Genomic DNA, 57671 nt, shown 5'->3' with positions numbered 1-57671 from the left:
ACAGAGATAATTTCAGGTTTACTAATGAGATTGTACACAAAGGAAATTCGCTGACAATTGCAACAAACGAAAATGGACATCTGCTGTTTTGCAGCGAAACTGTCATTTCTATTTTAGGCTATCATCCGGACGAAATGATGGGAATGGAATTCTGGCGACTTACTGAAGATTCTGAATTCAGCAGAGAGAATTATCACAATAATTATATCGACAATAGATTATATATCCGAAAATTAAAGAATAAAAAAGGAGAATACAAATACATTCAATGGAAGGATAAAAAATTCTCTGACAAACTAATTATTAGTATTGGTCAGGATGTCACAGAGCAAATTATTGTTCAGGATCAATACAAAAACCTGATTCAGACTGCAACAGATATTATATTCGAAATAAGCATACAAGGTCATTTCACCTTTATAAATGAGTTTGGTTATGCAATCTTGGGTTATTCTGATAATGAAATCCTTCGCAAACATTATTCTAATTTTATTCATGATGATTACATTAGAAATGCCGTAGATTTCTATGAAAATCTCGAACAAAATGTGGGTCATTATCCAACAATTGAAATTCCGGTTTTAAAGAAAAACGGCGAGGAATTATGGATCTCTCAAAAAGTAATTATTCGCAAAAATGATTTGGGCGAAACAACAGGTTTTGCCGGAATTGCCAGAGATATTACAAAAATAAAAAACATCGAAAACGAAAAGAAAAGACGTTTAGAAAAAATTGAAGCCTATAATTCTTCGACCAAAAAACTCTCTACAACCGATTTTAGAGAATTTGATAACCTTCAGACGGTTATTGATTTTATTATTGAAGAAGCGGCTACAGTTTCAAAAGCAAATCGCGTAAGTTTCTGGAAATTTTCAAATGATATTATAGCCTGCAAAAATCTGTTTAGCAGAGATAATCAAACATTAGAAGATAAAAACATTCTGGACAAAGAAGCGTACCCAATCTATTTTGAAACGCTAAAAAGCAAAGCAATTATTAACGCTCCAGATGTTTTTGACAAACTGGAAACCTCAGAGTTTCAGGAAATTTATTTCACCAAAAATAAAATCAAGTCAATGCTTGATGTTCCTATTTTCTTAAATGGACAACTTGCCGGTGTTGCCTGTCTTGAAAGTACAGGAGAAAAAAGAGAATGGGATAATGAAGATATCAATTACGCCAAAACTATTGCCGATGTAATTTCGCTGGCTATATCTTCGCAAATGCGCTTAAAAGCAGAAAGAAAACTCGAACTTAAGAGCGAGCTGCTTTCGGCATTGGCACTTTGTACAGAAAAGTTTTTATTGAGTCAGAGTCCGGAAAAAATGTTTCAGGAAACCTACGAAATTGTTGGAAAAGCTTCAAAAGTAGATCACATTTTTTATTATGAAAAAGACCTTGAAACTAATCTAATCAGTCAAAAGCACAAATGGTCGAGAGATGGAGTTAAGCATCAAATAACGGAATTACAAAGTTTTTCTGAAGAAGATTTAAAAGAAATTACCCTTCATTCGCAAAACAAAAAAATTCTAAAGACACTGACTAAAAATCTTGAAGATACTTTTTTCAAAAAATTATTAGTTGCAAATGATATTAAATCGATATTAATTCTTCCGTTATATACCAATAATATATTTTCCGGATTTATTGGTTTTGATGACTGTACCAGAGAAAGAAAATGGACAGATGATGAAATTAATATTTACCAGACATTAGCCAATAACATCTCTTCGGCTTTAGACCGAAATCGAAATCAGGCAAAAATCAAGGAAAGTGAAGATGCTATTAAAGCGAAAGAACTGGCCGAAGCTGCAAACAAATCAAAATCAGATTTCCTAGCCAATATGTCGCATGAAATTCGAACTCCATTAAATGGAATCATCGGATTTACGCATTTATTGATGAAAACCAATCTTGAAGAAATTCAGGAAAAGTACATGACAACCATTAATCAATCGGCGCACTCGCTGCTTGAAATTATCAATGATATTCTGGATTTTTCTAAAATTGAAGCCGGAAAACTGGAACTTTTTATCGACTTGTACGATCTTCAAAAAATATTGGGGCAAATATTTGATTTGATTATATACGAATCCAATCAAAAAAATCTTCAACTGGAATTAAATATAGATCCAAATGTGCCTAAATACATTTGGACCGATATTGTTCGTTTGAAACAAATCCTTATCAACCTTTTATCCAATGCGGTAAAATTCACCAATGAAGGTTCGATAAAATTGAATGTTACCACTCTTGAAAACAAATCAGATGACAATTATATCATTCGTTTTTCAGTAGTTGATACCGGAATTGGAATTTTAGAAAAAAATCAAAAGAAAATTTTCAAAGCCTTTTCGCAGGAAGATAGCTCTACAACGCGAAAATTTGGCGGAACCGGTTTAGGATTAACCATTTCGAACCAATTGCTCGCTTTGATGGAAAGCCGCTTACAATTAAAAAGTAAAATCAATGAAGGAAGTACTTTTTATTTTGATTTGAATCTAAGAATAAGCCACGAAACAATCAATGAAAAGTTCAGAGAAATCATAAACAGAAACAATCCTGAATATGCTTTGAGTTATAATTCGAATCAGAAAAAAGTAGTCATTCTGATTGTAGAAGACAACAAAGTAAATATGCTTCTGCTAAAAACAATCGTAAAAAACTTAAATATCAATTCTATCATTTTTGAATGCGAAAATGGTTATGAGGCCGTTAAGCAAATAGAAGCGATTAATCCGAATTTAATATTCATGGACATTCAAATGCCAATTATGAATGGTTATGAAGCCACAAAAGCAATCAGAGTAACTAAAATTGGAAAGTCTATCCCGATTATTGCCGTAACTGCCGGTGCAGAAAAAGAAGAAAGAAACAAATGCCTAGCCTCAGGAATGAACGATTACATTTCAAAACCAATTATTCGGGGCACCGTAGAAGAAGCTTTGCGAAAATGGCTCAAATAGTTGAAAACAAATCATCTTAAAAAAGCCTTAATTCCTAAAAAATATATAAATTCGTATTAAATAATACACAATAAGTTAAAATTCAATTTACTATGAAATGGCAAGGCAGAAGACAAAGTGATAATGTAGAAGACAGAAGATCAATTTCTGGCGGAAAAGTTGCCGTAGGAGGAGGAATTATTGGAATAATAATTTTGCTGCTAAATGTTTTTGGCGGTGAAACAGGCCAGCAGATTGCTCCAATTTTAGAACAAATGCAAGGCGGACAGCAAACTCAAACTGAAGCCGCAGCTCCGTTAAGCAAGGAAGATGAAGAAATGGGTAACTATGTTAGAGTTGTTCTGGCTGATAACGAAGACATTTGGAGTAAAATTTTTGAAGAAAATGGCATGACCTACAAAAAACCAAAATTGGTCCTTTTTAGAGGTTCTGTAAATACGGCTTGTGGCGGAGCATCATCTGCATCCGGACCATTTTATTGCCCGGGCGATCAAAAAGTATATATAGATTTAGGTTTCTTTGAGGAACTAAAAACTAAATTTGGCGCCAAGGGTGGTGATTTTGCCATTGCGTACGTTATAGCACACGAAATTGGTCATCACATACAAACCCTACTAGGAACTTCTGCAAAAATGCGTCAGGCGCAAGAAGGAAAAAGCGAAGCTCAGGCTAATAAACTTTCTGTGGCACTAGAACTTCAGGCCGATTTTTATGCCGGAGTCTGGACGCATTACAATCAGGAAAATTTAGATTTAGGCGATATAGAAGAAGCATTAAGTGCAGCAAACGCAGTTGGTGATGATGCAATACAGAGTAAAATGCAAGGACAAGTAGTTCCGGATTCTTTTACCCATGGTACATCAGAACAAAGAATGTATTGGTTTAAAAAAGGACTTAAAACCGGCGACATTAAACAAGGCACTACCTTTGAGGAAATTCGATAATACACTACCAAATATAATAACCATTAAAAGCACAACTTTGCAGTTGTGCTTTTTTTAAATCCCAATATTTTAAATTCCAAATTCCAATCTCTTTGAGATAAATTCCAATAAAAAAATTCCAAACTCCAAATTCCTTCTTCTATTATAGATTTCAAAAACAATAACAAAGCATTAATAATTTAACTAATACTTTTAGACATTAGAGCGCTATTGGGATTTGGAATTTGAAAATATTGGAATTTGTTTTCGACTGAAAACAAAAAAAGCCTTGAATTTCTTCAAGGCTTTAAATCTGGGTGGCTGACCGGGTTCGAACCGGCGACCCGCGGCACCACAAACCGCTACTCTAACCAGCTGAGCTACAACCACCATTTTTCTGCTTAGCGAGTGCAAATATAGAACAAAGGTTGAGTTCTACAAAGAAAAAAATGAAAAATTTACAATAAATTTTCTAAACTATTGACTGCCAAACATCTTTCAACAGTAAAACCTTCAGCAAAATCTTTCCCAACAAGCCTTCCTAAGTCCTGCGCACGATAATTCAGGCTTTCAAAGAAGTTTTTACTTGTAATTGGCGTAGCTGGTTCGCTTGAATTCGGATCATAAAATTGCGTTTTATAAGCCGAAATCGCTTCAACCTTCTTTTTTTCGAATCCTGTAATGTCTACAACAAAATCAGGAACAATATTTTTCCACTGAATATAGTGATAAACTACTTTTGGTCTCCAGGCTTCCTGTTGCTCTCCATCAATCGAAGTTTCAATTTTCATTAGTCCAGATAAAAAACAAGCATCAGAAACTAATTTGCTTCCTTTTCCGTGATCAATATGGCGATCATCAATTGCGTTACACAATACAATTTCTGGTTTGTACTTGCGAATCATTTTTATCACTTCTAACTGATGCTTTTCATCATTTACAAAAAAGCCATCACGCATTGCTAAATTTTCACGCACCAGAACCCCTAAAATCTTCGCTGCATCTTTCGCCTCCTGATCTCTTGTTTCTGCCGTTCCACGCGTTCCTAACTCGCCACGCGTTAAATCAACAATACCTACTTTTTTCCCAAGGGAAACTTCTTTTAAAATCGTTCCGGCACAACCCAACTCTACATCATCCGGATGTGCACCAAAGGCTAATATATCTAATTTCATTTTTGCTTTTTGTTTGTTTATTTTGTTTCAGGTTTCAAGTTTTCTTAGCCAATATGTCAGGCTGAGCGGAGTCGAAGCCCTTTACGCCCTTCGACTTCGCTCAGGGTGACACTGCTTATGAAACTTTAAACTATTTTCGTAATACTCTTTTCATCGTCATTGATTTATTGACGCTTTCCTCCCATTCATTTTCCGGGATACTTTCTTTTGTAATACCGCAGCCCATATATAAAATGGCTTTATTTTCCTGAATCTGCATGCTTCGTAAATTTACAAATAAATCAGAGCTTGCATTACCACCATCAAAAGTGCTGTTTAATTCTCCTAAAAATCCGGTATAGAACGTTCTGTCATAATTTTCGTTTTCTATTAAAAAAGCTTTTGCTTTCTTTTTAGGCAAACCACAGACCGCCGGAGTTGGATGCAAAGTATCGATTACTTCTTCTAAAGTCGAATTCTCTTTTAAAACTCCCGAAATATCAGTTTTAATATGCCAGATCGAACCGGCTTTCAAACTATAAGGCTCAGAAACTACAACAGAAGCCGCAAATTCCCTAAGTCGTTTTACGATAAAATCAGTTACGTATTGCTGTTCGTCTTTTTCTTTTTGCTGCCAGATAATTTCAGATTGCAAAGTATCTTTCTGCGTTCCCGCCAAAGCCATGGTTTCAAAAACATTTCCATTAGCTTTTAAAAGTTTTTCAGGCGTTGCTCCCATCCAGAGTCCAATTTTTGGATGAAAAAAACAATAACAAAATGTAGCCGGATATAATTGAACCAAATGCTGAAAAGTTTCAACAAAGTCAAAGTCACTCAAAGGTACTTCTTCGCTTCTCGATAAAACTACTTTTTTGAATTCTTCATTTTTTATCGCCTGAATTCCCTGCGCCACCAAATATTCAAATTGAAATTTAGCTTCACGATCAAAATTCAAATCATCAATTTCGATTGGCTCAATTGAAGTTATTTCTTTTTCAGCCGTAATAATTTCAGATTCGTTTTCAGGAATTAAGATCAGTTGCTTTTCATCAAAAGAAGCAAAAACAAATCCTTTTTCGCTGTAATCAGAAACTTTGTATAAAGTATTATTTTGCTGCAAAATCCCAATAAGATTGGAAGTATTGGGTTTTGAATAAAGTACAAAAGGTAAATTTTGTTCTTTATGATTTTTAATTTTTAAGAAAAATGGATTCATAATTTATTCACTTTTCTTTCTGTCCAAAACCATATTCGTCAATTTGCAAAGCGAAATCAAATTCCCTTCTTCATCGGTAATTTTAATTTCCCATAAATGAAGACTTCTTCCTTTATGAATAATTCTGGCGGTTCCAAAAACATAACCTTCGCGAATACTTTTTAGGTGATTTGCCGAAATCTCGATTCCTCTTACCTCCTGCTCTTTCGGATTGATAAAAAAGAAAGAAGCCGCACTGCCTACACTTTCTGCCAAAGCAACAGAAGCACCGCCATGCAACAACCCCATTGGCTGATGAACACTTGGATTTACAGGCATTTTTGCAGTTAAAAAATCTTCTCCGGCGTCAATATATTCTATTTTTAGCGTTTCCATCAAAGTGTTTTTAGAAAACTCATTGCATCGTGCTAAAATCTGTTCTTTTGTATAATTCATTAAAATGGACTTTAAAAACGTAAAATTAAAGAAAGATAAGACACAAATTTAAAAATCAGATTTTAAAATTAAAATTGAACTTCAAACCTGTAAGTTTTTTGCTATTTTTACAAAAACTATCAAAATCTCGGGTTAAACTTTTTTTACCACAAATTACACGAATTTGCACAAATTAAATTCGGGAAATTGGCGTAATTCGTGGCAAAAAGAACACTTAATTTGTAGCAAAAAACTATTTAAATGCGTCAATACTTTATATTTTTTATTTTCGGAATAATTTTGGCTTTCAGCTCTTGTCGAACTGATTTTGATACTGTTGCGAGTACCGGAGATTTAAAATTCTCAAAAGATACAGTGTATCTGGATACTGTTTTTAAAAACATTGGTTCCAGCACGTATCAGTTAAAAGTTTACAATAGAAGCAAAAATGATATTTCGATTCCAACGGTTCAATTCAAAAAAGGATTGAGTTCAAAATACCGAATGACTGTTGACGGAATGAGTGGTAATAACGGAAAGATTTTTAACAACGTTACGCTTCTGGCAAAAGACAGCTTGTATATTTTTATTGAAACAACCGCAGATGTTACAGATGCCAACCCAACTGATTTTTTATATACCGATGAAATTCAGTTTGACAGCGGCGCAAATTTGCAAGAAGTCGCTTTGGTTACACTGATTCAGGATGCTGTTTTCCTGTATCCAAACCAAAATCCTGATGGAACAAAAGAAAAAATCAAAATTGACAATAAAGATGTTGATGGATTTTATTTGAATGAAAATGATCCTACAAACGGAAATGAGTTACTTTTTACAAAACAGAAGCCTTACGTAATTTATGGATATGCAGGAGTTCCGGAAAACAAAACCGTAACTTTTGAGGCTGGTTCACGGGTTTATTTTCATACCAATTCGGGCTTATATGTTGGCAATAAAGCAGCTCTTCAAATTAACGGAGACGTTTCAACATCTGATAAACTGGAAAATGAAGTGATTTTTGAAGGCGATCGTTTAGAATCTCTTTACGCTGATATTCCGGGGCAATGGAATTCTATAATTTTAGAAAACGGAAGCAATAACCATTCGATAAATCATCTGACTTTAAAAAATGCTGTCGTTGGTTTAGACATTAGGAATACCATCAATACCATTCAGATTAAAAACACACAAATTTACAATTGTGTCGAGTACGGAATTTTAGCCAAAAATGCCCGAATTACAGGAGAAAACTTAGTTCTAAACTATGCAGGTTTATCCAGTTTATCCTGCGTTTATGGCGGTACTTACAGTTTTACACATTCTACTTTCAATAACAACTGGCAAAGTAATTCTCAATTTGCCGTGAACTTAAGTAATAGTCTTGCCGGAGCAACTCCCGAGACAAATCCGCTGACTCAGGCTACTTTTAATAATTGTATCATTTATGGTTCGGCAACAAATGAATTCAATGTAGACAAAAACACTAATGCAGCATTTGTCTTTCAACTAAACAATTGTTTACTAAAATTCAGCAGTTCAACCACAAATCCTAATTATCAATTTAAAACTGATACAGAGCATTACAACAATATTATTCTGAATGAAAATCCTAAGTTTTACAATGCTGCGCAGAACAAATTCAACATTGATAAAAGTTCTGCCGCTTTCGCGAAAGGAAATCAGGCGTATTTAATTCCATTGGACATTTTAGGAATCACCAGAACTTCTCCTCCGGATTTGGGTGCATATCAAAGTAAGGATTTCCCGAAGTAATTTATTTTTCCACAAAGACGCGAAGGTTTTAATCTCGCAAAGGCGCAAAGGCGCCAAGATTTCATGCATAACTTTAAAAAAAACTTTGCGCCTTTGCGACTTTGCGAGCCAAATACAATCCCAGTTTATAAACTTAAATTTGTATACAAAATTTAGCGCTTTCGCGCCTTCGTGACAATCAAAAACCACCCGTAAGAAAATATAGCTAAAATTAAACATTGCTTAACGCAACGTATTCATAAAAATAGTAGATTTGTTATAATACTTGAATTAACTTTCTAAAAATCAGATTTTTAAAACAAGTAAAACAACCCAAATCTTAAACTATAAATTATGAAAAAAAACTACTTTTTACTGTTATTGCTATCCACAGCAATTGGTTTTTCTCAAATTCCTTCCGGTTATTACAATACAGCAACCGGAACTGGTTACACTTTAAAAACCCAATTATACAACATTATCAAAGGTCATACTGATAATGGATATGCGGGTTTATACACGACTTATCAAACTTCTGATGTTGACAATTTTTACGAAAACGACGGAACTGTTTTAGATATGTATTCTGAAAATCCATCAGGTTCAGATCCCTACAATTACAGTACAGGAAGCACGCAAAGATGCGGAAGTTATTCTGTTGAAGGCGATTGCTACAACAGGGAACACATTATTCCGCAATCAGTTTTTAACGAACAATCTCCAATGGTTTCCGATGCTCATTTTATAACTCCAACTGATGGAAAAGTAAACGGAATACGTTCTAATTATCCGCACGGAACGGTAAGTTCTGCCACTTACACCTCTCAAAACGGAAGCAAATTAGGATCAAGTTCGGTATCCGGATATTCGGGAACTGTTTTTGAACCTGTAAATGCTTTCAAAGGTGATATTGCCAGAATGTACTTTTATTTTGCAACACGTTACGAAAATACTGTTGCCGGATATTCATATGCAATGTTTAACGGCACAAGTAATCAAGTGTTTACGACTGCATTTTTAAATCTTCTTTTAGCCTGGAACGCACAAGATCCTGTAAGCGCAAGAGAAATTACAAGAAACAATGCGATCTATGCACGTCAAGGCAATAGAAATCCTTATATCGATCATCCGGAATATGTAAATCAAATTTGGGGAGGCACTCCATCTGGAGATACTCAGGCTCCAACTGCACCAGCGAGTCTGGCTTCAACATCAAATACAGCAACTTCTGTTTCACTTAGCTGGACTGCTTCAACAGATAATGTTGCGGTAACAGGATATGACGTTTATGCTAACAGTGTTTTAAAAACAACTGTTTCTGGAACAACCGCTACAATAACTGGCTTAACAGCTTCAACAACATATTCCATTTACGCAAAAGCAAAAGATGCAGCTGGAAATACTTCTTCTTCTAGCAATACAATTTCGGTTACGACCAGCAGCAGCGGAACAGGAACAGCAACAGATTTACTTTTCTCTGAATATATTGAAGGTTCAGGAAACAATAAAGCTTTAGAAATTGCCAATAATACCGGAAGTTCTGTAAGTCTATCTGCTTACACTATAAAAAAACAAACCAACGGAGCTGGTTCATGGAGCACAGGTTTAGCTTTGAGCGGAACTTTGGCAACCGGAAGTAAATTTGTAATTGTAAACAGTTCTATTTCTTCAAGCTGTTTTTCTACAAGTTCAGCCAATATTTCGACAACCGCAACTGAATTGACTTTTAACGGAAATGATGCTGTAGGTCTATTCAAGAATGGCGTTTTAATAGACATCATCGGAACTTTTAACGGCGGGACAGCTAATTTTGCGATTGATGTTACTTTGCGACGTAAATCAACCGTAACTTCTCCAAGCACCACTTTCAATTTAAGTTCACAATGGGATTCTTATACTACAGATACTTGTAATAACCTGGCTAGCAAAATGGCACAAACAGCCGAAATCGAAGAAGAGCAAATCATCAATTCTTCAAACGAAATTTTGCTTTATCCAAACCCATCAGATGGCAACTTCACGATCTATTTTAATAATGCAGAAGCACCCTATTCTATCGAGATAATTTCACTATTAGGTCAAAAAATATTCGAGAAATCAAATATTGCAGATTCATTATCAACGATAAATAATTTACCAAAAGGTATCTACATTGTTCATATTAGTAAAGGTTCTGATAATTTCAGTAAAAAAATCATCATCGACTAATTAAAAAATGAGTGCTTACCAAATTTAAAGCGGCAATATTGCCGCTTTTTTTTATTGCCATGAGAGAATATTCTCAAAAACAGATTTTTTATGTACTTTCAGATTTCGATAATTTTGCAGACTTACACTACTCAAAACGCGAAAATATCAAACTGGAATTTTGATTTCTTATTTCTTAAATATTATTTTTTCTTCGCAGATTTAGCAATATAGCAGATGATGCAACTCTTCGTTTTTTAATAAAATTTACAAAATTCAGGAAAGCCACAAACCTTTTGATTTTGCGACTTTTTGGTAAAAAAAATGCAAGAAAAAGGCAACTTTATTTTTTTTTGAAAGAGATGGTTTTCAAATTTGCGCTTACTATTTATTTACACTAAATTTGCACCTTCAAAACAACAAACTACACAAATGATCCATTTCTTTGAAAACCAAAGCAAAACTGTTTTTGCCGTACAAACGCAAAACGAAATTTCAGCTCAAGACATTTCAAAATTAAACTGGCTTTTTGCCGACTCTAATATGATCGAAAAATCCGCATTGACGGGTTTTTTTGTTGGTCCACGCGCCACTATGATCACACCATGGAGTACAAATGCTGTAGAAATCACTCAGAATATGGGTGTTCCGGGCATTATCAGAATTGAAGAATTTCATCCTGCAACGGCTGATTTCAATGATTTTGATCCGATGCTTTTTCAAAAATTCAACGAATTAGATCAGGAAATCTTCACTATCAACATTCAGCCAGAACCAATTTTGGAGATTGATGATATCGCTACTTACAACAAAGTTGAAGGTTTAGCTTTAAGCGAAGAAGAAGTTGAATACTTAAACAATCTTTCGACTAAACTAGGAAGAAAATTAACTGATTCTGAGATTTTTGCTTTCTCACAAGCGAATTCAGAGCACTGTCGTCACAAAATTTTCAACGGAACTTTTGTAATTGATGGTGAAGAAAAAGAAACTTCTCTTTTCAAATTAATCAAAAAAACATCTCAGGAAAATCCTAACGATATTGTTTCTGCTTACAAAGACAACGTTGCTTTTGTAAAAGGACCAAAAGTGCAGCAATTTGCACCAAAATCGGCTGATAAACCTGATTTTTACGAAATAAAAGAATTTGATTCGGTTTTATCTTTAAAAGCCGAAACACACAATTTCCCAACAACAGTTGAACCTTTTAACGGAGCTGCAACAGGATCTGGAGGAGAAATTCGTGACCGTTTAGCAGGTGGTCAAGGTTCTTTGCCATTAGCAGGAACTGCGGTTTACATGACGTCTTATTCTCGTTTGAACGATGACAGAAAATGGGAAAATGCTCTTGAAGAAAGAAAATGGTTGTACCAAACTCCAATGGATATCTTGATCAAAGCTTCAAACGGAGCTTCTGATTTCGGAAATAAATTCGGTCAGCCGCTTATTACAGGTTCTGTTTTAACTTTCGAACATGGAGAAAACGACCGTAAAATTGGTTACGATAAAGTAATCATGCAAGCGGGCGGAATTGGATACGGAAAATTAAATCAAGCGATAAAAAAGAAACCACAAGAAGGTGATAAAATCGTAATTCTTGGTGGAGAAAATTATAGAATCGGAATGGGTGGTGCTGCAGTTTCTTCTGCAGATACAGGCGCTTTCGGTTCAGGAATTGAGTTGAATGCAATTCAGCGTTCAAACCCGGAAATGCAAAAACGTGCTGCAAACGCCATTCGTGGTTTAGTAGAAAGCGACAATAACCCAATTGTTTCGATTCACGATCACGGTGCGGGCGGACACTTAAACTGTCTTTCTGAATTGGTGGAAGAAACCGGAGGTTTGATCGATTTAGATAAATTGCCTGTTGGTGACCCTACTCTTTCTGCAAAAGAAATTATCGGTAACGAATCTCAGGAAAGAATGGGATTGGTTATTGGTCAAAAAGATATCGATACTTTACAAAGAATTGCTGACAGAGAGCGTTCGCCAATGTATCAGGTTGGAGATGTTACGGGCGATCACCGTTTTACTTTTCAATCGAAATCAAATGGTTCAAAACCGATGGATTACGCTTTAGAAGATTTCTTCGGAAGTTCTCCAAAAACGGTTATGACTGATAAAACGATCGACAGAAAATATGCTGATGTTTCGTATTCAGCAAATGATTTCGAAAGTTATTTAAAAGACGTTTTACGTTTAGAGGCTGTTGCTTCAAAAGACTGGTTGACCAACAAAGTGGACCGTTGTGTTGGAGGAAGAGTTGCGAAACAACAAAATGCAGGTCCGTTACAATTGCCATTGAACAATGTTGGTGTAATGGCTTTGGATTATTTAGGAAAAGAAGGAATCGCAACTTCTATCGGGCACGCTCCTATCGCGGCTTTGATTGATCCTGTTGCAGGATCTAGAAATGCAATTGCAGAATCTTTATCAAACATTATCTGGGCGCCAATTAAAGACGGAATGAAAGGAATTTCATTGTCTGCAAACTGGATGTGGGCTTGTAAAAACGAAGGTGAAGATGCTCGTTTATACGCTGCTGTTGAAGGTTGTTCTGAATTTGCAATCGAATTGGGAATCAATATTCCAACTGGAAAAGATTCACTTTCGATGAAACAAAAATATCCAAACGACGAAGTAATCGCGCCGGGAACGGTTATTATTTCGGCTGGAGGAAACTGTACTGATATCAGAAAAGTAGTTGAACCTGTTTTACAGAAAAACGGAGAATCAATTTATTATATCAATTTATCTCAGGATGATTTCAAATTAGGAGGATCTTCTTTTGCACAAATCAGAAATACAATCGGAAAAGAAACGTCTACTATTAAAGACGCTTCTTTCTTTAAAAATGCATTTAATACACTTCAGGAATTAATCGGCGAAAGCCAAATTTTAGCCGGACACGATATCGGAAGCGGTGGTTTGATCACCACTTTATTAGAAATGTGTTTTGCTGATGTAAATCTTGGAGCAAAAATTGATTTCAGCACATTCACAGAAAAAGATCTATTGAAAATCCTTTTCGCAGAAAACATCGGAATTGTATTTCAGGCAAAATCGGACGCAGCTATTGAAGCTAAATTAAATGCTAACAACATCGAATTCTTCAAATTAGGTTCAGTTCAGGGAACTGCAGTTTTGGAATTTGGAATTTATAAATTGGATATTCCGACTTATAGAGACATTTGGTTTGAAACTTCTTATTTATTAGATCAAAAACAATCTAAAAACGGAAGAGCTCAGGCACGTTTCGAAAACTATAAAAATCAAGTTTTAAATTATACTTTCCCTGCACATTTTACAGGAAAAGCACCTGTAATCTCAGCTGGAGCCGCGAGACCAAAAGCAGCTATTATTCGTGAAAAAGGAAGTAATTCTGAGCGTGAAATGGCAAATGCTATGTACTTAGCCGGATTTGACGTAAAAGACGTTCACATGACCGATTTAATTTCTGGCCGTGAAACATTGGAAGATATTCAGTTTATTGGAGCTGTTGGTGGATTCTCTAACTCTGACGTTTTAGGTTCTGCTAAAGGTTGGGCTGGAGCTTTCAAATACAACGAAAAAGCAAATACGGCATTGAAAAACTTCTTCAAAAGAGAAGACACTTTATCTGTTGGAATCTGTAACGGTTGCCAATTGTTTATGGAATTAGAAGTAATTAATCCAGAGCACGAAATTCACGGAAAAATGCACCATAACGAAAGTAACAAACACGAGAGTATCTTTACTTCTGTAAAAGTTCAGGAAAACAATTCGGTTATGTTGTCAACTTTGGCAGGAAGCACTTTAGGAGTTTGGGTTTCTCACGGAGAAGGTAAATTCAAATTGCCTTATGCAGAAGATCAATACAACATTGTTTCTAAATATGCTTACGAAGGATATCCGGCAAACCCAAATGGTTCTGATTATAACACGGCAATGATGTGTGACAAAACCGGAAGACATTTGGTTATGATGCCTCACATTGAGCGTTCTACTTTCCAATGGAACTGGGCGCACTATCCAAAAGACAGAAACGACGAAGTTTCTCCTTGGCATGAAGCGTTTGTAAACGCCAGAAAATGGATTGAAAAGAACTAGAATACAACAAAACATATGACTACTAAAAACGTTCAGAAAATTCTGAACGTTTTTTTTTGTTTAACAAATGTTTATACATTTGAAAAATAAACTTTTAAAACTAAAGCTTCTCTTACAAAGAGTTACAACTGTTTATCTTCAAAAAAAAATGTATAACAACTTTAAAAAAAATTAGACATATGTTAAAAAATTACTTAAAACTAACTTTAGCCTTATTTATTTTCAATTATCATTTCTCTTTTGCCCAATGTACACCCGCAAAAGATTCAGAAATGGCAAAATATGAAAGACTTTCACAAACTCAGGACCCGCAGGGCTGTGCACAATGCGGAATGTTAGCGCTCTATTTTTGTAGCGCCAAATACTGCGTAAAAAGTGAAGATGTTAGTAAAGTGGGCACTTTGATTTCTGCATGTAAACAAAACATTATAAACATGGGGCAACCCTATTGTTGCCCCGACTATTTAAACAAAGAGCCTGAATGGGGAATAATGGGTGAAGCACCAAATGCCACATCTTCCGGAAAACTTGGCGGAGTTTCAAATCCGGCAGTTACAGGCAATGATGCCAGTACCGCAAATCTATTGGCAAATTCTGCAGTTTTAATAGGCTCTTTACTTGATTCCGGTTCTACATCCGGAGCTTCCAACCTTAGTAGTTTAAATAGTTATGTTCAAGGGCAACAGCTTGCAGAAGCCACAACAGCGATAATTGACTTGTTTTCAGCTTCTCCTGAACAAAAAGCAAAAAAAGAACAAGAAAGAATAGCAGCAGAAAAAAGAGCTGAAGAATATCGAAAAATAGAACTTCAGAAGAAAATAGAAAATGAAAATAATGCCAAAATAGATTTTCAAAAAACGGTACTGCAAAAATTAAAAAATACAGACGAGGTGGATAGATCCAATATCGTAATTTGGGGTATGGATAATTATATTTCCGATAAATACAACTATGACGTAAGGGATATGATTCCTGAATGGAAAACCTGGATGAATCAGTCTGTACAAAACAACAATAAATTTGTCAGCACAGTATTTGCCGGTAAAACATTAGGTCTAAATTTTAATAAATTCAATTATGACTTAGGCTTAACAACGGATCAAGCGATACAAATACTAGAGAAAATTGCAAATAGTGAAACAGAATACAGAACTTATTTAGGCATTAGCTGGGATATTGAAAAGAAAACAATTAAAACAAAATCTAAAAAGAAAACCATTAGTAAAGATATACTATCATACAAAATAGACGAGGTTTTCGAAAATACTGCCGCTTTAAGTGGTGGTCTGCAAAAAGGGGATATTGTTTTAAAAATCAATAATAATTATATTGATAATATAGACAAACTGATTAGAAGTTTTAAACCCGGAGATAAAATTGATCTTACTTTTACAAGAAACAATAAAGAGTACACCAAAAATATCACCTTAGGAAGTGTAGCAAAAGACAACCACAATGTTGAAGCCATGATTATTCTTGCAAATTATTTTAATACCAAGGCAAAAGGAAATAATCCTGAGAAAGCACTTTATTATTTTACTAAAGCTGCCGAAAACGGAAGCCCTAACGCCATGTATGCTTTAGGTGAAATTTATCAGAAAAATATATTTGGAGATAAAAAACTAAACGTAAAGTATAAATTCAAAAAAAATGAAGAATTTGCAATGGAGTGGTATCATAAAAGTATTTTAAATACAAACTACACAGCTTCATTATTGCATCAATATTATAAAAACGGAACTTACTTTGAACCAAAGGCATTTGATGAACTTATTACGATGTATAAAAAAGGTATTGGTTGCGAAAAAAACATTAAAAAATCTGAGGAAATTGCAGAAATAAAAAAGACCTATACTGACCAATTTGCAATAAAATAATTTTCGCAGAAATATGAAGTAATTGTAATTGCAAAAAATATATTAAGAACAACTAGAAAACATTTTTTTACCAAGAGCGCCCGAATTTATGGGGCGCTTTTTTGTTTTCTTTCGCCAATCTTGTCATTTCGACGAAGGAGAAATCACACTAGAAACTCGACAAAGATTGGTCATTGAAATTAGAACACAGATTTTACGGATTCGCTTTCGCGAAAACGCGGATTTAAACGGATTTTTTATTTCTGTGTCATTTCGACGAAGGAGACCCGAGCGATAGCGAATAGGCGAAGCAAATCTCCGCACAAAACGCTACAAAGATTGACGACATACTGTGAGGAGTTTCGTGTGTGATCTCTCCTCCGTCGAGATGACAAACTTTATATTGATTATTTTAATTAAAAGTATTCTAAGATTAATTTAATGGTATCTTAAGACAGCTTAAGCAAGCATAAACATTCGGATAAATATCTTTGTGTTATGATAAAAAGTATTCAAAGTATATCCGCCTTAATTCTCTTATTCAGTATAAGCCAATTTTCTTTTGGTCAAAAAAGCCCTTCTATCAAAGGAAACATTAGCGACGGAAAACTTCCTGTAGAATTCGTTGATGTACTTTTAAAAACAACAACAGATTCAACTAAAGTAGCCCGTTTTGCCGTAACAGATGCGGCAGGGAATTTTGCTTTAGAAAACATCAATTCAGGAGAATATCAATTGCAATTCAAATTAATTGGATTTAAAACCATAACGCAACATATCAAAGTTTTAAACTCACCTGTTTCTATTGGAAATATTGTTTTGCAAAGCGACACTAATTTACTAAATGATGTTGTGGTGACTTCTCAAAAAAAACAAATTCAGAAAACAGAGGAAGGCTTTGTTTTTAATGCTGTTTCTAATATTTCGCAATCCGGAGGAACAGCGACCGACATGCTTAAAAGTATCCCAACCGTAGCCGTTGATGCTGAAGGCGGAATAACGTTAAGAGGGAAATCACCCATGATTCTAATCAACGGTAAAAATTCGGCCATAAAAAGCATGGATCAGATTGCGGCGAGCAGTATCGAAAGTATCGAAATAATCAACAATCCAATGGCAAAATATGATGCCAATGCAGAAAGTGGCATCATCAATATTAAACTTAAAAAAAACAATCAAAACGGATTAAATGGTGCGGTAGCCCTTGGCGCCGGCTTTGGTGCAAAAGGCAGAGTAAACAGTTCGGTACTTTTAAACAACAAAACCGAAAAATGGAATATTGGCCTGGGCTACGACAATCGTTTTGCAGGTCGTACAAAAAAAGTAAAATCTGACCGTACTAATTATTTTATTGACGATGAACATTTCATTCATCAAAACAGAAATGACGAACGTACTGAGGGTTTACAAAATTTGAAATTTAATGTTGATTTTGCACCAAATGATAAAAACACTTTTTCGTTTGAAGCTTTAGGCAACCTGGAAACTCAGGATAATGATGAGACTTTATATACGCAGGTAAATACAAATACCAATCAATTTTTCTCGAACAACAAAAGACATTCACTGGAACTGGAACGCTCAAAAGTAGCCGAATTTGCCTTTAATTATGATCGGAAATTTTCTGATTCCCAAAAAAGCCTTAATGCAAGTATTACCTCTTCTTTTAACAGAGATAAAGAAAATACCAATATCGACACTTATAATTACGATGAATATCGGCAACAAATTGGCGATGTTTTACTGCAAAGAACACACAATTACGAGCGCGAAAATATATCAAATGCTATTGTAGATTATGCATTTCCCGTTTCTGTAAAATCAATGTTTGAAGTAGGCTATAAAGGAACTTTCCGATTTTTTAATTCGGAGTTTGAAAGCGCAACAATGATTAATGATGATTATGTTGTAAATCCACTTGCAAGCAATACGTTTGATTACAACGAACAAATCAATGCTTTTTACGGAATGCTGAATTCTTTTATTGGCGAGACCGAAAATCCAAAATGGAAATACAATTTAGGTTTGCGCGCAGAGAATGTTTCGAATACGGGTGCAACAAAAAATAATAGTGACCGCTTTAACAATGACTATTTAAAACTTTTTCCGTCGGCCTCTTTACAATTGAATCTGGCTTCAGATGAATTTCTAAAACTTGGTTACAGCAAACGTATCAACCGTCCGGATTTAGATGATTTAAATCCGTTTGTAGATATTACTGATGCTTTGAATCCGCATAGTGGAAATCCATATTTAAAACCGGAAATTATTCATATTGCCGAAATGAGTTACAATAAAGACTGGGACAAATATTCGTTCTCAACAAATGCTTTCTATAGAAATGCAACAAATACGATCAGACAATATGCCGAATTACAAGATAATGGTGTTGTGTTATTAATGCCAAAAAATATTGGAAGTATGGTAACGTATGGTTTAGAAACTATATTTAGCTTTAAACCAGTTGGTTTTTACGATGCCAATATAAGTTTAACCGCTTTTCAGCAAAATATAAATGCTTCAAATTTAGGAGAAGATATTGTAAGTAATGCTTTTAGCTGGTACGGAAAAATCATTAATAATTTTGTACCGTGGAAAGGCGGCAAACTTCAAATCATCGGGAATTATAACTCGGCTTTGGCTACTCCGCAAGGAAAAAGAATTCCGGTTTATAATGTTGATATGGGATTTCAGCAGAAATTAGGAAAAGGAAATGCCCGTATAGGATTGGTGGTAACCGATATGTTTAACACTCTGGAAAGTGGTTATAAAAACAACACCGCATTATTCAGCAATAATCGAACAAATAAATCAGACACGCGTGCCTTAATGCTGACATTTGCCTATACTTTTAAATCAGATTTTAAAGAAAAACTGTTAGAAAATCAGTTTTCGACAGAATAAATTATACAGTAAATAAAAAAGTAAAAAAAACTCATTCTTGTAATTCGGATTTATTTTTCTAAGGAAAATTTAGAGTATATTCGCCTAAAAAATTCCCGCCACTGAATTTTTTAAGCCCCGAAAACATTAAATCCTACATAGAATGAAAGCAATTCGTTTATTATTTTTTACCCTATTATTTTTTACTGCAAAATCATATTCACAAGTTGAAGTAAATCCTATTACTTACAGAGATCGCGAACGTTTTATTACCACTACTGTTGGTTATCCGGTTCCGGGAACTTTTGCTCCAACAGGAAAAAAAGAGCCAGTTATTATCCTAAATCCAGACGGAACAGGTGTTTATCAATACGAAGATTTATCTAAAAAGAAGATCAACTGGGGTGTTGAATGCACAGACGAAGGAATTCCGGTTTTTAAAGAAGGTTTCAATAGCGCTTCTTATACACTTTGGTACAGAACAAACGACAGCGACGAATGGAATTATACGCAGCTTTCTATACATTTTGCAAAGAAGAAAATGTTCATTATGGGGGAGCGTGTGAAAGATTATGAAGATTATAATGACATGGGAAACGCCCCTTCAAATAAATAATTTATCGTTTTAGCATCCTTTTATTACAAAAAAGAAAACGTTTTCGTTGATTTTCAAGAGTACTTATAATTTTTCCCATAAAATTCCACAAAATTAAAAATTATACCTATTTTTTATTTAATTTGCGATAAAATTCAATATATCAAACATGGTTTCAATCACACGTCTTTTTGATTTTCCCTATTATCAACAAGAAACTTATAACCTACCGGTTGCTCTGGCAACAAAGAAAAACGGGGTCTGGGAAAAAACATCTAGCCAGGAATATATTGCTAAAGCAAATGCTGTTTCAAGAGCATTATTGCGCATGGGAATTCAGAAAGATGATAAAATTGCTTTAATCACTTCTAATAACCGTACAGAGTGGAATATCATGGATATTGGTATTCTACAGACCGGAGCACAGAACGTTCCAATCTACCCTACTATTTCAGAAGAAGATTACGAATATATATTGAATCACAGTGGCAGTATGTATGTCTTTGTTTCTGACGACGAAGTATATCAAAAAGTACAAGCCATTAGAGCTAATGTGCCTACTTTAAAAGAGGTTTACTCTTTTAATGAAATTCCGGGTTGTAAACACTGGACAGATTTACTTTTACAAGGTGAAGACGAAAGCAATCAGGCAGAAGTTGAAGCCAGAAAAGAAAGCATCCATACGGATGATTTAGCTACAATTATCTATACTTCGGGAACTACAGGAAGACCAAAAGGTGTTATGCTTTCGCACAAAAACATTGTTTCAAATGTATTAGACAGCGCGCCAAGAATTCCGTTTGATCCGGGAAAAAGTACCGCATTGAGCTTCTTGCCTATTTGTCATATTTTTGAAAGAATGATTTTGTACATCTATCAATATTATGGTGTTTCGGTATATTTTGGAGAATCGATTGATAAAATCAGTGACAACCTAAAAGAAGTACGACCAACTGTTATGACAGCTGTTCCTAGACTTTTAGAAAAAGTTTACGATAAAATTTATGCAAAAGGAGCTGAATTAACAGGCATCAAGAAAAAACTGTTTTTCTGGGCTATTGATTTAGGTTTAAGATATGAACCATACGGTGCAAATGGTGGATGGTATGAATTTCAGTTAAAAATTGCCCGCAAACTTATTTTCAGCAAATGGAAAGAAGGTTTGGGAGGAAATTTAGATTTAATGGTTTCCGGAAGTGCGGCATTACAACCACGTTTGGCAAGAGTTTTTGCTGCGGCAGAAATTCCGGTTATGGAAGGTTACGGTTTATCTGAAACATCTCCGGTAATTGCCGTGAACGATCAAAGAAACAAAGGTTTTAAAATTGGTACGGTTGGAAAACCAATTCGCAATGTTGAAGTTAAAATTGCTGAAGACGGTGAAATTATATTAAAAGGTCCAAACGTAATGTTAGGTTATTATAAAGATCCTGAAAAAACAGCCGAAGCAATTATAGACGGGTATTTCCATACGGGAGATATTGGAGAAATTGACAGCGAAGGATTCCTGAAAATTACCGATCGTAAAAAAGAAATGTTCAAAACTTCGGGAGGTAAATATATTGCGCCGCAAATGATCGAAAATGCCATGAAACAATCTCGTTTTATTGAGCAGATTATGGTAATTGGTGAGGGCGAAAAAATGCCGGGAGCTTTTATTCAGCCCAACTTTGAGTTTGTGAAAGAATGGGCAAAAATCCATAAAATTACTTTAGGAAGTACAGATGCTGAAATTGCTTCAAATGCAGATGTAATTAAACGAATTGATGAAGAAGTAGAAGGAATCAACAAAAAATTTGGTCACTGGGAACAAGTTAAACGTTTTGAGTTAACTCCGGATGTCTGGTCTATCGATGGCGGACAACTTACTCCTACTCTTAAACTAAAACGTAAAATCATTAAAGAAATTTACAAAAATCTTTACGTTAAAATCTACGGGAATAATTAAGAATCAAAATAATTTTAACCACAGAAAAGGCTGTCTATATTTAGACAGCCTTTTTTAGTTTTTATAAACTGGTTTTCTATTCAAAATTATTTATCACATTAATTCCCTTTCTCTTCAAAGTCAAAAAAAGCCTATTTTTTTTCTTTTAAAAAACTGTCCTATTCTAATATTTAAAAAACTTTTAGGGTCGTACTCTCGATTATTCTTCTTTTATTTTTAAAGAAATTGATAATATAAAAAAAAGAATATGACATCTGCCAAACTATTTATATTAGGAGAAGAACGAGAATTACTTTGGATTGATACCAATTATTACAAATCTACTTCCGGAAACGGCTCTCCGACTAGTGAAATAGAAGGCGGATTAATTACTCTGGCCTTTGTATCACGCGAAGACGACGGTGTTTTTCTTCATAATATGACTAAAAAAGTAAAGAATGAAACAGAAAGAATGGAAAAAGGAGAAATACATTTTTTTAGCAAAGGAGAAGATGATATTCCGATAAAAAAATATAAATTTAATGATGCCTTTATAGTTCAGTTTTCGGAAACATTTTATGCAAATGGAACTGAAAATATGCAAACTGTTTTAACCATTTCACCTGCGATTCAAAATTATGGCACTACAAAAGATTTCATAAAACATTGGAATGTATCTTATATTTCAAACGCTCCACCTTATTATCCCTCTCAAAAGGAAGAAGATCGTATTATATACATAAATGGGCATTTTTATAATAAAGATGGGACTTTTGAGGGAAAAATAAATGAACCTGAAAATGATGGAAGTGTTGAGGATGTTTATGTTTGTGATGGAAAATCTACTCAAAAAGATAAAAATGGAAATGATTTTGTAACTTATAATAACACTAAATTATTGAAAGAAAATAATGAGAATATAAGGCATGAAAAATTCGCAAATAATTCGTATTTAATTCACCATGAAGCTTCTTTTACAGGAAATAAAGAAACAGCTTTATGGATTGCACATACTGTAAATAACGCATTGAATAATAAAAGATATAACAGAGATGAAAAAACATTTAACGCATTATTTAAAACAGGTTATTCATCGGTAGATAAAGCTGATAAAACAAAAGCGATACCTACAAGTTCAAATGGTAAAAATCATTGTTTTGCCCGTGCTGCAATGATTAGTGTTTTAAGAGGAGATGACGATCCTACTAATAGTTCATATTTTTGGGATGGATTAGATTTTTTCACTAAAAAAGATGAATTAACTCATCCAAAATTTAAACAATATAGAAGTGTTAATATTGTGAAAGAACATTTAGATTTAGCTATTGATTTTTGGTCTATTGATTCTAATAGAGCTAAAATTAACAAAAACGCTACAATTAACCCTATCTTTTCTAAAGAAGAATATGCTCTTAAAAATGTTTCAGATGGATCAATTTTGAATGAAAATGGTGTTTTTTCTGGTGCAAGGACAAATTCTCAAAACAACAATGCAGTGCATGAAAGTTTAAACTCAACTGGTTTTAAATCAGGTACATTATTTTGGACAACATTTAAAATTTAGAAACTATGAAATTTCCATTTTACATATTTACAATTATTTTGGTTTTTATTTCTTGTAATAAAATTGGCAGTAAGAATATTGAAGATATTCCAAAGGATACTATTAAGACACCTAAAAACATTGCTGTAAAGAAGAATTGTTTAGAGCAAATTCAGGGTTATAAAGATAGATATGGTATAACATTTTCTAACTATTACCAAGACGAACCTTTAAGTCTTGATTTTGATGATAGTAAAACTATAGATACAATTGCTGTTTTAAAACCTTATTATGAAAGTAGTAAAGACGAGTGTTTTCCTGATAATTCAGAATTTGATTTCCCCATACTTTTGATAAGCAAAACTATAAATAAAAAGAGTAAAATTTTTAAAATTTACAAAAACATTTTAAAATGTAATACCCCCGTTTATTACGAAGAAATAAAAATTAATAAAAGCGGCTTTATTATATTTAAAGATCTTACAGGAAATAGTGGCTATTATACAAAGACTTATGTTTCATTTAAGCAGAATGATTTTTATGTAGATAGTTTAAGTGTTGAATCTTGGGGTTGGAAACAATATACAAAAACATTTAAATATACTGACAAAAGTTTTTCTTTTTCAAAGTATAAAAGAACAGATATTGACTCTATAAGGAACTTATTAGATAAAGATTAATCCGCAACTCAATATGGCTTAACTATTTTCTGGAAAGAAGTTAATTATATTGAAAAAACTAAGGAATAATCAAATGAAAAAAATAATAATTATTTTTCACTTTATACTAATAAGTTGCAGCTTACATAATAACAATAATGTCATAATTACAATTAATAATAAAGGTAAGTTCTACTATAAAAAAGAACAGCTTATTGCTGTTACTACATCTAAAAATGATTCTATTTCTTTTAAATATAAAGATACCTTATTACTAAAATCACAAAAATACAAAATGGGAAAGTTAATAAGTGAAGCAAATTTCTCATATGATTCAAATAATAAAATACCGGATGACTATATTTTCACAGATGATTACTACAGCTATTTCGAAAAATTTCATACAAGGATTCCATACCAAAACAAATATAATTTACTTGATCAAGACTTCGTTTATATTGACGCAATAAATGTAATTCTAAACATTTAGAAATCAACTTAAATATAGATGTAAATTTATTAAATGCCAGATTTTCCCCGTTTATATTTGGTACTACTATAAAAAGAATGGAATTACAGATTGCTGGTAATTTTTTAAAAGAGATGGAGGTTGATCTTATTGATTATCCAAGCAGCCAAATGATAAAGTATAAAAAATACTACAGATACGATGATGATGGAAGGTTGATTTTTACGAAGACTTTAAATTTGAGTTCAGGAAAAATAGAAGACCAACAAAAAATCGAATATAAAAGGTGGTGATCTTTTATTTGATTCTGCAGCAATTGCTATTCCTAAACTGTTCTGTAGCTCACTATCAATTTAGCATCGCCAAATCCTAAGATAAAACCAAATGGTAAAAAAGATTTTATTTCTAATCCTAATCCAAATAAACATTTGTTGGGCACAAAATAAGAAATGTTATTGTGAAAATAATCAATTAATGAATGAAGCAACAGTCGATTGTGACACGATTCAATTAAAAAACAATTATAATCTTTATTGGCAATTCAATTGTGATAAAATATGGCTGACTTTAGAAAAACCAAATAAATCTAAAATTACTATAGATGTTTTAAAGGCTAATTTCTATGCCTACACATACCGATTGGGTTACCAGTTAATTGAGGATTATCCAAATACAATTCTTTTTAAAAGTGGTTGTTTAGGCACTGGACCTTGCAAATTTACCTTAATAAATAAAAAGAATGGAAAAAAGATTAAAGAGTACTATGAACAATATCCTAAAAAATAGTTTGTAATTATATTTTAAAGATTCTTAGAAATTTATGCAAGATTTTTCTACATTAATCAAAATAACAAGGGGCACTTCTAAGACAATATTTAAAACTTAAAAATCATAAAATTTATTTTGCACATATGTTTAGATGAAATAATTTTTTAATTATTTTTAATCTACTAAAAACAAAATATGAAAGAATATATCGACAGTATAAATTGGTCAGAAGTTTGGGAATTTTCAAAACAATTTATCCTGCCAAACATAGGTTGGTTTATATTCTGGATTGTTTTATTTATTGTTTTGGGAATCATCTTGGGTATTGTTTTCAATGTGTTTTTATACCGAAAAAATTTCTTTGAGCGCGATAAAAAATATTACAACTGGATTGCCAAACTCTGGATTCCGTATTTCATGATTGTTATATTGTATTTTATGACCATGATTGGCTTATTCTACGGAACACATTCAATTTTGCGCAACGAAAATAAAAACATTGCTGCTCAAATTTATTCTAACACCTTCGGAACCACATTTTCATCTGAAAAAGAAAAGAAAGATTTTTTACATGCCGTACAGATGCTGTCCAATTCTTCAGACGATGCCAGCAAATCGATGACCAAAGCATTTGCGGTTTATATCAAACAAAACAATAGCGGATTAAGCGCTCTGGATAACTTCAAAAATTCTTCGACTTCGTACTTGCTTCAAAAATACGAATCGGATGTTTACAGTGCCTGTATATACGGTTTCATGAAAGCGGTTGACGATAAAGCCGATATGAAAAATGTAAAAAACATTGATTATGCCGAATTCAAATCGACTTTGGCTAAACTAGATCAAATCGAACCTCAAAAAATTGAACTTTCCTTACAATCCGAAATGGGAAGAAAATTACAGTCTGTACAGGATTTTGTTTTTCACGAAATACTGAAACATGAACTGCTTTTTTTCCTGTTGTTTCTTTTAATTCCATTTGTTGAGTTTCTCATTTACATTAAATTTGTAAAAACGCCAAATGCGGTTCAGAATTCAGCTTCAGCATAATTTCTGTTACATCCTTTACGCATAAAAACGGGTATTTCTACTGTCATTACGCAACTATAAATCCTGTACTTTTGGTTATACCTCAACTTAAAACGGAATAATTATGCCCTGGATCGCTCTCGAACAATTATGGAAACGCGCTGTAGCTCCCGAATATACAACCAAAGCCTCTAAAAACTGGAACAACGAAATAAAAACCCTATATCAATTGGGTATTAGTATGGAAGATGTTTTGCACTTTTTATATTTTGAAAAACCTGATTTTGAAACATTTAAAATATGGATCAATAACCGAAAACGAGATACGGCTCCTGAAACCAAAGAGGTAATCGAAAATGTACTATCAGAGCAAGATCTTGATTTTTGGAAAGAGAACGGTTATATCGTAGTTAAAAATGCCATTTCTAAAGAAGATTGCGAAGCCACACAAAAAGCTATTTGGGAGTATTTAAAAATGAATCCGAATGAAAAAGAAACTTGGTACAATCGTCATGAAGATCAGAAAGGACTTATGCTTAATTTTTCTGATCACGAAACTTTAAACCGTAACCGTTTTTCGCCAAGAGTAAAAAAGGCTTACGAACAGCTTTATAAAACCACCAAAATCTATAAAACGATTGATAAAGTAAGTTTTAATCCGCCTGAAACAGATGATTTCAATTTTATGGGAAGTCAGTTACATTGGGATATGAGTTTAAAAAAGCCACTCATTGTCACATTTCAGGGAATGCTTTATTTAACAGACTGCGGTCCAAATGATGGTGCTTTTCATTGTGTTTCAGGATTTCATAACCAAATTAATCAATGGCTGGACGAACTTGAACCTCATGAAAACCCAAGAGAGAAAGCCCTAAAAACTTTACAGCCAAAACCAATTACAGGAAATGCCGGCGATTTTATAATCTGGCATAATACGCTCCCCCACTGTGCAACGCCCAATAGAGGCGAAAATCCAAGAATGGTGCAATATCTTACCTATCTTCCGGATGATCATAATGCAGCCGGAGAATGGCTTTAATTTTAGATACTTCCAGAAAACACGAAAAACTGTAAATGCAATGATTTACAGTTTTCTACAGTTATCAGCTATCCTTTTGATAACTGCAATTAACAAATTAAATTCTAATTTTTCAGACACCAATTCAAAATCTTAGCGATATTCTTTGCATCGTCAATACCTCTGTGATGTGTTCCTTCCAGCGGAATATTCAACATTTGCAATGCACCGTTCATTCCAGTTGGTTTAACCAAACCAAATTTTTCGGCAAAATGTTCTTTTACATTGATATGCTCCTCTCCCATTGGATACGGAATACCAAAGGATTTACATTGTTTTTTAATCATATTCAAATCGTACTGACCGTAACTCGCCCAGGTATACAAATCAGGATTATATTCGTCAATCAAATGATTGATAGCCTCTTCAAAACGTACTCCGTTTTGATCCAGTAAATCCTGTGTAATTGTGGTTAATTCAGTACAAAATAAACTAACACTCGAGCGCTGCGGCTTAACCAATATCCCTTTGTTTTTCGAAATTTCTCCGGTTTCTGTGTCTAACACAGCCAAACCAATTTCAATAATTTCATTTTGCTGTCCGCTCGGGACCGCACCTTGCCAGCATGTGGCTTCTAAATCGATAATAATAATTTTATCTGTAGTTTTCATTTTTTTTAATTTTTTAAATTGAAACCACCAGATTTATACTGATGGTTTCTGTTGAATAGTATGTGTTTCTTCTAGAAAAACATACTTTTTAAATCTCGGAAGAAACTTCTCTTCTTAGATTTTTTTTCAGGCTTTTCTTTTTTTATGGTGTCCTTCTTTTCAAAAACCGCTTTAACTTTCTCCGTCTTTTTAAGTTTCTTAGGCTCTTCAATTTTAGGACTTTCGTAAAACTTTTTGAAAGGACGTGGTTCAAAATCAACCAAAATAGCTGCCATGTTTATAGCATCGATGTTTGACGGATCTGTTTCTCCTTTAAAGAACGTTTCGATAGGTCTGAACTTGTCTTTCTTTTCCTTAAACTTGTTCTTTTTACTGTGATCGAAATCCAACTCCAATAGATTCTTGAAAACATTCAAGTCGTTCTGTGTTGGGGTGTTTTCGAAAATAAGCCAGCACAAATCACGTAGCTTTCCACGAGAAGGCTTGTACAAGTAATCGAAATATTTTCCGTTTTTCTCTATGTCGTATTTAGCTTGAATCGCCTTTTTATATTGTTGTAATGTATTGTTTTGCATGATGTTCTTTTTTTATTTGTAATTCTTGGAAATCTCAGGGAACCGAAGGAATTCCGGGAAATCCAATATCACAAAAGTTAAAAAGCATCATTGCCTTTATCAGAGAGCGTTCTCTCTATATGATATATTTATCCCTAAAATTTACCTTCCTATTCCATTGGTCAGCGAGCTTTAAATCCATTATTTTAATTATGGCAAAACCCTCACTAAACTCAACTATATCTCTTTGGGCCGAATACCCGGACGCAAATACTATTTCTTGATTCATCCTTAAATTTTTTATTATTTAACTTAAACTATCAACTTTTAATGCTAATAGTTTTTATTTTCACTTAATGAAAGTTTTCTTTTAACTGACCTGTTTTCTTCTACAAATTCAAGCCTTTACTACGCAATTATTTTGCGTACTTTTTGTTTTTTAACCTTTGTGCCTTTGCCACTCAGTACCTTTGCACCTAGACAAAAAAAAAGCACCCGATTAAAGGTGCTTCATAACAAATACGATATAATTATCTTATTGCCTATATTGATGCACCGACATGTTTGTCCCCTCACGATCCGAACTCGCTAATAACCTTTTGGCGTAAGGTATGTTAGTATTAAAATTCATTTTACTTATTGTATTATATTTTGAAATCATTGTTGTTGTTGTTGTTGTTGTAGTTGTTATTTTAAAACTCATTGCTGAGATTTTGTCTGGCAAAGATAATGACGAAAAAATCATATTTCCAAATTATTTTTAACATTATTTTATTGACAATCAATTAGTTAAACCTAAAACAAAGACAAAGAAATACCTCTCCGCAAACTGGTGCAGATTTATCTTTTTATCAAATGACTGTTACTCATTAGATTACTTTTCAAGACTATATTTCGCTATTTTGATTACTCATTAAACATTGGGTCAATTATTTTTTTAGTTTTTTTTTAGTTATGGTTTGATTTTTTATCATTTTTCTTGTCACACTGACCGATCCCGAGGCTTCGGGAGAAGTGCTTTAAACAAAAAAAGCGCCCTACTTTGAGGACGCTTTTATATTTTTATGTTGAGCTTAAACTCTAAAATTTAGATTTCAATTTCATAAAAATACATATTGCACCCTGATACTTCAGCTGGAAGTGATCCGGCTAAGCTGTCAAAATATTGTGCTATTGAAATTTTCATATGTATTTTTCTCTTTATTAATTACAGATACAAATGTACTATTTTATTTCATAATTTAATAAAAATAGATAAAAATGTTAAAATTATAAATTTCCTGAATTAACGTTTTATTGGTTTGGGTAAAATAATTGGATCGCAAATGGAACGCGGATTCCACGGATTCGCTTTCGCGAAAACGCGGATTTAAACGGATTTTATTTTTTTGACTTACTATTTAAAACATTGCCCACGGTTTCAACCGTGGGAAACGTAATATTTGTTTTTTACGCATAGGTCTTATCAATCTGACTTAAAATCGTTGGATCCTGAATTTCATCATCTTTAGCAAATAATAAAACTTTAGACATTACCTCAGCCGATTTCGGATCTTCATCTGCAAACGGAAGGAACAAACGTCCTCTGTGTTGCGAATGAACTGGCAGAACCGATAAGTATTTACCCGGAAGCTGATGCACAACCGCACTTCCTAAATGTACGCTGTAATCGGCCATTTTACCATTTATAATCGCATGGTTAGCTTTGATTTCGACATTTTTAATTTTAAACAATCGCAATGTTTCTCTCAATAAAACACCTCTCATTTCGATAGAAGAATGACTTGCTTCAGGATCTACGCCACCAACATGCGCAACGCTTACTACCAAATCGATATCGCGCATTACTTCTGAGAAAATCCTCGGATTAATATCTTCAAAAGCAATGTTTTTATAATCTTTTAAAGAATGGAATTCGATTGTTTCTAGAGTCGGACTCTCAACATCTGCTGGCGAAAACCAATCGGCCATCGCATACATTTTAACCTGATAGCCTTCTTTATGAAAAACTTTCTGCAATCCTTCTTCATAATCTACTTTCCAGCCTCTTGTTTTCAGCAAAGCCAAAGTTTGATTCGGTTGTACCTGATGTCCTGCATAACGTCGTGAAATAGATTTCTCTTTCAATTCGTCTGGCGTTGGAACATACAATTCTCTGAAAACCTGTTTAAACGGCTGTTGTAATTTGTTATCAAAACAATATTTCTGATAATCAACCCAAACATTGTTTTTATGCAAATCAAAACAGTGCGCGATTCTGAAAGTCTGTTTTTCGTTTAACGAAATCATTTCGCCTAAACCAGTCACTAAACTTCCATCGACATAAAAACCAATCTGATTGTCATTCGAAATAAAAACTAATTTCTCTAGATGTTTTGAAATAATGGGATGTTCGAAAAGGTTTTGCATTTCTGCGAATAAAAACTCATCGCCACGAATCATACTTTCTTCTAAACCTTTTCTAGAACGTGTCCATTGTTCGCGCATGGTTTTTCTGTAATTCGTTAATTCCAGAATACTTTTGTCTTTTTTGTATTTCGGCGGAATCGATTTTAATTCTTTTCCTGATTTATAAGTAACCAAATCGGCTTTCCCTTCCTTATTAATGACCAAACTAATCGTAACATCGTCTAAAACCACTTCCGTTTCTTTTGATAAAATATTTTGAACTTGCTTCGTTTCCATTGCCCAAGTCAAACGAACCGGATCTGGATATCCAGCATTTCTTGCCAGGTTTTCAAGAGCTACACGAATCGCCAAAGCTTCGCTCGCCTGTTTCATCGAACCAAACTCTTTACTTTCTTTTTTAAACTGCTGTAAATATTCGTAACGCGCCAAAATATCTTTTTCCGGACTCGCTTTGCTTAACGGAACTAATCCATAAACTCGCAGATAATCCTGATCGCGTTTGTCTTTTACTTTTGCGGTAACTTCTCTAATTTTTAAATCGCCTGTAATCGTGTCGGCGTACAATCTCGCACGTCTGTGACCGTTTCCGTCTGTTACGTATTTGGCAGATTCGTATAAAAGTTCCCATTTTGCTTTTCCTAATTTTTTGTAAGCCGATGTAAACCAATCTTTATCGACAGCACCATCTTTAAAATCTTGCAAATCTAAAGTTGAAAATCTAGCCGCTTCACTTTCTAATTCTGAATTTGTCGCACTGTAAGACGCAGTTTTTGTATGCGCATGAAACCACCAGATTCCTTCGTCCAATCCGTTCCAGTCTAAATAACTGCTGATAAACTTTTGCCATTGTGGCGCATAAATTGCAGTTTGAATCAATCTTTCTTCAGAAATTTTAGCTTTTTTAATTAAAGCATTAAAACTTTCCTGCGTATCGGTTTCCAACGGATAACATCTTTTTAATAAGAAACTGAATAATTTCTGTTTTGTTAAATCGGTATAACTCCACGAATAAATATATCCTTTGTACAAACTTGCTTTTCCAAGTGCTGTAATCAATTCTACCAAACGGTTTGCGCCAAAAATCTTCTGAAAACTCTGCACCAAATGCGTAACCGAAGTATTAGAATCGCCCCTTTTTACTTCAAGATCCAAAAACGTTTCTCTGATTTTATCAATCATCGGAACCAGAAACGGAAACTTTTTAATTAATTCTTCGCTTCCAAAATGTCTGTAATGTTTAGTTTCGCTCGTAAGAACAGAAATTCTTTCGCTTTCTAAAATACCTTCGTACAATTCGCCTTCGGTAATTAATTTTTGCTCAAATGCCACGCAATACAAGTGAATTGGCGGTTTGGCAAAAGACCTGTTTTTTTCTAAACCGTTGAGTTGCCTCCATCTGTGAAGATTCCATACTCTCGTATTTTGTTCTTCGGTTAAATCAAGCAAACCAATTTTATTCAGATAAATATCAAAAAAGCCCTGACTTTGCCAGCCGTTTCCGTTGCTGTTATTGTAATAATATTCATCTTTAGAAGGTTTGTATTCAAACTCAATTACCGATTCTGGAAGATCGGCATACAATGTACTGCAAGCGTCAATTAAGAAATCGGCTTTTTCATTAAACGAATATTTTAATTGCAAAGCGTTCAAAATATTCAAAATCGCATTATCCCAATCGTAACCTCTTTTGTTTTGGTGCGGTAATAATTCTTTATAATAAAAAACATGTTTCTCCAGAAAATCTCTCCAGATTTTTCTATCACAATTACTTACCAAAGTCATCAAAAACAAATCTCTTTCGCTTAAACCAGAATTTTCAAACCAATTTGCCCAAACTTCGTACAACGGATAATTTGTTGCCACTAATTCGGAGTCTTTTTCGTCTTTCAGGTTTTTTAATGATCTAAAAGTATTTCCCAATAAAACAGTCGATCTGCTGTTGTCGTAGTTTTCAATTTCGTATTCGTAATCTCTGTTTTCTTCAAATAGTTTATAAAGCTTCTCGATCTCGGTTTTAATATGCGCCATCGATTTTGAGAAACCGTATTGTTCTATTTTAACCGCTTTTGCATACAGCGAATCTGCTTTTGGTTTTGGCAATTCGTAAGCTGAAATTTCATTTGGCGTAAAAAAGCCGTAACCGTTTTCTGCACTTAAAATATCTTTCTTTTTTGAAGGTTCTAATTGCTCAATAAATTTGGTTTCTTTCTCGGTAATTTTTGGCCTTTCCAAATAGACTTTTACCCAGTCATTTACTTTGTCGGTCAGTTTATTATTTTTCTGAAGCTGCAACATCAAATCTAAAATAGACATACGTTGTTCTAAATCTCCTTTTTCTAAAGTCTGATCGACAAAATTGACTACTTTTTGATCTTCTTGTTTTATCAGAATTGCTGTTAGGTTTTTCTTTAAAGTAGCATTTTTACGTTTAAATAATTCCTGAAAAATAGCCAACTCGTCTTCCGTTAAACTCAGATTATTTAAAACATTAACCGCCGAAGCCACAAGAGATTCTCCCCTGTCTTTAAGAATACGCAACGCAAAACTTCTCTGAAAATCGGTTGGTTCTTTTATATCATTCTTATTTTGATGACTGTGGAAAGAATAACTGTAAAAATTGCCCAATAAATTTCTCGTCAGTTTTTCTCTTAAATTAATCGCAAAACCTTCAAAATGGCTTAAAACCAATTCTAATCTTTCGTTGTTATCGCCCACCAAATTAATGGCTGCAGCATAAAGCGTATCTCTTTCGAACTTTGCATTCAGCCACGAAAACACTTTTCCTTCAAAGGTTTTTTCTTTTTCGGTAATAGATTGTGCAAGATTGTATACTTTATCAAAAAAGTTCGGATAATCTGTATTTTCGATATAGAATTTAGATTTTGTATTCGCCTCCAGTAAATCATTCATTCTTGGAGCAGCAAATGCCAAAACCTGTAAATTATCATCTTCTATGGCTTTAAAATAAAGCGGCATTTCCAGATACGGATCGCTTGTTTCTCCGGCAAATTTCAGCGCCAGAGATTTCTTTTCGACCGAACCTTTTTCTACCAATTCATGCAAATACGGAATTGTTTTCTCGACATCCAAAACGCCCTGAACCCAAAGCGCCATATAGACTTCGTTGTTATTTTTGCTTTTTACGCCATTGGCAATCGTTTCTGGTTTGGCAAAATAGCCCGAAGCTAATTCGATAATAGTACGAACAGTAGTTTCTTTTTCAGAATCCCAGCCCAAACCTGTCCAGGTATCGATCGCTCTCACTACAGATGAAAAACGGGTTAGTTTATTATCTACAATTACTTTTATCATGTATTGCAAAGCGCCAATACTCGTTTCGTCCAGCGCTTCGAGAATCGTTTGGCGCAAACCTTCCTGACGCTGAGCCGCAAGAAGCAATTTTTCTACCAACTCCCAGTTTTCTTGTTTTTCGCTGTTTAAAAGTGCTTTGATGATATTTCTGGACACTTTTCCTCTTGGATCTTTATTGAAAATAATATCTTCAAACAATTGAAAAAGACCTTCTTTCCCCGAATCTAACGCGGCAGACCAAACCATAAATTTATTAATGGTATTTGAAACTTCGGTATCGTAACGAATTTCGTCTTCAATACTCAAATCATAATAAAAAGTCGTGCTGTCCTGATAATTGTATTTGTACGTCGCGTTGAGTAAAGAACGCAGAAAATTGATCTGATTTATCAATAAATAACTCTTGTGGTTTGGCCCTCTAAAAGCTCTTCGGGTATAACCCGTCTGATACATTTTGTGCGGCAATCTGCTCCAGGCTTCTTTTACGTAAGCCGCATTTTCTTCGCCAAAAAAGAAAAGCAGTAAATCGTAGTAATTTTTATCTTCCCAGATATTTTCTTTTACCAAAGCGGCAAACTTCTCGGCTTCTTTAGAACCAAGCGAAATATAATTGCTGTAATAACTGTCCTGAAGTTTCAGCAGTTCCAGACCGAACTCTGCCACTTCTTTTTTAAGTTTTGTTTTATAAAGTAATTTAGAAAGCAAATTGCTGTTTACAATTTCTTCCAGTTCTTTTTTTAATCTCTTTATAGGATTTTCAATTACTTTACTTTTTAAAAGATCTTCTATCGTCATGGGGATTATTTTAGATTGTTGATTTTAGATTTTAGATTGCTTCACTTTGTGTCTTCCTGAGCGTAGTTGAGGATTTCACTCAAAGATTTGGATTTTGGAATTTGGAATTTATTTTTTAAAAATTTAATCCTCATTTTGTCCTCCTGAGCGTAGTCGAAGGATTTCACACAAAGTTTTGGAATTTGGAATTTATTTTTTGGAATTTATTTTTTAAAATTTTAATACTTTGTATCTTCCTGAGCGTAGTCGAAGGATTTCACTCAAAGATTTGGAATTTGGAATTTTAAAAAATTGAGATTTCCAACTACCAGTAGCTTCCCGCCAAAAAGGTCAGCCTTAAAAAAGTGAGGTTTTTATTTTGAGATAAATCGATTTGTTCGGTTAGCTTTTCCAGCTGATCGTCGCCGTAGAAAATGGCGTACAAACCGTCTTCGAAAGCCTGAATGGCATTTTCCTGCGCTTTGGCTAAATCTACCTGATTGTGATTGTACAGTGCGCCGAAACCCACTTTTCCGGTATCGGTAAGAATGGGTAAATAATGTTCTTTTGGAAGATGGATTTTGTCTTCGTCTTCGAACTCAAATGAAGATGCGCGGAACAATTGTACCTGATGATCTACAATCGATTCTATGAGTTTTTGTGTAGTAATAACAGGATTTTCTATTGCTAAGGCGATACTTTTTTCCTGAAGGAGCGGATGTTTTTTTCCTAATTGTTTAATGGAGATGCTTATATTCATCTTTAGTGGCTTTTACTTTGAAGCTGTAAAGTAAGAATTTTAAAGCAGGTTTGATTTAAAATAACATCTTTTAAATGTTAAAATTATATTTTTTTGAAATTGACGTTTTGTTGGTTTGAGTTAAAATAGTTGAGGCGTTAATTGGACGCGGATTTTACGGATTCGCTTTCGCGAAAACGCGGATTTAAACGGATTTTTTTTTATTAATCTTTTAAATATAGAAAATCTTATGAATTAAAATTTGGTTTTGTTATAAAAAAAATACCCTGCAAACTAGCTATTTGCAGGGTTTAGATTTTATTATTTACTTTTTAAAGAGATATTAAACTTCGAATTAAAATCAGCAATTATGGCTATTTCATCTTTATCTAAAACAATATCGTAAATTCCTAAATCAACATTACTCATAGAAAATCCAAAATTATCATGCTGAAATGAACCTGCTTTTTCAATTATTTTTTTCTTCACGTCTGTAATATTTTTAGTTAAATCACGCGTTGTCTGTTTTTTAACTTCATTAATAATTAAAGGTTTAAAAAGTGTTGCTATAGCAGGATAAAATTTATTATCTACAGTCATGCTAAAATCCAAATCCTGAAGCTCAAATTTCTTATTTTCTGTCATGACAGGTATTCCTATCAAATAAACCCATCCCGTTACTGGCAAAATATTTCCTGGAAGCTTGGCTTTTAATTTTACACCTGCAACAATTTCATCGCCATTTGGATATAAGCTCATTTCGAGCAATTTTACCTCAGCTTTTTTCTTCAAAACAATTTCTGGTTTTAAAACAACAGAGTTATCTTTTAAATACTTATTGGCGGTATGTTCAATATCATCGTACTTAATTAGCAACGGAAGAAAAGCTTTTACTTCACTTGGTGTTTCTGACTGTACTTCTAATAAAGGAAGCGAACCAGTTGTATTGACAATATTATCATTAAAACTAATATTCCCTTTTATTCCTGCGTATAAGGCCAAAGAATCTTTAGAAACTTTTAAACCAGAAAGTGCCGCTTTTGAAGGATTGATATTCAATTGGTATTGTTTTCCATTGGCAAGAGCTGGCAAACCAACACCATAATATTTCCATTTGTCTGCAACAATGTCTTTGATCATTTCGCATTTAACCTGCTCATCTATTACCTTACTTACATTACCTTCAATTTCTTTTAATTTTTTATCCGTAATTCCAGTCAGGGAAATATAGATATTATCCAAGATCTCAATTTGCGGATTTGATATCCAGGAATGCGTTACAGTTAATGCAATTTTAGGACACCACTCTGGCGTGACTGAAAAACTTGTATTAACAAAAAACTCAATTTCGCCGTCAAAATTCTTTCTATCAAATTGAAGAGCCGCAGGAATATTCCCTTGTAACCCCACAACTCCATCAAATGAAATAGGAACAGATATTCTTAAGGTATTGTCATCAACATAAGATAGTTTTATATCGCCCTTCAGTTTAAAATCAACATCATATTTATAACCAACTGCTACTGCCGGGCCTTTTGTTTCTATCCACTCGTTCGGATGATATAAAGGATTATTGGTCTCTATCCATTCATTTGGATTATACAATGGGTCTTTGGTTTTAATCCATTCATTTGGATGATAGAAAGGACATTTAAATTTGATTCCAAATTTCTTTTGCCATTTATGCGGATGATATAAAGGATCTTTAGTTTTAAACCATTCGTTAGGATGATATAAGGGATTATTCGTTTTTATTGTCTTACTTGGGTTATAGAGCGGATCTTTGGTTTTTATCCAAGATTTGTACTGAAACGTACCATCTTCAGAAACGCTGTATCCTTCTTTTAAAACATCATTTAATTTATTTTCCAGAGTAGTTAAGTCAACCTTTAATGCTAGAGCAAAATTACTTTCATAAGAAGGCAATTCGACATCTTCGTGTAAACGTTCCGGTTTTTTTGTTATCTCTTGATAACTTTTGCAGCTTGCAAATATAATTGTTGCTGCAAGTACTGATAGGTATTGGGTGCAGTTCATAGCAATTGATTTTAATGATTAAAAATTTGATTTGTAAAACTTTAAAATTTTATGTGCAACAACCTAATTAGGATTGTTTGTTTTAAGAAATTGAGAATGGTTTGTAGTTATTAATTTTCTTCAATTCCTTTATCGAGACTGATTTTCTTTACTTTAGATAAATTGTATGTTACTCCAAAAAAGTGTCCAAAATCAAATTGGCTTTGTGTGGGTACAGTTCCTGTAGTTCCTAAATTATAAGAACCGCCATTTGTGTAAGAATCTGCAATTCTATCTACTTTCCCCATAGAAACGCCTGTGGAAAAAATTATACGTTCTTGTTTTCCTAATATGGCACCAACTCCAAAAAGCACCTGTAGCTTTTCACTTTTGGTTAATACCGCCCCAAAATTAAGTGTTGGAACTACCCACGAATTCATTCGGATATAGGTATTTATTGTAGTACCAAACGCAATATCATAATCACCACTATTTTTTAGAGTGATTATTTTGTTATCTGGAATTGCTGGATCATCTCTTTTATCATATTCTTCATCATACAGCGAAGTAAAAAATATTCCAGCACTAACATCAATTTTTAAACCGCCTCTGATCCAAATATTATAAGGATTTGGAGCAAAATTGATATCCTCTTCCTTGGTTGTTTTATCAAAACGATGTAGTTTAAATTCTACAACATCAATGTTTTTTCCTTGTACATCAATTGGTAAAGTATGAACATCTAAATCTATAGTATAGAATTTCTGTATAATACCATCGACACTTTTTTCTGCTTTTTCTTTTGTTAGGAGCAATTTCTCGTTAGTCTTTTTATATTGAGAATTAGTTTTATATTGTTCTAAGTCATTTATTAAACTATAGCTTCGTTTCAAATTTTCTTTTGCGTCAGTAAGAAACTTTTCTCTTTTGGCATAATCACTTTCAAGAAGAGTGTTTTTTTGGGTTAAAATTTTATACAAGCTTTCTACTTCGATATTTAAATTATCAATAGCTTTAATTAATTCTTCATTATTAGTTAGAATTTCTTTCAGAGGCTTTTTAGTCAATCCTTTCGATGAGCCACCTCCATTTTTCGCTTCTTCTTTTACTTCCTCAGCATTTATATTTTTATCATTAAAAAAAGAGAGATTTTTGGTGTCAATTTTATAAGTATATTTTAGAGGGTTACCATTAATCAATTTTATAGCAAGCAAATCCCTAGATTGTATAGAAAGCCATTTACTTTTTCTCTTGCATTCGTAAATTGTATCCGCACTTTTTGCAGGCTTTGAAGTTGAAGTTGCAGTTGCAGTTGTCTTTGGGGGTGAATTTTGATCGTTTCCAGAGTCACTTTCATTTGTTTCAGCAGTGTTTTGCGTTTTAATTATAACTTTACATTTACACTTGGTATTTGCAAAAGTTCTGCATGATGAATCTTCGCAGGCTTGAATATCGACATGCGGTTTATTCAAATCGATAATTATATTTTTGGTAGTTACTTGGCCATAACTAATACATCCAAAAATTAAAAAGCATAGGTTAAATAATGTTGTTTTCATGATTTCTAATGTTTTTGGTTAAACATTTCAAATGTATTCTGAGAACACTATATCAATCAATTACCCTTTCGGGTGATATTTTTTTCATGAAATCCTATATCTTTTTTTTGTAAGTTTATCCATATTAAGCTTAATTGCGAATATCACCCAAAAGGGTAATTGTAAGAAGTAGGGATATTGTACAACTTTGTGATGAAAATGTTAGCACATGAAAATAAAAGTTGCCATAGTAGAAGACGATAAAAATTATAGTCAGGCTCTGAAAAACATAATCGATTTTCAGAAAGACATGGAATGTACTGCCCAATTTTTTAATGGCAAAACCGCTTTGCAAAAACTGCAAGCCTTAGAACCAGACGTGGTTTTAATGGACATAAACCTGCAGGATTTATCTGGAATTGATATTGTTTTTGAGTTAAGAGAACTCATGCCAGGAACTCATTTTATAATGTGCACCAGTTTTGAAAACGACGAAAAAATCTTTTCGGCTTTGCGTGCCGGTGCAAGCGGTTATCTCGTAAAAGGCGATCCTCTTGATAAAATTATTCAGGCCATTCTCGAAGCACATAACGGCGGCGCACCAATGAGTTTTACAATTGCAAAACGCGTTTTACAACATTTTCAGGAATCAAAAGTACAAGTACAAACATTGTCATTATTGACTATAACCGAAAAAGAAGTTCTTGAACTCCTCGCGCAAGGACTGCTTTACAAGGAAATTGCAGATAAAAAAAACGTTACAATCGACACCATAAAAAAACACATTGGCAATATTTACAGAAAACTACAAGTAAACAATAAAATTGAAGCTATTAACAAATTTAACCCCAAAAACTAGAAATCATGGAATTAGAAAAATTACAACAAAAAAGTATTGATACAATTGACTTTGTCAAAAAAATTGATCCAGAGATCGAAAAAATTTTTATGGACAACTATAAAAATATTGGGATTGAAGAACTAACCAAAAGTTTTTTATTAGATTTAAAAACATTTGAAGAAATACTTAAAAATAATAAAAGTAAGATGTTTTGCAAATTTTATTTCATTCAAAAAGGTAGAGCTCTAAATCTGGGTCTATCGTTTTCTGATAATGAAGAGTGTGATATAAAAGCAAACAATCTTATTGACGATGATGTTTTATATATCTTAGAAAATGATAGTATAACAAAGAAAGATTTCAGAGAAATGAAAATTGATTTTGTGAATGGAATAGGAGCAAAATTACCAACTCATCCTAAAAATAAAAAAGACACTTTAATTTCATATTCCTTAAACGAAATTAATTTTTACTTAGAAGAAATGAGACTAAACATCCCTGATATTTATAGTTTAAAATTCAATATGTTTAAGTATTCACCTACTAATAAAGACCCTAAACTTTCAGATCGTTTTACAGAGAGAAAGAATAGAATTGCTTTTTGCGTTCATGCCATATTTAATAAAAAAAATGGCCTATATGGTGAAAGCGAAGGTTACGATCTAGGAAACCTTAAACCTTAATGAATTACATCTATGAAGTAATATTACTTTTAACATTTTACAAATCAATAGTTTTGGTTAGAAAATTTAGTCTTTCTAGCCAAAACTATTTGTTCGTATATCTTTTTGCTACTTTTCTGGTAGAACTAATATCAGAGATAATTCTTTTTAGAAATCCAGACTCCCAATACAGTTTCCATTATTTTGTTTACAGTACATTCTGCATTTTATTTTTTTTGTTTTATTATTCCAGACTATTCGACAAAAATCTAAGAAACAAAATCGTCCAATTATCATTACTTCCTTTGATTTATATTTTAATCTCAACAATATTCTTAGGAAAAAAATTAGAATCAGAGATATTCACCGTTTTACCACTATTTTATATTTTATATACGATGTTGTGGTTTTATCATAAAATTAATTCACCATCTGAAACTAAAATCACAGATGATCCAAATTTCTGGATTTCAACAGGTTTACTCCTCTGGAGCTGTTATTTTATATTTAGAGTTATTCCAAGATATTTCTTAAAAAATAAAGACAACCCTTTTTTAGACTTACTTATAGATTTTTTATTTGCTATCAACTGTATCATGTATCTTCTATTTTTTAAAGCGCTACTTAAATACGAAACAATCTCAAAAAACATAAAAAAAACAGACAAATGGACCCAGCTATAAAACTAACCTTTATTATCGCCATGATGATAATGCTGCTCTTTGTGTGTTTTATTATTATGATGGTTTTTATCTACAACAAAAAACAACTCATTCAGCAGCAGAAAAACCAAATAAAAGAAAGCGAATTTCAGAACCAATTGCTCCAAAAAGAATTAGAACGCCAAAAAGCAATTCAGCTCGAGAGAGAACGTATTTCGCAAGATATGCACGATGATTTGGGTGCCGGAATTTCGGCTATAAAATTGCAGGCTGAGTTTTTAAAATATAAAATGCCCCAGGAAAATTATTCTGAAGATCTGGAAGCTATCATCAATACATCTGAAGAGATGAATTTAGCCATGCGCGAAATTCTCTGGAGCTTAAATTCTCAGAATGATACAGTCGGAAATTTTATAGAATATACCACTTTGTACATCAAACGCTTTCTGAGTAAAACCAATATCGATTCGCAATTTAATTTGACCGTTCCCGAAAAAGAAACTAATTTATCTGTAAAAGCCAGACGAAATCTTTTTTTGGCAATAAAGGAAGCCGTTCATAATGTGTATAAACATAGCGAGGCAAATAACATGAATATTGCATTTGAGCAAACCGAAATTAATTTTCAGATCACAGTTAAAGATGACGGAAATGGATTATCAGACACACTTCAAAAGGGAAATGGCTTAACCAATATGTCCCTAAGAATGGAAGCCATAAAAGGTACTTTTAAAATCGTTCCTGCGCAAAAAGGAACTTGTTTACTATTTGTATATCCTTTACAGAATTAGAATTTCAATTTTTGTGATAAAAAAATACCCTGCAAACTTGATATTTACAGGGTTTTAGTTTTTTTTCTATTTATAAAAATTCTCAGTGAGATAGAAAACGGTATCTATAAAAAATAAATTGTCTTGAAAAGTCAAAACATTTTCGTCATGAAGATCTTCAAGGATAATACCTAATTGGGGATTAAAATAATCGTTGTTTCTAGTATTAATAAAGCCATTTGAGATTAAAAATTGTTTTACATCTTTTAGCTCCGTATCACTATCAGATTCCACAAATTTTTGCTCAACTACAGCAAAAAGTACATCTTCTTGTTCAAAAAATCCAATTAATTGATATGCTGTATCAGGGAAAAAATAATTATTTAATAATAAATTATTGAAATAATCTTCCCAAGTTTCGTAGTAAATACTGTCATTTAGCTTTATTACTTTATGTTTATTTTGAAGGTAAACTTTTTGCTCTGCTCCTGAAGAAATAAAAGCATTTATATTGATTGAAGTAATCCAAAAACCATTCCTGTCACAGAATTGTTTTATTAACGTTGTTTCTTCACTTTTGATTTGCTTACTTGACTCAGTCTCTCTGCCTGCGCTCTTGCTTTTTCTAAGGTAACGGGAGATTGTTTGGATAGAATTTCCATGCCTAACTTGGCTCTTTCCTGAAATGATATTTTGTAGTTCATTTTTCATGAAATTTAAAGTTCAAAGATACGAATTATTCTATTACTGAATTATAACATTAAAATACCCTGCAAACTAGATATTTGCAGGGTTTGGTTGTTTAATGGTTTTGTTTTAGCCTTTTATACTGCTACAAGCCTTATAAATTTGCTTGTCTGAAAACGGAGCTAAAGCTTCTGCCAGATTTCTGCTTGTTCTTAAGCAGCTTAGCATTTTTTGCCTTAAATGCTGATCGTCGCCAAATTCTGTATGCAGGAGTAGCTCGAAGATTTCCTGCAAATACAATGGCTGTTCTTTGTAATCTCCCTCAAACATTTCGTCTGAAAGGAAATTAAGTACGGATGGCACTACATCACGATGTGTTGGTTTTTGATTTTCTTTTTGCATAATAGAAAATTTTAGATGCACGAATACCTCGCTTTAGGTGTGCAAAACATTCAAAGGAATGATTTAGGACAGTTTCCTGTTCCTTCACCGTGACGAGGTATTCGTTTATGTTAACTTAAAAAAGTTTTAAGGATTTCTCCTTTGATTGTTTTGCATCGCAAAGATATTCTTTTATTTCAAAAAGAAAGAAAAAACTTACTTTTTAATTTTTTTTGTGTTTTAATGGTAAATCAAAAAGAAAAACAAAGATAGAGATTATTAATTGTGATATAATTGTTCTCGAATTTCTATTAAAGTTTGAATGGCTTTTTGTTCATCCGGTTTTTCAGGAAGTATTGTTATTTGATGAAGATTCTCTATTGAAGCAATTAAATTATCTGCCATTTCAAGTAAATCATCATATTCTTTATTTCCTGCTTTTATGTTTAATAATTCCTCTCGATTTGAAACTCTAATATTTAATTTTCCTGTTGAAAGAATTTGTTCTGCGGTTTGCAAAAGTCTGATTGTATGCATCATATTTTTGCTGTCGTAATTTTTTCCGTGTTTTTGGTTAGTGTTATATCGATCTTCGTTTCGTTTCTCAATCCAACTCCAATATTCTGTATATTCTTTACAATATTTAGAATAACCATCTTGGTTACAAGATAAATAACCTATTAGTTTTTCGTTTTTAGGAATAGACGAAAGAGAAACTTCGTTAGAATTTTCTTTTTGAATGATTCCCTTATAACCTAAAGCTTTTTCGTGATCATAAAACATCGCAAACATTCCTCTTGAATTGGATAAATCTACCAAACCAATTTGTTCTTGTTTTAAATTATTTTCGGCTAAAAATTCTAAAACTGAAACTGTTTTATAATCTTCTAAAACATAACAAAAATCTAAAAGACTTTTCTTTTCCTTCGGTAACGGATTTACAATTTTCTTGTTTAAGCCTCTTGCCTTTTTGATTTGCGTTACTGCATAACCTGCAAAAGAATCTTTGCAGAGTTTCGATAAAAAATCTTCAATTTTTAACTTCTCCATTAACGGATGTTTGTATAAAATACAATCTTCCGGCGAAGCTAAAATCTCTAAAATATTAGGATTATTTTTAAGCAGCAATTCTACAAAACGACCAATTTCGTAATACACCTCATCATTGGTTTCATTACTAACTTGCGGAATATAATCTAACCCAAAGAATTTTTCTTTTGGCAGATAATAAACTCCTTTAATATCGGTATCGGATGTTGGTGTATTTAACCCAAAAGATTTACTTCCCGAAATAACTTCGAAAAGGATTAGGTTTTTGGATTTTAAATCTTGGATAGTCATCTATTCTTTAAAACATTTTTTATTTATCTAAACTTTTCTATAGCAAGCTTCTTTTACTTTATATTTCGTATCCTTCTCATAAATTTTAGGATAATTCAAAATATAATTATCGAAACCAATCATTTTAAATATCAAAACATTTAACAAAGTATACAGCCGAACACTCGCATAAAATAAATCATAATCTTTTAATTCTATTGAACGATTTTCTCCTGCATTTTTGAAATCAGGCACTCTTCCATGCAAAAAATCATTTCTAGATTTAATCACTTTTATATCTTCATCCAATAAATTAATATTTAAAATAGAAAATGGCTTTTTTAGACTTTCTAAATTAGTTATTTGATTAAGATTCTCTAATCTTACCTTTAAAGTATTTACATCCTCATAAGATTCTTTTTTTGAATGTTTATTTAAAACTTCAATAAGTTCATTTCTAAGTTCCTTAAAATCTCTTTTAGAACTTATAGGAGCGATTTTTACCTTTTCATTTCCAATTATAACATCAGACAAAGTTTCTAAAGCAATTGAATATCCACCTGGTCGAAAAATGAGACTTGCTTTAGTAGATTCAATGATTAATAAAATCGTTGCTAAAAAGTTATCATCAGTGAGCAGTTTATTACACAAAAAAGAAAAGCTTTTTATCTTAAGTTTCTTTAATATTCCTGATTTATAATACTTTTCAGCCTGTTTAGGTCTTTCATATAACCTAGTGTATGCATTGATATTAATCGGATTCATTATTGTTTTAATATCCTCTCTTAAAGTTGAAAAATAAAAATTGTTAAATTTTTCTCTCTTTTGATTTGAATATGAAAAAAAGTATCCCTTATTCCCTGGAAAATAACCAATCACATACCCTAAAGCAACCCTGATTGAAAAAGTTTTATTACTAAATTCATCATAAGTTTGTTTTTTTTTAGATTCGATTATGATGTAACGATTTTTAAATTCATCCTTATCTTCTAAAATAAATATTTCATCATCTTCTAAATTAATTTTTGTAGCTACAACTGAAGTATTGCCACTATCATTTAAAAATAAAACATTCTCAATTTGAAAATGTAAATCCAATGACTCCGAAGTTGGAATAACTAATTTAAAATATTGTCTTTTTGATTTTGAAAATCCTTCACTACATATTTGGTTTACGGACCCTCCCGTATTTTCACTTGAACATCTGTCAATAAAAAGACTTTTAAATATTATTTTTTTTTCTGCATAATCAAATTTTACATTTTGAATTTGTTTCCCTATTCCAAAATTTCTTTGGCCTATATTAAATCTATCATATTCAATTCTAAAATTCTTTTTATTACTAAATAATTTTACATCATCAATTCCATCTAAAAATGCTTTTGATTTTCTTAATACTCCTTTTTTACTTTTCTCAAAATCATTAATAAAAATCAATGGTTCTCTATTATAAAACAAAGGAAATTTATTCAAATCCATATTAAAATTTTTTATTCAATTATCTTTTTAATTTCTTCAATAAAAAACAAATCCAATTCCTCGCTCATTTTCTTTCCACTTCCTAAAGCACCTGTATTCTCTTGATTAAATTTTACCGTTTCTAATAAAAATTCAGTAATCAAGTTTTCTTTTGGATGTAAATATTTTTCGTCTTGAGTCGCTTTTATTTCTTGCAATTCCAGTATTTTTTCTTGTATGTTTTTCGGCGCAATTGGCAATAAATCAGAAAAAGCTACAGGCGGAAAAGTATTGTTTTCTATAATCCATTTTCCAGCTAATGCAGTACGCAAAGCATAGAAATAACTTTTTAGTTTTACTTCTTCCATTTCGCAGACTTCCATAAAATTCTTTGTTGTCCCCAAATAGTGGTGTAAAACTGCTATAGGCGAAAAACATTCTTTAGCTATCTCACGCATTTGTTTTACAAAATCTTCATTTTCATAATATACAATTGGCGAATACAACCATTCTATCAAAGATGCACTTGATTTTGCTAATAACCTTACGGATTTTCGTAAATCCCAACCAGAACCGTCAAGATCTTCTTCTGTCATAAATTCTATCACATCTGGTTTTTCCCAAAGAGATAAATAATAATCAAGTTTGTGTTTGTATATAAAACGAATATCATAGTCACTGTCTGGAGAAGCAAATCCCCATGCACGACTTCCAGATTCGGCAGCAAAAAGTATTTCTACATCTTTTTGTTTCTCTATTTCTTTTAATTTTTCAAGTATTTTTTCTTTCATAATTGCACCAAATATATTTAATCAAGAAGCCTTCAAACCAAATACAAACCTATGATTTAAAAGCTAGCTTTTTTTGCCATTAAAGTATTATTATTTAAAAATTACTCTTCCAGAAAATCTTCTAAAAATCCGATGAACTTTTTTCCATCTGCAGACCATCTTAATCCTTGTCCATTTTGCACTCTTATTTCGTACACCAAACCATGTTTATAATGATAGAAAATATTCCACCATGTTTTGTGACATATAATGTAATGAATCAGTTCTTCAACTTTCTCTTTTTTCTGGATTGTATTTCCTTTTATTTCTCCAAAAATACTGTCCTTTTTTCTACCAACATGTTTTTCCCAAGCTCTTGCTACAATTGAAATTTCTTTATTGAAAGGTTCAAAACAGCTTTCTAAAAGAATTTCTTTTGCTGGCGGAATTCCGTTTTCATTGCGCTGGCTTGCCGAAGTTAAACGCTGTCCTAAAATAAGCAATATTTTTTCAAATGGAGTTTCTTCAAATGTCTGAATCAAACTTTCGCGCAAATGGCTGGAGCCATTTTCAAAATCTTCTAAAACAGCTTTAAAATAAAAAACAGCATCTTGCAACGAAACTACAATTTCATCTTTAAAATAAGGCAGTCTCGAAATTTCTGATTTCTCATTGTGAAATGAAATAAGGTTTTCTGAAAAAAGCTCTAGATTTTCATCTGTCAAAAACAAAGCATATTTTTCTTTCCATTCTCTATCAAGATCTGGAATTACCGATTTAATTTCGTTAAAAAGATTGTGCTTCATTTTTATTCAAGGCAAATTACGGTTTCTTTCACACTCATTTGCGAGAGTATATATTTCATTAAATTGAAATTAGCAGAAGCGTTATCCAGAATCCAAGCGTCTGAAGTTACTGCTATGTAATTACTTTCAGCCATTACTTTATCGGGATTGTTTACTAATTGTACTTCCCAATTGAAATTATGGTTTAAAGTAATTTCTTCTATCATTTGCTTTAATTTTCCGCTGTTTGAAACGGGTTTATCAAATAACCAAAGTGCCTTTTTTATTTTTTCATTTCTAAAAAAATCTCCAATCAACTTAATTGCTTCAGAAGTTTGTTTTACTTTTTTATAAGTTCCATAAACACTTGATAAATCACGGATAAAACCGTCTTGTCCTTTAAAAACATAGGCATTTGATAAAATACTTTCAAGTAAAATCAGAACATTAAATCCGTCAAAACAAATCTCTTTTCCTTCCAGATCCTGACTTTCAATTTCTTTTGCTTTTCGGTCCTCAATCTGTTCTTGAGAAGCACTAATTCCGCGAACCGCTTGTTGCTGACGCGCATTTAAGCGATAACGGTTTCCAACTAAAGCCAAGGTCGATTTTTCGCCATAACCTCGGCTTAAAAAATAATGCATATCGGTTACAGCTTCTTTTAGTTTGAACTGCATTTTCTCAGTTCCAAACAAAACATCATCGCTAGCTTCTTTTCCTCGGTTTTTGAGATTTGTCATTGATAAAACTTTTCTATTTCAATTGTGATCTAAATATTAAAAAAACTTTTGGAATTTTTAGTCGTTTCCTCCGCAACTTTATCCAAAGCAATTCCTTTAAACTGAGCGATTGTTCCCGCTACATAAGGAAGAAAAGACGGTTCGCATCGTCGTTCGTGGTATTTCTTCAAAAGGCTGTTCGGGACATTTTTAGGAAGCATAAACGGCGCATCGGTTTCAATCATCATTCGGTCGAGCGGTACGTACTGTAGCACTTCTTTTAAATGACTGAAACGTTTGGCATCTGAAATCGCACCCGTAAAACCCAGATAAAATCCGTTATCGAGATAGGTTTTGGCTTCTTGCAGCGTTCCTGTAAAACAATGCACAACGCCTTTTGGCAGTTTCGGCAAATAATCTTTTGTAATATTCATAAAAGAACTAAAAGCGCTTCTTTCGTGCAAAAACAAAGGTTTCTGAACTTCAATCGCCAATTCAAGCTGGGCTCTGTAACATTCTTCCTGTTTGTTTCGGGGCGAAAAATCACGATCAAAATCGAGTCCGCATTCACCAACAGAAACCACGTGTTTCTGCTGTAATAAATTCTTTAGTTTCAAGATGCTCTGCGCATCAAAACTCTTCGCATCATGCGGGTGAATTCCTGCCGTAGCATATAACACGCCTGGGTATTGTCGCGCAATCTTTGCCGATTCTTCGCTATTTCGTACGCTTGTGCCTGTGAGTATCATTTGCGATACGTCGGCATCTTGAGCGTCTTGCACAACATCGTCTATGTCGTTTTGGAATTGTTTGTTGGTCAAATTAATTCCGATATCTATGTATATTTTCATTTTTTTGTTTTTGCCACGAAGGCATTAAGACACAAAGTTTTTTTCTTTGTACTTGTTATTATTTTATTAATCTCGCAAAGTCGCTAAGACGCAAAGTTTTTTTTGCCACAAATTATAGGATTAAAATGATTTTAATCTGATCGAAACAAACTTTAAATTATATTAAAATCCAACTGTTTTCCCTTGCTAAACTACCGCGACTTATTAGCTGCACAGGAAGGATTTGAACCTTCGTCTTTTGGATACTCTTCATGTTAGACGCACTGCAGTGCGCCTCTACAATTTGTGCGTCTAGAAAACCTTTATCCCTTTGTTACTCTGTTACTTTGTTACTTTGTGCCTCAAAAACTAAAAATCTCCGTAATACACTTGGAAACATGGCAGCTTCAAATCATTTCTCCAGGTATCTACTACTTGGTTTCTATCGTCTAACACAAATTCTACGAAGTATTTATCTTTTATAAATTCATTATAGATTTCGGTTTTGATGATCGAATCTTTACGGCTGTCTTTGGTTTTACGCATGATAAGATCATCGTACTCAATTTCATGTTTTTGAAGAAAACGCAATGTTGGTTCTTTATATCGATCTTCTCTTCCAGAAACCAGCAAAATTTCATATCCTAATTTCTTGTAATTTCTCAACACATTTGCCACTGGATTATTGATTTCGTCTTCGTCACATTTGCTTGCTTCAAAAGGGTTTCTTCCGTTCATCAGAGCCAGCGTTCCGTCAAGATCGCAGATAATCGCTTTTGGCAAATCTGAGTTTTGATCGCAGTATTCTAGATTTTTTTCTACTTTTTTAATCTCTTTGAAATCAAATTTCGCTTTTGTTTTCTGCAATTGATGATACATGTTTTCAATTACTTTTCCCGGAACTTTACGTTCTCTTTTATCATTTCGACTAAAAAGTTCTTCCAATGGTAAATCAAACACTTTAAATTCGATATTGGCTTGTTCCGAAAAATTATCGATAGGCTGTTTGATATAATCGTACTTCACATTACAAGTATCCAAAACTACATTCCATCCGTTAGAAAGCAACGTTTTAATTTGCACGTTTATAATTTTTGAAATCATACTTTCTACCGAATTATCCATCACTTCCTGAAATTGAGAAAACCTGATTTCATCACGACTAATTCGCATGGTTTTGACCTCAGTTCTCACTTTCCATTCGGCAAACGTACTTTTTCCTGATGCCGGAGCGCCTATTAATATCGTTAATGTTGGTATCTTTTTCATTTTTGTTAAGTGTTATAATCTTGGATCTAATGTTTTTTCTATCTCTTCATTATTGATTCTTTTCAATAGAAGCAAACGCATTAAATAATTCTCGCCTCGTAAATCTTTATACGGAATCTGAAGCATTTTCTGATTGATTTCCCAGCCGTTTATAGATTGTTCTAATTTTCTTTTTACGTTTCTTTTATCTAAATAATGGTCAAAATCCTGATGAAAATTCACGCCGTAAATCATTGTAAGATAATTGTTGTTTCTAACTTTAAAACATGGCGGAAGACCTTTTAAGTAATTTTGAACTGGTTTTATCATTATTCCCTCTTCATTTGCTTCTGTCAATTTTTCAAAAAAAGCATAAATTTCTTTTAGCTTTTCTTCTTTATTTAAAGCTGTAATTTCCAAATGCAAAAACAGATCATCATTAATTAATTCGTAAGTCAAATTGCTATTTGGTAAAATTTCTTCTCCCGAAATTTTTACTTCTTTTAAAATCGTAAAAGGCTTGAAATAGATTTCGCCTTCTGTTCCAAAAGTATCAATCTGGTTTTTAAATACGTTTAATGATTCTTGCTGTTTATCTAAATTTGGAATTTTTACCAACTCCAAAGCATCATACTGACGTATAATATGCATTTTGTATTTGCTAGAGAATTCCTTTCTCGAAAGCTGTGTTTTATCTGAAACATAAGTCGTAAAAGCTTCTTCGTTTTTAATACTAATTAATTTTTCAATCAAACCGGAATCTTTCAAATAGTCTTTATGCCTCTGTAAAGCATCGTAATATCCTATAAATTCTTTTTCAATCAATCCAGCTCCCAAAATTTTCCAAGGCAATAATTCAGAAGCAATCATAAGGATTTCAAAATAAGGGAAATCTACGAGCATTTTGGCATGCAAATCTCTCAAACTTTCAATAGCTTGTTCTGTATTGATATGATCCATTTTAAAACCATTTCTAGAAACAAAATATGTTTCTTCGATATTTCTTTTTAGATAAATGGTACAATACGAACCCATGTATTTCTTCTGCACTACAAATTCGGTCACGCCATGGTGCATGTAATAATGAATCGCGCTTTCGATACTTTCAATTTCGTTTCTTTCTTTATTTTTTGGTGCAGGTGAAATGGTTGGCGAAAAATCATTGATTTTATTTTCGCAAAACCACTCTATTCTGTTTCTTATTTTATAGTCTAACATTTTCTATTTTTTTTGAATGATTACTGCACTTGTCGGATAAACTCCTTTTACACAATCTCCTACTCCGTGAAATTCTTTACGATTTGGAAAAATTTCATTTATAAATGATACGAACTCTGTATTTGATAATTCAAAATCATGATCGTCATGACGAAATTCTTCTGTTAATTCATAATTTACATTAAACTCTTTGTCTGGTGTCGTCACAAATAATTGGGTAAACTTGGTATTGTCTCTAATCCAGATTAGCAATTCTTTTGCATCTTCAACAGAATTGTGCTCAATCACTTCACTTAAAATAATTTGTCCTTCAAAACCTTTAAGTTCTTCCAAATTATCTGTCCAAATCAAATTATCTGTTCTGTCCGATTCCTGAATTTTATCGGCGATATGTTTAAAATCAACTTCGTCGTATGCATAATAATCTTCTGTAAATCCTTTTTTGTTCAGCAATTTGTAATACTGCAATTCTCCACAACCAAAGTCTAAAAGTGGTTCTTCAAAATTAATTCTGCTACAAATAAATTCTTTTCTTGACTGATGTGTATCTGTAAACACAAACTGAACTCCGTTATCAAAATAAGCTTCCAACTGTGGTTTAAATTTCTCAAATTGTGATGGAGAACGCATAATTCTTTTTATAAAAAGATAAAACACAAAATACGGAACACCAGTAAGATTGGTAAACATCGTGATATGCTTCTGGATAAAATAATCATCGATAAAAGTATAAACTGCATATCTGTTGGTAAAATGGGAAAATAATGCTACTAGCGAAAATTTCTGCATAGCCTCTCTTACCGTTGCTCCTTCAATTTTTAATTCGAAATTATTGCCAATTTTATTGACCAATGTAATTCCGTCTATGTATTTTGACAAAAGGTACTTTTCGTTTTTGTACCAGTTCGAGTCTATAAAAAATATTGGAACTTTGATCGTACATTTCTCTGTATCCACCTCATCATAGTTTTTATCTAACCAAGGAATCAGCGTTTTGTCTAAAACTTTATTTTCTTTATATAAATGATTAAAAAATTCCGTCGCCATATTTAATGCCAACAAAGGACTGCAGTTGCTTTGAAAATCGATCTGATTTCCTTCTTCGGGCAAATAACTGTGTTTTCCATCTAGAAAAACACAGTGATATTCATTTTCAGCGATTACATTTCCAATTACAATTCCGTTTTTCAATTCCTTCAAATAAAGTCCCTTGTCTGTATTTGGGTTTTTATAAAGAATATCCAAAAAGTATTTATTATCTGATTTAACTTTTATAATCATGGCATTTATTTTTTTCTTTGACAAATATAGCTTTGCTACTGCGCAATTATTTTGCGCAGTTAAAAATTGTTTTTATTCTTCTTCTCTATTAAAAGGCTTTTCAAATTTTGGACGAATCATTTTCCAGATTAGTTCTGCATATTCTCTTTTGTCAAGCATCGAAAACAAGACTTTTGGATATTTACAGTTTTGAAAATAAAAAGCAGTTTCCTTTCTTGTTTCCAATACTTTGAAATTCAATTTGCATTGGTCTTCTATGGCTTTATAATCATTTTCTAAATCTGTTTTGGTTTGTTTCACCCAGCTGAAAAATTCATCAGGAACGCATTCCAGAATTTCTTCAAATGACTGATTTGTTTTTAAATATTCCCAAATGTTCAAATTAGAAACCTGAGTAATGATTCGGTGTAATCGAAGATATTCTTCAAATTTAATTTTTACCCGAAAATTATTGGCGTATTTAATCACAAAACCTTCTTTATTATTCTGATTTAACGCCGATAACGTTTTGATATCTTTTACTCCGTCAAACTTCTGAACTATTGGAAATCCAATATCTTCAAGAGGAAATTCTTCTCCAGAAAGCGTATCAACAATGGCAAGCAAAACTAATTCTTCTGTTGCTCCGTAATCTAAAACGATTCGGTTTTCTGGATAAATAATTTCAAACAAATAAGTTTTCGATTTGTCGAGCAATGCCCATGAATCTTTATATTTTTCGTGAAGCATTTCATTTCCTTTATCTGATTGATCGCTTGAAAATGAACCACGGCTTGCAATAAAAGGAACGTCATTCAGCCAATACAAAATCCCTAACGAACCGTCCATTTTATCAAAAACTTCGAAAGTAGCATCAGGAAGAACTTGATTTTCCATTTCGCCCAAATTAAAAAATTTAGGAAAAGGTCTGGCTATAACATTATTATTTCCATCTAAGATAATTCCGCGGCAGCCAATTGTAATTTCGTTCCAAACTCTCTCAAATTGTGCATTTTGAGTATAGTTGTAAATATACAAATCGTGTTCAGGGTGTTTGTTTACCTTGACATAATTCTGCGAAATCATTTCTTTTAATAAGATTGTATTCATTAGTTCTTTTCTTTGAACAAATATTCAAAAACCACTGCGCAATCATTCTGCGCAGTTAAATTTTATTTTCATCTTCATATTTATACTCCGATTTATTTTTCATTTTGGAGCTTCTGTCTTTGAGAATCGTTATAAAACTGAAAAGCCATTTTTGTAGATTTTCAAAATCGGTATTTTCTTCTCTAGAGAGATATTTTTTCAAATCTGGAAATGCATTTGCAATTTCATTTTTGGTGTACAATTCTTTCCCTTCATGAAGCGAAATTGCTTGCCCTAGTTGAAATGCAATTGATTTTATAATATCTAAAAGATTCGTATTTTTTCCAAAAGAGGAAAGTTGTTTCAAATCTATTTTTTCTAATGCCTTAATCTGTTCGTCCAAATCGCCTTTTAAAGCACTTTTTATTATTGAACGATATTCTGTTTTGCTCAAAAAAGATAAAATCATTCTGGCACTTCTCAAAAATTTCAAATCAACATCCCTCGCCAAAAGCTTCGTAATTTGATTGTCGAATTTCTGATGATGATTTTGATACGTATAAAACAATGCATTATTCAATTCGTCTGTTGTGCCTTTGTAAACCTCCGTTAAATGACCGTTTTTTTGAACCGCTAGATTCGCATTGATTTTCTTTTCAGAATAAAACTTTGTTATAGATTCACTGAGTTTTTTGGATAACGAAAGTTTTTCTAAAATCGTTTCCGGCATTTCTTCAACAACGAAAACCAAATCGAGATCGAGAGAATTTTCAGAACCGAATATTTGATGGATTGGTAATTTCATTTCTTAAAACTTTTCATTCAACATATCTATACATTCATTTTTACAAGTCAAAAAACCATTTTCTGATTGAAACTTTCCAAAATTGTGAATTAGCGACAGCCAATGGTTGATATAATTTTGCAATACTTTTTTATCCTCCTCTACAATTGCTTTTCTATAAATAAAAGGTTCCAAATCTTTGAAATGGCTTACTAATTTTTTCTTAGTATATATTTCAACATTATTTTCAATTAAAGCGATATTTTGTCCGACATAAAAAGCTATGATTTTCCAAATATCAATATCATCAGTATTCTTCTGATTGAACTGAGAAATCGAAACAAAATCTATATTGTTAAGCGCTTCTAGTTTTAAATTAAAATCATGAATCCCTTTTAAAATCGGACGAATTTGAGTTCTATATTCCGTTCTGGTCAACATTGTCAAAACGGTACGAACTGCTTTATAAATTGCTAAAGTCTTATTTCGAACCTGTTTTTCCGTTACTAATAATTCATGTTTTTGTTCGTGTAAAGGATAGGTTTCGAGCAATGCATTATTAAGCGAATCAATCCATGATTTAGTAAAAATTGTATCTGAAATTTTTCCGTTTTTAATTACTGCAAAAGTTGCGTTCCAATTCAAATCATATTCTTTCAAAAGTGCCAATACTTTATTTTTTCTGTCCTCTTGTTTTTCAGGCATTTCTTCTTTTGAAATAACGATAATTACATCTAAATCTGTAGAATCGTCAGAACCATAAACATAATACGGGTAAGGAAAATTTGTTTTCATATTTTTGTTTTTTAAGGGACAAAGATTCAAAGGTTCATAGGTACAAAGGTCTTTTACTACTGCGTAGATTTTTATTTCTCGCAAAATCGCAGAGTCGCAAAGTTTTTTCTCTCGCAGATTGCGCAGATTTAAGGGATTTTTTCTAATCATTTTAATCCTCATAATCTGTGGCTTAAAAAATAAAATCTTTGCGACTCTGTCCCGATAGCTATCGGGATTGCGAGATTAGATTTACCAAGCTTTGCAAAGACGCACAACAGTGCGCCCCTACAAAACCTTAGCACCTCAGAACCTAAGTACCTCAGCACCTTCCTTAATCAATTAACAATTGTGTCACCACCGCTGGGTTCATCGCCCATTGCGCTGTGTACACCTCATCAGCGATTTCATTTTCGGTGATTGTTAAACCTTGAGCTTCCGCTTTTAGTTGTAATAAATTACCAATATTCAATTTGCTGTTCAATTTTGCCAATAATGCCTGAACTCCTTTAGAATCCAAACCACCCACAACCTGACCTCCGAAAGTCATCTCTAACCAAACGATTTCTCTTTTGGCTACATCCAACACTCCAAAAACCAAACCTTTGGCAACATTTTGCGTTACACGAACCTGATGATCTACACACGACGGATCGTACGCAACACCAGTTTTATCCGAAATTTTCATCGGATGTTTACTATTCATCCAACCTACAACTAGATTTGGCGTAATACTTCCGTTGCTGTATGCATTACAAGTAAAAGTTACAAATTTTGCCTTAGCTTTCGCTAATTCGTCGATGTTGATATTGATGTATTCAGCCGTTCCAATTTTATTCGGAATACTTCTGATATCACCGCTATGCTGACAACCTAAAGTTGTTAATCGACTGAAAGAACAAATATCTGAACGGTCTTCGTAAGCGATATGGCAGCTTAAATCCATATCTAAATGTTGCGCTGGCAAATCCTTACCCCATTGCATAAACAATCGTACTTCGTTTCCTTCAACCGGGAAACGTGTTCCCATTAAAGCAACTGGCAAATCCTGAATGGTCTCGCTTCGATCTCCTATAGAAACCGGAATATTAAACAATTGCGGATCGATATAAATTGTTTTATTTGGGTTTGAAACCGACGCAAATCGTTTTTTCATAGCCAAAATAGTCAAGTCTTCGATTTGATTTTTCATTGTTTCCAATTGTGCATCATCGTACAACTTCAACAACTGATTTGATGCAATTCGTTTGTTTGTTCCGCCCAAAGGTTTCACGCTTCTCTGCATGTTTACATCAAAGTAATTTTGCGCATACATGTTTAATGTAAACACCAATCTTGCAGGAACTTTATCGATAATTTCTTCAAAATGAGCAATTGTTTCATCGGCTCCAAACCATAGCATGTTCGAAAATAAAGAACGAGCAAACAATCCTGGACGTTGTTTCAACAATACAAATGTTTTATCGGCATCAAATTTCAATCTTGACGAATTTACTTTGCTTTGCCAAACATCATAAACCTGATTGTAGAATACATCCATTAAAAAATTCAATTTCTCAAATCCTTTTCTTTTGCTGTATTCTGCCAAACGCAAGGCACGGATAAAACGAACCCACATTCCTCTTTTTGGATGCATGATTTCGCACATTGTTTCGACATCCAAATTCATGTTGTTTAACCAATTTGCCACCATCAAACATTCTTTTCTTGAATATTTTAGTTTCAAATCTTTTTTAGAAGCAATTCTGGACTGAACGCTTGTATCTAAAGAATTATGAAAATGCTGACCGTTTTTAATCGCTCTTTTAATAATTGTTTTTGGTTCGATAACCTGCAACATTCCGGTATTTTTATACCATAAATATCGTAAAATATCTGTTGGCGTTTTCAAAAACTGAGAAGCCAAATCTTCATTTCCGTTTTCAATCAAAAGATCGATCACAAGCATTAAAGTT

At 32.9% G+C, this 57671-nt stretch carries 42 protein-coding genes and 1 tRNA gene (2 of these 43 running past the window's edge); 18 read left to right on the top strand and 25 right to left on the bottom strand.

Annotated features, from left to right (window positions below; all coding sequences use genetic code 11):
* Both KHA98_RS11975 and ypfJ read left to right on the top strand, forming a co-directional pair.
* Positions 1-2966, top strand: the 3' portion of a protein-coding gene (locus tag KHA98_RS11975; protein WP_213258166.1) for a PAS domain S-box protein. 718 nt of this gene lie to the left of the window's left edge; the window shows 2966 of its 3684 coding nt (coding positions 719-3684); its start codon lies off the left edge, out of view; it ends in the stop codon at positions 2964-2966.
* A gap of 92 nt (positions 2967-3058) precedes the next feature.
* Positions 3059-3910, top strand: coding sequence for a KPN_02809 family neutral zinc metallopeptidase (gene ypfJ, locus KHA98_RS11970; RefSeq protein WP_213258165.1), 852 nt, complete (start codon positions 3059-3061; stop codon positions 3908-3910).
* Positions 3911-4205: 295 nt separating this feature from the next.
* Here ypfJ and KHA98_RS11965 read toward each other — a convergent pair.
* The 4 genes from KHA98_RS11965 to KHA98_RS11950 form a co-directional block, all read right to left on the bottom strand.
* Positions 4206-4279, bottom strand: a tRNA-His gene (locus tag KHA98_RS11965).
* A 68-nt stretch (positions 4280-4347) separates the two neighbouring features.
* Entirely contained in the window at positions 4348-5064 is a 717-nt protein-coding gene (gene bshB1 / locus KHA98_RS11960) for a bacillithiol biosynthesis deacetylase BshB1 (protein WP_213258164.1), read from the bottom strand.
* A gap of 130 nt (positions 5065-5194) precedes the next feature.
* On the bottom strand, positions 5195-6259 hold the full coding sequence (locus KHA98_RS11955; protein ID WP_213258163.1) for a chorismate-binding protein: 1065 nt from the start codon (positions 6257-6259) through the stop codon (positions 5195-5197).
* A gap of 3 nt (positions 6260-6262) precedes the next feature.
* A complete protein-coding gene (locus KHA98_RS11950) occupies positions 6263-6694 on the bottom strand; it encodes a PaaI family thioesterase (protein WP_213258162.1) in 432 nt (143 codons plus the stop codon).
* A gap of 240 nt (positions 6695-6934) precedes the next feature.
* Here KHA98_RS11950 and KHA98_RS11945 point away from each other — a divergent pair, with 240 nt between their 5' ends.
* The 13 genes from KHA98_RS11945 (at position 6935) to KHA98_RS11885 (ending at position 27466) form a co-directional block, all read left to right on the top strand.
* Positions 6935-8446, top strand: coding sequence for a hypothetical protein (locus tag KHA98_RS11945; protein ID WP_213258161.1), 1512 nt, complete (start codon positions 6935-6937; stop codon positions 8444-8446).
* A gap of 333 nt (positions 8447-8779) precedes the next feature.
* Positions 8780-10633 carry an endonuclease gene (locus KHA98_RS11940; protein WP_213258160.1) on the top strand — a complete coding sequence of 618 codons (1854 nt, stop codon included), beginning with the start codon at positions 8780-8782 and terminating at the stop codon, positions 10631-10633.
* Positions 10634-11044: 411 nt separating this feature from the next.
* Positions 11045-14698 carry a phosphoribosylformylglycinamidine synthase gene (gene purL / locus KHA98_RS11935; protein ID WP_213258159.1) on the top strand — a complete coding sequence of 1218 codons (3654 nt, stop codon included), beginning with the start codon at positions 11045-11047 and terminating at the stop codon, positions 14696-14698.
* Between the two features lie 179 nt (positions 14699-14877).
* A complete protein-coding gene (locus tag KHA98_RS11930; protein WP_213258158.1) occupies positions 14878-16575 on the top strand; it encodes a PDZ domain-containing protein in 1698 nt (565 codons plus the stop codon).
* A 477-nt stretch (positions 16576-17052) separates the two neighbouring features.
* Positions 17053-19458, top strand: a complete 2406-nt coding sequence (locus KHA98_RS11925) for a TonB-dependent receptor domain-containing protein (RefSeq protein ID WP_213258157.1) — start codon at positions 17053-17055, stop codon at positions 19456-19458.
* Positions 19459-19600: 142 nt separating this feature from the next.
* Positions 19601-20053, top strand: a complete 453-nt coding sequence (locus tag KHA98_RS11920) for a hypothetical protein (protein ID WP_213258156.1) — start codon at positions 19601-19603, stop codon at positions 20051-20053.
* Positions 20054-20201: 148 nt separating this feature from the next.
* Positions 20202-21980: an AMP-dependent synthetase/ligase gene (locus KHA98_RS11915; protein WP_213258155.1), complete on the top strand. Its 1779-nt coding sequence runs from the start codon at positions 20202-20204 to the stop codon at positions 21978-21980.
* A 247-nt stretch (positions 21981-22227) separates the two neighbouring features.
* The gene (gene tssD, locus KHA98_RS11910) at positions 22228-23523 is read left to right on the top strand and encodes a type VI secretion system tube protein TssD (RefSeq protein ID WP_213258154.1); all 1296 of its coding nucleotides are present in this window, start codon (positions 22228-22230) and stop codon (positions 23521-23523) included.
* Positions 23524-23528: 5 nt separating this feature from the next.
* Entirely contained in the window at positions 23529-24182 is a 654-nt protein-coding gene (locus KHA98_RS11905) for a hypothetical protein (protein WP_213258153.1), read from the top strand.
* 546 nt (positions 24183-24728) lie between these two features.
* Complete coding sequence (locus KHA98_RS11900; protein ID WP_213258152.1) at positions 24729-24923, top strand: hypothetical protein; 195 nt, start codon at positions 24729-24731, stop codon at positions 24921-24923.
* Positions 24924-25104: 181 nt separating this feature from the next.
* A complete protein-coding gene (locus KHA98_RS11895; protein ID WP_213258151.1) occupies positions 25105-25416 on the top strand; it encodes a hypothetical protein in 312 nt (103 codons plus the stop codon).
* A 177-nt stretch (positions 25417-25593) separates the two neighbouring features.
* Positions 25594-26448 (top strand): cytochrome c oxidase subunit II, encoded by an 855-nt coding sequence (locus tag KHA98_RS11890; protein ID WP_213258150.1) that lies wholly within the window; start codon positions 25594-25596, stop codon positions 26446-26448.
* A 103-nt stretch (positions 26449-26551) separates the two neighbouring features.
* Complete coding sequence (locus KHA98_RS11885; RefSeq protein WP_213258149.1) at positions 26552-27466, top strand: phytanoyl-CoA dioxygenase family protein; 915 nt, start codon at positions 26552-26554, stop codon at positions 27464-27466.
* Positions 27467-27570: 104 nt separating this feature from the next.
* Here the strand turns inward: KHA98_RS11885 and KHA98_RS11880 are convergent, their stop codons facing one another.
* The 6 genes from KHA98_RS11880 to KHA98_RS11855 form a co-directional block, all read right to left on the bottom strand.
* Positions 27571-28116 (bottom strand): 3'-5' exonuclease, encoded by a 546-nt coding sequence (locus tag KHA98_RS11880; RefSeq protein WP_213258148.1) that lies wholly within the window; start codon positions 28114-28116, stop codon positions 27571-27573.
* Positions 28117-28187: 71 nt separating this feature from the next.
* Positions 28188-28691, bottom strand: a complete 504-nt coding sequence (locus KHA98_RS11875) for a hypothetical protein (protein ID WP_213258147.1) — start codon at positions 28689-28691, stop codon at positions 28188-28190.
* 1428 nt (positions 28692-30119) lie between these two features.
* Positions 30120-35186: a DUF4132 domain-containing protein gene (locus KHA98_RS11870; RefSeq protein WP_213258146.1), complete on the bottom strand. Its 5067-nt coding sequence runs from the start codon at positions 35184-35186 to the stop codon at positions 30120-30122.
* Between the two features lie 304 nt (positions 35187-35490).
* Positions 35491-35925: a hypothetical protein gene (locus tag KHA98_RS11865; RefSeq protein ID WP_213258145.1), complete on the bottom strand. Its 435-nt coding sequence runs from the start codon at positions 35923-35925 to the stop codon at positions 35491-35493.
* A 300-nt stretch (positions 35926-36225) separates the two neighbouring features.
* Positions 36226-37941: a DUF4403 family protein gene (locus KHA98_RS11860; RefSeq protein WP_213258144.1), complete on the bottom strand. Its 1716-nt coding sequence runs from the start codon at positions 37939-37941 to the stop codon at positions 36226-36228.
* A 110-nt stretch (positions 37942-38051) separates the two neighbouring features.
* Positions 38052-39479: a hypothetical protein gene (locus tag KHA98_RS11855; protein ID WP_213258143.1), complete on the bottom strand. Its 1428-nt coding sequence runs from the start codon at positions 39477-39479 to the stop codon at positions 38052-38054.
* 208 nt (positions 39480-39687) lie between these two features.
* On the opposite strand from KHA98_RS11855, the gene KHA98_RS11850 reads away from it, so the two are divergent.
* The 3 genes from KHA98_RS11850 to KHA98_RS11840 all read left to right on the top strand — a co-directional run bounded on the left by KHA98_RS11850 (position 39688) and on the right by KHA98_RS11840 (position 42414).
* Positions 39688-40317 carry a response regulator transcription factor gene (locus KHA98_RS11850; RefSeq protein WP_213258142.1) on the top strand — a complete coding sequence of 210 codons (630 nt, stop codon included), beginning with the start codon at positions 39688-39690 and terminating at the stop codon, positions 40315-40317.
* A 5-nt stretch (positions 40318-40322) separates the two neighbouring features.
* Positions 40323-40982: a hypothetical protein gene (locus KHA98_RS11845; protein ID WP_213258141.1), complete on the top strand. Its 660-nt coding sequence runs from the start codon at positions 40323-40325 to the stop codon at positions 40980-40982.
* 646 nt (positions 40983-41628) lie between these two features.
* Complete coding sequence (locus KHA98_RS11840) at positions 41629-42414, top strand: sensor histidine kinase (protein WP_213258140.1); 786 nt, start codon at positions 41629-41631, stop codon at positions 42412-42414.
* A gap of 66 nt (positions 42415-42480) precedes the next feature.
* On the opposite strand, the gene KHA98_RS11835 is transcribed toward KHA98_RS11840, so the two are convergent.
* From KHA98_RS11835 to KHA98_RS11765, 15 genes are all read right to left on the bottom strand, one after another.
* On the bottom strand, positions 42481-43104 hold the full coding sequence (locus KHA98_RS11835) for a putative polyvalent protein kinase domain-containing protein (RefSeq protein WP_213258139.1): 624 nt from the start codon (positions 43102-43104) through the stop codon (positions 42481-42483).
* Between the two features lie 105 nt (positions 43105-43209).
* Positions 43210-43482: a hypothetical protein gene (locus KHA98_RS11830; RefSeq protein WP_213258138.1), complete on the bottom strand. Its 273-nt coding sequence runs from the start codon at positions 43480-43482 to the stop codon at positions 43210-43212.
* Positions 43483-43740: 258 nt separating this feature from the next.
* On the bottom strand, positions 43741-44802 hold the full coding sequence (locus KHA98_RS11825) for a nucleotidyltransferase domain-containing protein (RefSeq protein ID WP_213258137.1): 1062 nt from the start codon (positions 44800-44802) through the stop codon (positions 43741-43743).
* A 27-nt stretch (positions 44803-44829) separates the two neighbouring features.
* Positions 44830-46260: a hypothetical protein gene (locus KHA98_RS11820; RefSeq protein WP_213258136.1), complete on the bottom strand. Its 1431-nt coding sequence runs from the start codon at positions 46258-46260 to the stop codon at positions 44830-44832.
* An 11-nt stretch (positions 46261-46271) separates the two neighbouring features.
* Positions 46272-47030 (bottom strand): nucleotidyltransferase domain-containing protein, encoded by a 759-nt coding sequence (locus tag KHA98_RS11815; RefSeq protein WP_213258135.1) that lies wholly within the window; start codon positions 47028-47030, stop codon positions 46272-46274.
* Between the two features lie 101 nt (positions 47031-47131).
* Positions 47132-47815 carry a hypothetical protein gene (locus tag KHA98_RS11810; protein ID WP_213258134.1) on the bottom strand — a complete coding sequence of 228 codons (684 nt, stop codon included), beginning with the start codon at positions 47813-47815 and terminating at the stop codon, positions 47132-47134.
* Between the two features lie 2 nt (positions 47816-47817).
* Positions 47818-48534: a DUF434 domain-containing protein gene (locus tag KHA98_RS11805; RefSeq protein WP_213258133.1), complete on the bottom strand. Its 717-nt coding sequence runs from the start codon at positions 48532-48534 to the stop codon at positions 47818-47820.
* A gap of 29 nt (positions 48535-48563) precedes the next feature.
* A complete protein-coding gene (locus KHA98_RS11800) occupies positions 48564-49364 on the bottom strand; it encodes a TatD family hydrolase (protein ID WP_213258132.1) in 801 nt (266 codons plus the stop codon).
* A 348-nt stretch (positions 49365-49712) separates the two neighbouring features.
* Positions 49713-50612, bottom strand: coding sequence for a phosphatase domain-containing protein (locus KHA98_RS11795; RefSeq protein WP_213258131.1), 900 nt, complete (start codon positions 50610-50612; stop codon positions 49713-49715).
* A gap of 12 nt (positions 50613-50624) precedes the next feature.
* The gene (locus KHA98_RS11790; protein WP_213258130.1) at positions 50625-51809 is read right to left on the bottom strand and encodes a DNA ligase-like domain-containing protein; all 1185 of its coding nucleotides are present in this window, start codon (positions 51807-51809) and stop codon (positions 50625-50627) included.
* Between the two features lie 3 nt (positions 51810-51812).
* The gene (locus tag KHA98_RS11785; RefSeq protein ID WP_213258129.1) at positions 51813-53090 is read right to left on the bottom strand and encodes a methyltransferase domain-containing protein; all 1278 of its coding nucleotides are present in this window, start codon (positions 53088-53090) and stop codon (positions 51813-51815) included.
* Between the two features lie 72 nt (positions 53091-53162).
* Entirely contained in the window at positions 53163-54179 is a 1017-nt protein-coding gene (locus tag KHA98_RS11780; protein WP_213258128.1) for an RNA ligase, read from the bottom strand.
* A gap of 55 nt (positions 54180-54234) precedes the next feature.
* Positions 54235-54963 (bottom strand): hypothetical protein, encoded by a 729-nt coding sequence (locus KHA98_RS11775; protein ID WP_213258127.1) that lies wholly within the window; start codon positions 54961-54963, stop codon positions 54235-54237.
* Positions 54964-54966: 3 nt separating this feature from the next.
* Positions 54967-55737: a hypothetical protein gene (locus KHA98_RS11770; protein WP_213258126.1), complete on the bottom strand. Its 771-nt coding sequence runs from the start codon at positions 55735-55737 to the stop codon at positions 54967-54969.
* 313 nt (positions 55738-56050) lie between these two features.
* Positions 56051-57671, bottom strand: the 3' portion of a protein-coding gene (locus KHA98_RS11765; protein ID WP_213258125.1) for a hypothetical protein. Its footprint extends 620 nt past the window's final position; only the last 1621 of its 2241 coding nucleotides appear in the window; its start codon lies beyond the right edge, outside the window; the stop codon is at positions 56051-56053.

This window comes from Flavobacterium branchiicola, from assembly GCF_018383905.1.
GTDB lineage: Bacteria > Bacteroidota > Bacteroidia > Flavobacteriales > Flavobacteriaceae > Flavobacterium > Flavobacterium branchiicola.
The sequence above is the reverse complement of the archived record's forward strand: the minus strand, read 5'-3'. Positions and strand labels throughout refer to the sequence as shown.

Coding starts and splice junctions, on each gene's coding strand:
- ypfJ (WP_213258165.1), top strand. CDS start 3,059: ATGAAATGGCAAGGCAGAAGACAAAGTGATAATGTAGAAGACAGAAGA.
- bshB1 (WP_213258164.1), bottom strand. CDS start 5,064: ATGAAATTAGATATATTAGCCTTTGGTGCACATCCGGATGATGTAGAG.
- KHA98_RS11955 (WP_213258163.1), bottom strand. CDS start 6,259: ATGAATCCATTTTTCTTAAAAATTAAAAATCATAAAGAACAAAATTTA.
- KHA98_RS11950 (WP_213258162.1), bottom strand. CDS start 6,694: ATGAATTATACAAAAGAACAGATTTTAGCACGATGCAATGAGTTTTCT.
- KHA98_RS11945 (WP_213258161.1), top strand. CDS start 6,935: ATGCGTCAATACTTTATATTTTTTATTTTCGGAATAATTTTGGCTTTC.
- KHA98_RS11940 (WP_213258160.1), top strand. CDS start 8,780: ATGAAAAAAAACTACTTTTTACTGTTATTGCTATCCACAGCAATTGGT.
- purL (WP_213258159.1), top strand. CDS start 11,045: ATGATCCATTTCTTTGAAAACCAAAGCAAAACTGTTTTTGCCGTACAA.
- KHA98_RS11930 (WP_213258158.1), top strand. CDS start 14,878: ATGTTAAAAAATTACTTAAAACTAACTTTAGCCTTATTTATTTTCAAT.
- KHA98_RS11925 (WP_213258157.1), top strand. CDS start 17,053: ATGATAAAAAGTATTCAAAGTATATCCGCCTTAATTCTCTTATTCAGT.
- KHA98_RS11920 (WP_213258156.1), top strand. CDS start 19,601: ATGAAAGCAATTCGTTTATTATTTTTTACCCTATTATTTTTTACTGCA.
- KHA98_RS11915 (WP_213258155.1), top strand. CDS start 20,202: ATGGTTTCAATCACACGTCTTTTTGATTTTCCCTATTATCAACAAGAA.
- tssD (WP_213258154.1), top strand. CDS start 22,228: ATGACATCTGCCAAACTATTTATATTAGGAGAAGAACGAGAATTACTT.
- KHA98_RS11905 (WP_213258153.1), top strand. CDS start 23,529: ATGAAATTTCCATTTTACATATTTACAATTATTTTGGTTTTTATTTCT.
- KHA98_RS11900 (WP_213258152.1), top strand. CDS start 24,729: ATGGAATTACAGATTGCTGGTAATTTTTTAAAAGAGATGGAGGTTGAT.
- KHA98_RS11895 (WP_213258151.1), top strand. CDS start 25,105: ATGAATGAAGCAACAGTCGATTGTGACACGATTCAATTAAAAAACAAT.
- KHA98_RS11890 (WP_213258150.1), top strand. CDS start 25,594: ATGAAAGAATATATCGACAGTATAAATTGGTCAGAAGTTTGGGAATTT.
- KHA98_RS11885 (WP_213258149.1), top strand. CDS start 26,552: ATGCCCTGGATCGCTCTCGAACAATTATGGAAACGCGCTGTAGCTCCC.
- KHA98_RS11880 (WP_213258148.1), bottom strand. CDS start 28,116: ATGAAAACTACAGATAAAATTATTATTATCGATTTAGAAGCCACATGC.
- KHA98_RS11875 (WP_213258147.1), bottom strand. CDS start 28,691: ATGCAAAACAATACATTACAACAATATAAAAAGGCGATTCAAGCTAAA.
- KHA98_RS11870 (WP_213258146.1), bottom strand. CDS start 35,186: ATGACGATAGAAGATCTTTTAAAAAGTAAAGTAATTGAAAATCCTATA.
- KHA98_RS11865 (WP_213258145.1), bottom strand. CDS start 35,925: ATGAATATAAGCATCTCCATTAAACAATTAGGAAAAAAACATCCGCTC.
- KHA98_RS11860 (WP_213258144.1), bottom strand. CDS start 37,941: ATGAACTGCACCCAATACCTATCAGTACTTGCAGCAACAATTATATTT.
- KHA98_RS11855 (WP_213258143.1), bottom strand. CDS start 39,479: ATGAAAACAACATTATTTAACCTATGCTTTTTAATTTTTGGATGTATT.
- KHA98_RS11850 (WP_213258142.1), top strand. CDS start 39,688: ATGAAAATAAAAGTTGCCATAGTAGAAGACGATAAAAATTATAGTCAG.
- KHA98_RS11845 (WP_213258141.1), top strand. CDS start 40,323: ATGGAATTAGAAAAATTACAACAAAAAAGTATTGATACAATTGACTTT.
- KHA98_RS11840 (WP_213258140.1), top strand. CDS start 41,629: ATGGACCCAGCTATAAAACTAACCTTTATTATCGCCATGATGATAATG.
- KHA98_RS11835 (WP_213258139.1), bottom strand. CDS start 43,104: ATGAAAAATGAACTACAAAATATCATTTCAGGAAAGAGCCAAGTTAGG.
- KHA98_RS11830 (WP_213258138.1), bottom strand. CDS start 43,482: ATGCAAAAAGAAAATCAAAAACCAACACATCGTGATGTAGTGCCATCC.
- KHA98_RS11825 (WP_213258137.1), bottom strand. CDS start 44,802: ATGACTATCCAAGATTTAAAATCCAAAAACCTAATCCTTTTCGAAGTT.
- KHA98_RS11820 (WP_213258136.1), bottom strand. CDS start 46,260: ATGGATTTGAATAAATTTCCTTTGTTTTATAATAGAGAACCATTGATT.
- KHA98_RS11815 (WP_213258135.1), bottom strand. CDS start 47,030: ATGAAAGAAAAAATACTTGAAAAATTAAAAGAAATAGAGAAACAAAAA.
- KHA98_RS11810 (WP_213258134.1), bottom strand. CDS start 47,815: ATGAAGCACAATCTTTTTAACGAAATTAAATCGGTAATTCCAGATCTT.
- KHA98_RS11805 (WP_213258133.1), bottom strand. CDS start 48,534: ATGACAAATCTCAAAAACCGAGGAAAAGAAGCTAGCGATGATGTTTTG.
- KHA98_RS11800 (WP_213258132.1), bottom strand. CDS start 49,364: ATGAAAATATACATAGATATCGGAATTAATTTGACCAACAAACAATTC.
- KHA98_RS11795 (WP_213258131.1), bottom strand. CDS start 50,612: ATGAAAAAGATACCAACATTAACGATATTAATAGGCGCTCCGGCATCA.
- KHA98_RS11790 (WP_213258130.1), bottom strand. CDS start 51,809: ATGTTAGACTATAAAATAAGAAACAGAATAGAGTGGTTTTGCGAAAAT.
- KHA98_RS11785 (WP_213258129.1), bottom strand. CDS start 53,090: ATGATTATAAAAGTTAAATCAGATAATAAATACTTTTTGGATATTCTT.
- KHA98_RS11780 (WP_213258128.1), bottom strand. CDS start 54,179: ATGAATACAATCTTATTAAAAGAAATGATTTCGCAGAATTATGTCAAG.
- KHA98_RS11775 (WP_213258127.1), bottom strand. CDS start 54,963: ATGAAATTACCAATCCATCAAATATTCGGTTCTGAAAATTCTCTCGAT.
- KHA98_RS11770 (WP_213258126.1), bottom strand. CDS start 55,737: ATGAAAACAAATTTTCCTTACCCGTATTATGTTTATGGTTCTGACGAT.